Genomic DNA, 57221 nt, shown 5'->3' with positions numbered 1-57221 from the left:
CGCGGTCCTCCGACCGGCTGGCCTGCGTCTGAAGCTTCTCGCGCTCCTTGGCCTCCTTCTCGGCCTTGAGCTGCTTCTCCGCCGCGTCCTTCTTGGCCTGCGCGCTCTCGGCGGCCGCCTTGCGGGCGTCCTCCTGCGCGGACTTCAGGGCGGCGGCGTCCGCCTGGGTGGACTGGTCATCCGCCTGCTGCACGAGGGACGCCGTCTCCACCTGGGCCTGCTGACCCGCGGGGATGTCGGCGATCGTCGCGTCGGCAGCCGTTGCCTCGGTGTTGGCGACCGAGCCCGGCTGAGCGCCCGACGCGACGCCGACAACGGCGCCGACTGTGGTGACCGCGGTGGCGGAGGCCACGGCGAATCCCCGGACCGAAATCCGGCTCACACGTTTTCCTTCCAGCGTCGTCCGCGTCGGTGACCATCGCGGACGCAATCGTGCCCCTGACGCTGGCCTCCGTATTGCTCCGTCCCCGGAGTGCTGATGGGGTCGGCTGGTCACAGGAGGCACTGGCCCGGTACGTCCCCCTCGGGGGTCCGCGTGGTGCTCGGGCGGCATACGGCGAACGCTCTTCAGTTCTGTGGTTCTACACCGCTGGGGGTGCCAATGTGCCGTATGCGGGGCCTGACAGGTCCCAGACTCTGCCCGAAGCGGACGCGCGGAATCAATTCTGAGCCGGGTGTGAAAGCTCACACCTCGTTTACGCCACTGAGTTTCCGGATATCTCCGCGCGCGACGACGCCGCCCGGCTAGGCTCTCTGGCTTCGCCGGACGGCGCAGGTCACACAACGGGTCGGACCCCGCCGACCTCCTCACTCGGGCTCATTCGGGGCGCGACCCCTATACGGGATCAGATGCGGCCGTCCTCCAGCATTTCGGTCACCAGCGCGGCGATCGGCGACCGCTCCGAGCGGTTGAGCGTGACGTGCGCGAAGAGCGGGTGGCCCTTCAGCTTCTCCACGACGGCCACCACACCGTCGTACCGCCCGACCCGGAGGTTGTCCCGCTGCGCGACGTCATGCGTGAGGACGACCCGGGAATTCGCCCCGATCCTGGACAGAACGGTCAGCAGGACGTTCCGCTCCAGGGACTGCGCCTCGTCGACGATCACGAACGCGTCGTGCAGCGACCGCCCGCGGATGTGGGTGAGCGGCAGCACCTCCAACATCCCGCGGCCCACCACCTCCTCGATGACGTCGGCGGAGGTCACCGAGGTGAGGGTGTCGAAGACGGCCTGGGCCCAGGGGCCCATCTTCTCCGCCTCCGTACCCGGCAGGTAGCCCAACTCCTGCCCGCCCACGGCGTACAGGGGCCGGAAGACCATCACCTTTCTGTGCTGCCTGCGCTCCAGCACGGCCTCCAGGCCCGCGCACAGCGCCAGCGCCGACTTGCCCGTACCGGCCCGGCCGCCCATCGAGACGATCCCGACCTCCTGGTCGAGCAACAGGTCCAGCGCGATCCGCTGCTCGGCGCTGCGGCCGTGGATGCCGAACGCCTCCCGGTCGCCGCGCACCAGCCGCACCCGGCCGTCCGCGGTGACCCGGCCCAGCGCCTTGCCGCGCTCCGACTGGAGCACCAGGCCGGTGTGGACCGGCAGCTCGGCGGCCTCGGGGACGTACGCGCTCTCCACGTCGAAGAGGTCGTCGACCTGTTCGGCGGTGATCGTCAACTCCGCCATGCCCGTCCAGCCGGAGTCCGTGATCGCCAGCTCGGCGCGGTACTCCTCCGCCAGCAGGCCGACCGAGGAGGCCTTGATCCGCAGCGGCAGGTCCTTGGAGACGACCGTGACGTCGTACCCCTCGGCCTGGAGGTTGCGGGCCACCGCGAGGATCCGCGAGTCGTTGTCCCCGAGCTGGTAGCCGGCGGGGAGCACCCCGGGGTCGGAGTGGTTCAGCTCGACCCGCAGGGTCCCGCCGACCTCGCCGATCGGGATGGGGGCGTCCAGGCGGCCGTACCGTACGCGGTAGTCGTCCAGCAGGCGCAGCGCCTGCCGGGCGAAGTAGCCGAGTTCGGGATGGTGCCTCTTGGCTTCCAGTTCCGTGACGACCACTACCGGGAGCACGACTTCGTGCTCCTCGAAGCGGGCCATGGCGCCTGGATCCGCCAGCAGGACGCTGGTGTCGAGGACGTAGGTGCGCCGGTCGGCCTCACGGCGCTGCTTGCTGTTCACCACGGGTGGACGAACCCCCTCGGATGAGGTCGGGGTGCGACGGCGTCGCGGGGGATGGAGCCGGGCGCGGGCCGCGATGCGCGGGCCGGGCACCGGCCCTCCGCGTCGGACGTGCGTTCCGCACGATCGTCCGTGATGCGCAACGGGCCTCCCGGGCGGACGGCCCCATGCCGTCCGCTGCGGAGCGGCACCCACTGGACCTGGCTTTTCGGGTGCCGTCCTGGGAGGGATATTCCCGCGAACACCTGCGGGCATGCCCCGGCACAGGTCGTACGACCAGTGAATTCGCGATGACGGATGAACCGCTGGGCCCATGTGACGCATCCGGCCCCGTCCTTGACGGGCCGTCGCTCCCCCGAGGGGGTGTCCTCAGATGCCGTACCGCCGGTGCCGGTAGGCGTAGTCGCGCAGGGCGCGCAGGAAGTCCACCTTGCGGAAGGCGGGCCAGAAGACCTCGCAGAAGTAGTACTCCGAGTGGGCGCTCTGCCACAGCATGAAGCCGGAGAGCCGCTGCTCGCCGCTCGTGCGGATGACCAGGTCGGGGTCCGGCTGGCCGCGGGTGTAGAGGTGCTCGGAGATCTTGTCGATGTCGACGCCGTCGGCGATCTCCTCGACGGAGGCGCCGCGACCGGCCTCCTCCAGCAGCAGCGAGCGGACCGCGTCCGCGATCTCCTGCCGGCCGCCGTAGCCGACCGCCACGTTCACGACGATGCCGCCGATGTGGTCCGTGGCCTCCTCGGCCTCCTTCAGCACCTGCTGGGTGCCGGCGGGGAGCAGGTCACGGTTGCCGACGTGGTGCACCCGCCAGCGACCGTCGGCCGCGAGCCGCCGCACGGTGTTCTCGATGATGCCGAGGAGCGGCTTCAGCTCCTTCTCCGGCCGGTCGAGGTTGTCCGTGGAGAGCATCCACAAGGTGACGACCTTGACGTCGGTCTCCTCGCACCAGCCCAGCATCTCCTCGATCTTCGCCGCGCCCGCCTGGTGTCCCTGCTCGGTGGTCAGGCCGTCGGCGCGGGCCCAGCGGCGGTTGCCGTCCAGGATGACGCCGATGTGCTTGGGCACCTGGGAGTGGTCCAGCCGGCGCTCCACGCGGCGCTCGTACAGCTTGTACACGAACTCCCGCACAACAGGGGGATACGGGATACCCATCCCGGAAGATCGCAGCATGTGTGGTCCAGCCCCTCCGTGCCAATTGGCGGTCGCCCCCGTCGCCTCAAGGCCGCAACTTTACTTCTCAGGGGTGGCAATGACCCAATCAGGTGTGTCACAACTCCGTGATAAGGAGAGCGCATGACTGACACGTACGGCTACCGGGCCGACGATTCCCGGTACGACTCCATGGAGTACCGCCGCACCGGCCGCAGCGGACTGAAACTCCCCGCGATCTCGCTCGGCCTCTGGCACAACTTCGGCGACGACCGGACCCTGGAGTCGCAGCGCGCGATCCTGCGGCGCGCCTTCGACCTGGGCATCACCCACTTCGACCTGGCGAACAACTACGGTCCGCCGCCCGGCTCGGCCGAGCTGAACTTCGGGAAGATCTTCGCGCAGGACTTCCGGCGCTACCGGGACGAAATGATCCTTTCCACGAAGGCCGGATATCTGATGCACCCCGGTCCGTACGGAGAATGGGGTTCCCGGAAATACCTGCTCTCGTCGCTGGACGCGTCACTTCAGCGGATGGGCGTCGATTACGTCGACATCTTCTACTCGCACCGATTCGACCCGGAGACTCCGCTGGAGGAGACGATGGGTGCGCTGGCTTCCGCGGTGCAGCAGGGCAAGGCCCTGTATGTGGGTGTTTCCTCCTACAACTCCGCGCAGACCCGGGAGGCGGCCCGCATTCTGCGGGAAATGGGCGTGCGTCCGCTGATTCACCAGCCCTCGTACAGCATGATCAACCGCTGGACCGAGGACGACGGGCTGCTGGACACCCTGGACGCGGCCGGCATGGGCTGCATCTCCTTCGCGCCGCTGGCCCAGGGCATGCTCACCGACAAGTACCTGAACGGCATCCCCGAAGGTTCGCGCGCCTCCCAGGGCAAGTCGCTGGACCCGAAGCTGCTCTCCGAGGACGTCGTGCGGCGGCTGCGCGGGCTGAACGACATCGCCGCGCGGCGCGGCCAGTCCCTCGCGCAGCTCGCGCTGCAGTGGGTGCTGCGGGACGCGCGGATGACCTCGGCGCTGATCGGAGCGAGCAGCGTGCGGCAGCTGGAGGCGAACGTCGCGGCGCTCGACGGGCCCGCGCTCACCGACGCCGAGCTGGCCGAGATCGACGAATTCGCGACCTCGACGGAGGGCGTGAACATCTGGGCGCGGCGGTAAGCGGCGGCGCTCCGGACCCCGGAAAGAAAAAGCGGGCCGGTCCGTGGGGGGGATACGGACCGGCCCGAGGGGGGGTTCCCACCATAACCCCGTGCGGGGTGTGGTGCGCGCATCAGAGGCGGTCAGCCCGCGCGTCGCAAAGTTGATCAAGGTGTACGACGGGCGCGGAAACGGGGCGGGAATTCCTTTAATGATCTTGAATTCATCCCGCTCCGCCCGCTCCCTGGTGGGCCTGGCAGCCGAAATGATCTTGTCCGGGACGACGCCGCATCCCGCGGCCCCCACCGACCCGCCCACGTGACGCACCTCTCCCCGGCCCGGCAGGGGTAGCCCGCAGGAGCGACAGCGGGACGGTCGCCGACTTGACGGCCGGACCGGAAGCGGCGCGGGCCGGGCCGTCGGCGGCGGAACGGGAAGCGCTCCGGGCGCGGCGCGGCGCACCCGGAGCGCGAGGCATGACCGGACTTCCCGGCTGGTCGCACCGGGCCCCCGGCCCTCGTAACGGACTCCCCCGGTCGTCATACGGTCGTTCCGTCTCGGTCCTCCGCGACCCCCAATCGTCACGTCCTCGCGTCCTGCCCACCGGGCAGCACCACGCCGGCGACCCGCACATCAGCTGGTGGCTCGTCAGCGCGGCTCCGCCACCCTTTCCAGGGGCGGCGGACGGCCCGCGTGATGCGCTTCCAGCTGATCGCGTGCGAGCGGTGCGGAAACGACCATAGGGCACATACCCCCCGTATGTACTATCTTCCCGGCCAACTTCCCTTTTCACGCCGCGCAATTACCCCCGTTGCCACGACAGTGCACGGCAGACACACGGCCGTCCGGCGGTGTCAGGACGCGCCGTACGCCCCGAGCAGCAGGCCCAGCAAGGCCCCCAGAGCCATGAAGGGGCCGAACGGCATCGCGGACTTCCGGCCCGCACGCCGCATGATCATCATTCCGACGCCGTAGACCGAACCCAGCACGAAACCGGCGAAGGCGCCGAGGAAGAGCACGCCCCAGCCGTACCAGCCGAGCGCGGTCCCCAGCGTCAGGGCCAGCTTCACGTCCCCGAAGCCCAGCCCGTCGGGGCGGATCACGAAGAGCACGAAGTACCCGCCGGCGAGCGCGAGCCCGCCCAGCAGCGCGCCGGTCCAGGACCCGCCGTGGCCGGGCAGCAGCCCGGCGACCCCGAGGAGCGCCGCGGTGGCCCCGGCCGCCGGCAGGGTCAGCACGTCCGGCAGCCGGTGCACGGCCGCGTCGACCGTCCCGAGCACCACCGCGACCGGCGCCAACAGCAGCCAGACGGCCAGCTCGGGGCGGGGCCCGGCGGCCGCGGCCAGCAGCGCGCAGACCACCGCGGTGACGAGCGGCGCGGCGGTACGGGCGGGGCCGTACGTGCGGCAAACGGCGGGCGAGGCGGTGGCGAGGGCGGCCGGCGCGGCAGCGGGAACGAGCACGGGGGGCGCCGCGGCCGGGCAGCGGGCGAGGCCCAGCCAGCCGCCCGCCACGCCGGTGATCGGGTGGCCGCCCGGGCAGGTCGTACGCCGGTCCTCCTCGGGCTCGACGGCCAGCCGGTACGCGGCCCGCGGCACGAGCAGCCCGGTCGCGGCCCCGTAGGCGGCGGCGAGAACGATCAGGAGCGGATGCACCCCTCGAACGTACGGCCAGAAACCGTCCCGGTCATGGGCCCTGGGGCCCAACCCTGGGCAACCATGGGCCCCACCGGTCGCACGCGCGGCGCCGTGCCGCGCCGTGACCGTGCCGGTAGCATCCCCGCCCGGCCGGACGGGGGCCGCGGCGTACGGGAGGGAACCATGGGCAGGTGGCACGACGGCCGGGGACGGCTGTGGCTCGATGCGGGGCCCGGAGGCGCGAACCCGGGAGCGCCGCTGCCGCTGGAGATCGCGGCGTCCTACCGTGCGCGCACCCGCGGGCTGCTGGGCCGGGACGGGATCGAGGGGGCCCTGCTCCTGACGCCCGCGAGCAGCGTGCACACCTTCCGCATGCGCTTCGCGATCGACGTCGCGTACCTGGACCGCCGGCTGACCGTCCGCGCCGTCCACACGATGCGGCCGAACCGGCTGGGCCGCCCCCGGCTGCGCTCCCGGCACGTCCTGGAGGCCGAGGCGGGCGCGATGGCCGCCTGGGGCCTGCGGCCGGGCACCCGCCTGAGGATCGAGACGTGACCGGCGGCGGGGCCTACCGGGCGGAGTTCGCGCTGTCCGCTGTCACCACTTGGCGCGGTCCATCGGGTACGGCAGCTCCTCCAGCGCGCCGGCCTTGCGGAGCAGGCCGTTGACCGCGAGCACGTGGTCAGCGTCGGGTCCCGTGCCGTCCGGCCGGCCGAGGTCGAGGACCAGGCCGCCGTTCTCGGTGACCGAGCGGCGCCCCGGTACGTCGTCCGGGACCACCGCCCGGCGGCCGCTGGAGAGGTAGACCGCCCGGCCGCAGCGCGGCGTGGAGTTGTCCAGCTCGTACTCCTTCTCCAGCACGCCGAGGAGGTCGTCGTCGGCGATGTCGCCCCAGTCCGCGTCCCAGGACTCCACGATCGCGGTGAGCACCTCGGGGAGCCGGGCGACCAGCGGGGCCGAATCGTTCAGGTCGGCGGAGCGCACGGTGATGACCGCGGTCTGCGGCGCGAACTGCGGTGTCCCGCCCGCGCCGACGCTGAGGGTGATGATCGGCCGGCCGGGGCAGGCCGCGACCAGGACGGCGGAGTACCCGATCGTCGCGGCGTCGTCCTGCGGGTTGACGCGCTCCAGGTACGAGGTGAACCAGGCCGCGTCGGCGTTCTCCGGCACCTGCTCGGCCTGCCCGACCGCCTCGGCCCGCCAGCCGGCGAAGTCCTCCGGCGCGATCTTCGCCAGCCGCCTCAGGAGACGCAGCCAGCGCTCGGCGAGCTGGTCGGGGCTCTCCTGCCGCGGCCCCCAGACACCGCCGACCGTCAGATCCAGTGCCATGTGAGCTCCACTCCGGTGTTCCGTATGTTGCCGTTCGTTGCGTCCGGCACGTACGGCAGCCATCAGGCCGGCGCTCGCCCGGTCCGGATGCACGCTGTCATCCGCCCCCCGGCCGCGTCGAGTCCGTCCTGCGCTCTTCTCCACCACCTTCAGGGGATATGTGGTGCGTCTTCACATCGAGGCGCCCGTCACGGACGCCGCGGAACGGCCGGGTCGCGGAACGGCCGGGTCGCGGAACGGCCGGGTCGCGGAACGGCCGGGTCGCGGAACACTCAGTCGGCCCGCGGGAAGGACACCTCCACGCGGCGGTTCTTCTTACGTCCGTTTTCCGTGTCGTTGCTCGCGACGGGGGCGTCCTCGCCGTAGCCGCGTATCTCGAAGGTGACGGCGCCGCCGTCCAGCTCCTCGTTCAGCTGCTGCTGCACGGCGTCGGCGCGCTCCTTGGACAGCTTCAGCCCGTGCTCGGACGAGCCGAGGTCGTCGGTGAAGCCGGCGACGGTCACCTGGGTGGCCTGCTGCTTCCTGATCTCGGCGGCGATCTGCCGGATCCGGTCGTTCGCCACGTCGGACAGCTTCGCGCTGTCCTTCCCGAACAGCACCTCGGCCTGGAGCTGGAACTTCACGTCCGAGTTGGAGTCCTCCCGCTGCTCCGTACCGCGCTCGTCCCCGACGACGGTCTTGATGTCCAGCACCTTGGGCGCGGCGAGCGACTTCCCTTCGGGGAGCTTGAGGTCGGGGTCGTTGACGTCGATGTCGCCGTGGAAGACGGAAGGCGCCGCCGGTACGTCGTCGTCGGCCACGGCGGCCGGCCCGCCGGCCAGGGTGAGGCCGGCCGCCAGCGCCGAGGACAACAGGAGTACGGGCCCGCGCTTCCGGTGCAGGGTCCTCATCGTCACGCGTCCGTCAGCGCGAGGGAGACCGACTGGAAGGTCGGGATCTGCAGGTCGACTTCGGTCGTGCCCTTCGGCGGGGCGGGGAACTGCATGAAGACCTTCTGGTCGGAGTTGCCCGCGACGATGCCGAGGCCCGTGGTGGCCAGCGGGCGGTTCTCCGTGTCACGCAGGGTGTAGTAGCGCTTCTTCTCGGTCTTGTCCACGAGGGTGGCGCCGCCGAGGGAGTCACCGGCGGCACGCTTCATGGCGAGCTCGGGTCCGGTCCACTGGGACGTGTCGGTGAAGTCGTCGTCCGAGGAGTTCTTCAAGTTGCCGTTGACGGTGACGAATCCGCTGGAGTCGCGGATCGCCGACGTCACGTCCAAGGTGATGCCCTGTGGTCCCTGGAGTGTGGCGATCACCGTGCTGTCGTCCGGCTGCTCGGGCTGTTCGGGCTGTCGTGCCCGGTTCTCACCGCCCTGGTCGGCCGTGTGGCGGGTGGACGACGGGAGTCGGGTCTCCGTGCCGCCGCCGTCGTCACCGCACGCGGACAGCGTGAAGGCGAGTGCCGCCGTGAGGGAAGCGGCGGCCACCGTCCGTCGCGCCCGGGGGATCTGCCACATACTCATGAACTCGTCCTCTACTCGTCTTCGCGCCGTCAGCCGCGAGCGGGCTCAGTCGGCGAGCCTTACGGCGAACAGGTCCGCGGCGCGCGGGAAGTCAGGGCGCGTGGGGTCCGGTTCGTCGGGATCGATGGACCACTCCTGGCCGTCACACTTCAGGGTCAGGCGCTGGGGGTCGCGGTCCTTGTCCTTGTTCTTGTCGTCCGCGCCGGACGCCGGGTCCTGGTCATCCGTGCCGTCCCCTTCCGGATCGTCCGCCGGCACCGCGCACTTCGGCTCGATGACCGCGGTGGCCCGCGCCTCCGACTGCTCGTTCTCGGTGCCCGGGATGACCGAGGCGCCCATGCCGCCGGTGGTGCGCACCTGGACGATGAAACCCTGTCGTTGATCGGCGAGCCGGCGGCAGCCGGCGCCCGCCACTTCGGCGTCGTTGCGTGCCGCGAAGCTGCCGGCCGCCAGGCAGGCGCGGGCCTCGTCGTACGCCTCGCCGCGGAGGAACACGGCCCGGTCGGCCGGCTCGTGGAGGGAGGCGAGCAGGCCGTCGCGCAGTTGCTCGCGGGCGTCCTGTGCGGCCCCGAGCGCCGCTGCGTCGGCGGCGGACTGAGCACCGTTACGGGAGGCCGCCGCCTGGCCCACGGCGAAGTAGGCGAAGGCAAGAAAAAGCAGGCCCGCCACCACCGTGATGTAGATGGGGAGGGCCTGCCCGGATTCGCGGAAAGTCCGCCGGGGCGCGCGGAAGTTCCGCGACGCAGGCAGGTTCAGCCGGTCTTCACGCTGTTGATCGCGGCCTTGATCTTGTTCTTGATCGTGTCGCCGATGTCCGTGAACCCAGCGATCGCCGCCATGATCGCCACGACCACCACGATCATGCCGATGTACTCCACCGCGGTCTGCCCCTTCGAGCGTTCGCGGCCGTACATCCGCTCGATGCAGGCGTCCCGCCAGGACCCGATGTGCACCTGGGTGGCGGTGGTGGCCTTCAGCATCCGCTGGTTCATGGTGGTGTTCCCCTCCGGGTTCGGCCGGCCGGCAGTCGGCCCGCGCACAAGCTTCCACGCCGGCCGTCGTGACGGCGGCCGCGTCCGCGCGGCCGGTACCGCCGGCGTCCCGGGAAACGTACGCCGGGGCCACCCCGCCCGGCATGGGCCCCCGGGCCCAAACGCGGGCCCAAACCCCCTCCAGGGCCCAAATCGGGGCCCAATCCCGGGCCCAGCCCTGGGCCCGGATCCCGGCGCGGGACGCGTCGCGCACCCGGCGTGCCGGGTGGGCCCTGCCGGCCCTCCCCCCTTCAGCCATGGCTCTGCGTTCCCCCTCGGGCGGTGCCGAGCCAGACGGCGATGGCCTGGCTGCGGCTGGTGGCCGGCAGCTTGGTGAAGATCCGGTTGATGTGGTTCTTCACGGTCTTCTCGCTGATGAAGCACGTGGCGGCGATCTGCGCGTTGGTCATGCCTGCCGCGATCAGTTCCATCACCTCCGCCTCGCGATGGCTCAGCCCGAACCTGTCCGTACCGTTTCCCCGCCGTGCCAGCGGGGCACGGTCCACACCGTCCCGCCGTGCGGGCACCACTGGGGTCGCGCGGTGCGACCCAGTCGCAGACTGTGCCATATCAACTTGCGGTTGCGAAGCGGTTTGTGAAGGTCGCGACGAATTCGAGACCGAGTGCGCCCCGATATACCGGGGATTGGCGCTCCCCGGCGGGTCATTCTGACCGGAATTGCCATTTGCAGGAGCAGCGCGTTCTTCCGGTGCGCCCCGGCGTTGGCCGGAAGGTGAACCCCCGGCTCCTTGGCCGGTTCCGTACGCCGCGCGGCCCGGATCGTCCGTTCCGTACCCCGTACCGCGCAGGTCGCCCGTGCCGTACGCCGCTCCCAGGCCCTCCGGGAGGGGCCCGTACGGGGCGTCGGGCGCGGGCGGGGCCGTGCGGACGTGGTCCAGCAGGGCGTTGCTGGCCGTTGCCGTGAAGCGGGCGCGGCCCGCGGTGACATCCCGTACCGCGGCGGCCAGTTCGTCCGCGGTGAACTCGCCGTGCACGAGGTAGCCACCCGCGCCGAGCCGCAGCGACTCGCGCACGATCTCGCTCTCCTGGCTGTACGTCAGCATCATGACGGGCGCGAGGCGGACGAGGTGGGGCAGGGCCGCGATGCCGTCGACGCCGGGCATCCGGACGTCCAGCAGAACGACGTCGGGGCGGTGCCGCCGGGCCGCTTCGTATGCCGCGCGGCCGTCGGCCGCCTCCGCGACGACCTGGATGTCGGAGCGCCCGGAGAGCAGGACGGTGAGCCCGGCCCGTACGACGGGGTTGTCGTCCGCGACGACCACCCGCAGCGGTGGGCACGGATCGGGCGGGCGGCCCTCGGGCCCGGCGAAGGGATCGGCGGCGACGGGGGCCGCCGGTAAGGGGGAACCGTCGCCCTCTCGGCGCGGGGCGGGCGGGTCCGCACCGAACACCGCGGGATCGTCGAAGACGAACGGGTCCTCGAAGACGAAGGGGTCGCCGACGAGGGCGAACGGGTCGGTGGCGGGCGCTGTGCGCGACTCACGGAAGGTGGGCATGGCGCGGCCTCCTCTCACGGCCTGGCGGGGGGACGGGGCGGGTGCTCGGGCACCGGCGTGCGCGGTGGCTGCTCGGGCGCCGGGGCGAACGGCGGCGCGGACGGCTTCGGCACGACCGCGGCCAGCGGCAGCTCCACCCGGACCTCTGTGCCCTGGGTGGCGCGGCCGCGGCCGATGCGGATGCGGGCGCCGATGCCGGCCGCCCGTTCCACCATGCCGACCAGCCCGAAGTGGCCGGCCTTGCGCAGACCGTCCAGGGTGGTACCGGGCGGCAGGCCGCAGCCGTCGTCGTACACGCTGATCCGCAGGCTGCTCTCGACCACGCCCGCCGCGACGTCCAGGCGGCTGGGGGCCGCGTGGCGGCAGGCGTTGTCCATGGCCTCGGTGGCGATGGTGAGGAGCTGGCGGGCGATGGCGTGCGGGACCTGGGGCGCGGGGCCGGTGCCGAGCGGGCGGTAGCAGGCGGGGATGTCGGCGCGGCGGGCGAAGTCGGCGACCTTCGCGGAGAGTTCCCCCGCGACGTCGACGCCGCCGTCCAGGCCGGTCTCGCGCCGCAGGTCGGAGAGGAGTTCGCGGGACTCGGCCGCGGCCCGGCGGGCGGCCCGGGAGACCAGTTCGGCCTGGCGCTTGACCGTCGCCGGGTCCGTACGGTCGGCGGAGCCGGCCAGGCCGTCGGCGGCCAGTGCCAGGCCGTGCAGGGTCTTGGCGACCGAGTCGTGCATCTCGCGGGCGAGCCGGGCGCGTTCGCACTCGACGGCCTCGTGGACGGCGAGCCGGGAGCGGGTCTCGGTGAGCGCTTGGCTCGCGGCACCGAAGCGCAGCATCAGATTGCGCAGCGTGACGCCGGCCGCGCCCGCCACGACGCAGACGCCGGGCAGGAAGGTGGAGCCGGCCAGGGTGACGTCGAGGTCGGCGTCGCCCACGTACGCCAGCAGGACGATGCAGACGGTGAGGGAGGCAAAGACGCCCGCGCCGCGCCAGCCGTAGGCCAGGCCGGCCAGCAGCGGCGTGCACATCGTGACGTAGCTGAGCGGGCTGGCGGGCGAGGCGGTGAAGAGCAGCAGGGCGCCGAAGGCGGCGTCCAGCGCGAGCAGGACGGGGTGGTGCAGGAGCAGCGGGCCGAACCGTTCCCAGTCGCGGAAGAGCAGGTAGGAGGCCATGAAGGTGAACAGCACGGCGGAGCAGATCAGGACGGTGGGCCAGCCGCGCTTGGTGCCGAGGATGGCGAACGGCGCCGCGAGGGCGATCATCGCGAGCCGGAAGCCGAAGACCTGCCGGCACAGCGCCTGGAGGGCGCTCAGCTGGAGCCGGAGGGTGGGCTCCTCGGGCGGCGGGGCCGTGCCCTCCGGGCCGTGCGGCGGCAGCGGGCCGCCGGCGGTGATGGGCGCGGCGGCCCCCCGCCGGAGCACCCCGCGCCGCCGGTCCCGCCGTACCGCCCCGCGCCTCACCCCAGGAGCCCCGATCCCAGGAACATGCCGGCGCCGATCAGCAGGATGGTGGCGGGGACCATGACCATGGTGATCGTGGTGGTGGCCTTCGGCACCGCCTTGGCCGCCTTGCGGCGGGCGTTCTGGGCGTCCGTGCGGCGCATGTCGTTGGCGATGGCGATGAGCGTGTCGACGATCGGCGCGCCCAGCTCCTCGCCCTGCTGGAGGGCGGTGACGAACATCGCGACCTGCTCGGAGTCGTTGCGCCGGCGCAGCTCCTCGAAGGCCTGCCGGCGGCTGACGCCCATGTCCATCTGGCGCAGGGTGATGCGGAGTTCGTCGGACCAGGGGCCCTGGTACTTCTCGGCGGTGCGGTCCAGCGCCTGGCGGAAGTTGAGGCCGGCGGAGACCACGACGGCGAGGACGTCGAGGAAGTCGGGGAGGGTGCGCTCGATGGCTTCCTTGCGCTGCCGGATGGCGGACCAGAGGGAGACCTCCACCCAGCCGGCGCCGAACGCGATCATGAGGAGGGCGAGGATCGCCTGCCCGTTGGCGGCCATGGCGAGGGCGCCGAGCGCGCCGGTGACGCCGTAGACGAAGCGGCGCGCCGCGTACCGGTCGACGGTGAGGCCGCCGGGGTTGCCCGCCATGTCGATGCGCTTGCGCAGCCGGTCGACGCGCTTGGGACCCATCAGGCGCAGCACGGCCGGCGCGTACCGCATGCCGAGCCGGTCGATGAGCGAATGCGCGGCGCCGGTGCGGGAGGAGCCGACCTCCAGCGCGACGACGAGGTCGCCGGGCAGCTTGGCCTCGGAGCGGTACAGCCGCCAGCCGTACACGGCGCCGAGGACGGAGAGGCCGAGGAGGAGGGCGAAGAGGAGTCCCATGGTGCGGCCTCTCAGACGTCGATCTTGCCGAGTCGGCGGACGAGGAAGAAGCCCAGCGCGTACAGGGCGAGCGCGACGAGGATCGCGCCCTGGCCCAGCACGCTGCCGGTGATCTTCTCCAGCGCGCCGGGCCAGATGTTGTTCATGACCAGCAGCGCGCCCAGGCCCATCAGCGGCACGATGTAGCCGGTGGCGGTGACCTGTGAGAGCTGGGTGCGGACCTCGCGGCGGGTCTCCTTGCGCTCCTCCAGGGTCTCGGTGAGGTTGCGCAGCGAGCTGACGACGGTGCCGCCGGCCCGGTTGGACAGCACCAGCGTGGTGACCAGGACGACCAGTTCGCGGGAGGGCAGCCGCTCGGCGAGCGCGCCGAGCGCGTCCTCCACGGAGTGGCCGATGGCCAGTTGGTCGGCGACCTTGCCCAGCTCCTCGCCGGCCGGGGCCTCCAGCTCCTCCGCGGCCATGGCGAGCGCGGTACGGAGCGCCAGCCCGGCCTGGGTGGCGTTGGCGAGGACGCGGGAGAGCTCGGGGAGCTGGTTGATGAACCGCTCGGTGCGCTTCTGCCGCTGCCAGCCGAGGTACGCGTACGCCCCCCACAGGCCCGCCGCGCCGGCGATCGGCCCGAAGAACGGGGCGAGCAGCACACTGGCGAGCAGCCACAGGCCGAGGACCGCGACGACCATGGCGACGAAGAACGCGCCGGGCGTGATGTCCAGGCCGGTGGCGGTGAGCCGGGCCTCCAGCTGCTTGCCGAACCGGGTCCGGCGCAGCCTGCGGTCCAGGCCGTCGAAGGCCCGGCGGTGGCCCGGCGCGCGCAGCTGCCCCGACCGGTCGAGCCGGTCGACCAGCGCGGCGTGCTGCGCGCGGCCCGAGGCGACGGCGTGTACGCCGAGGACGGCGAGCAGGCAGCACACCAGCGTGGCGCCGATCGTCAGGAGCGCGAGGTTGTCCATGGCGGCGGGGGATCCTCCGGGAAGGGGTCGGGGCGCGCGTGAGGTCAGGCGGGGTACTCGCCCTTGCGGACGACGAGCTGTCCGGCGTCGTCGGCGACGCCGAAGGCGGCCGGGATCGGTTCGTTCTTCATGTAGAGGCGGTCGGCGACGCGGCGGGGCAGCGGGTAGTACTCGAAGGCGCCGTGCACCGTGCCGTCGGGGCCCATCGGCTGCGGCACGAATCTGGCGACCGAGACGATGCGGTAGTCCTCGCGGCCGCGGGAGTCCACGATCGCGATCTCGCTGATCTTCCGGGTGCCGTCGGCGTGCCGGGTGAGCTGGACGAGGACGTCCAGGGCGCTGTTGATCTGGTCCTTGATCGCCACGAACGGGATCTCCACCTCGGACATCGACGCCAGGGTCTGCAGCCGCATCAGCGCGTCCTCGGCGCTGTTGGCGTGCACGGTGGCCAGCGAGCCGTCGTGGCCGGTGGACATCGCCTGGAGCATGTCCAGCGTCTCGCCGCCGCGCACCTCACCGACGATGATGCGGTCCGGGCGCATGCGGAGGGAGTTGCGTACGAGGTCGCGGATGGTGATGCGGCCCTTGCCCTCGACGTTCGCCGGGCGGGCCTCCAGCGTGATGACGTGCGTCTGCTGGAGCTGGAGCTCGGCGGAGTCCTCGATGGTGATGATGCGCTCGCCCTCGGGGATCAGCCCGGAGAGCGCGTTGAGCAGCGTGGTCTTGCCGGAGCCGGTGGCGCCGGAGACGACGATGTTGAACTTCGCCCGGACCAGGCCGGAGAGCAGCATCAGCATGTGCGCGTCGAGCGAGCCGAGGCCGATCATCTCCTGGAGGGTGTAGGAGCGGGGGAAGCGGCGGATGGTGAGGGTGGCGCCGGACAGCGAGAGCGGCGGGATGACGACGTTGACCCGCTCGCCGGAGGGCAGCCGCGCGTCGACCATCGGGTTGGTCTCGTCGACCCGGCGGTTGACGGTGGAGACGATCCGCTCGATGGTCTGCATCAGCTGCTCGTTGGAGGCGAAGCGCAGCGGCAGCAGCTCGACCTTGCCGGCCCGTTCGACGAAGATCTGGTCGGGCCCGTTGACCATGATCTCGGTGACCGAGGCGTCCTCCAGCAGCGGTTCGAGGATGCCCAGGCCCAGCGCCTCGTCGACGACGCGGCGGATGAGCATGGCCCGCTCGTGGGTGGAGAGGACCGGGCCCTCGCGGCTGATGATGTGGCCCAGTACGCGTTCCAGTCGCACCCGCCGCTCGGCGGCGGCCAGCGAGGACATCTCCGCGAGATCGATCTCCTCCAGCAGCTTGCCGCGGTAGACCGCGACGAGGTGGTTCTCCTCCTGCTGGCCGTTCGGGGCCTCGGGAGCGTTGATGCGCGCCCTCAGGCTCATGGTGCGGACTCCTTCGTACGCGGCATGGTCACGGTCTTCTGGGTGGCGCCGAGGCCGTCGACGAACGGGATGACCGAGGGGATCGGCACCCGGGCGGTGACGGACACCTCGTCGGGCCCCGGGCGCCGGGTGAAGGCGGCCCGGTCGGCGAGCCAGCCGCTCATCGCGGCCTTCCCGGCCTGGGCGTAACCGATCTCCGGCTCGTCCAGCCCGGCCGTCCGGGCCGCGGCCCGCGCTCCCGTGCCGGCCTGCTGGATCGCGTACGCGGCGATGCCGAACTGGACCAGGGCGAGGCCCACCAGGATCAGGATCGGCAGCATGCCGAGGAACTCGACCACGGTCTGTCCGCGGTCGTCCCGCCGCTCCGTGCGCAGCGCCATGGCTCAGTCCCCTTCCCGTACGGCGGCGGCCTCGCCGGTGACGTCGAACGGGAAGTCGACGGAGCCCGGGAAGAGGACCGGGACCCGCAGCGTGACCCGGGCCTTGACCAGGCCGGGCGCGTCGCTGCAGCGGACGGCGGCGGACGCCCGCCAGCTCGCGCCCAGGTCCTGCGTCCCGCCGCGCTCGCACGCCCCGGGGCCGCCGGAGCCCGCCGCGCGGGCGGCCTCGTCGGCGGCGTTGCCGGCCAGCGTGTACGTGAAGCCGACCAGCGCGCACTGCCACAGCAGCACCAGGGTGATCACGATGAGCGGCAGCATGCCGAGGAACTCCACCGCGACCTGCCCCCGGTCCTCCCGCGCTCGCCGTACGCGCCGCGCGACCCGTACCCGCCAGGCCGTCATCGGTCAGCCCTCCCCTGCCGGTCTGCCGGCGGCGGGCGCGCCGCCCCGGCGGCGCCGGAGGCCGATGGAGCCGCGGTCGTTGCGGTACCGGCTCCGCTTGCTCCGGCCGTGGCCCGGCGGCCCGTCGTCCGGGTGCCGGCCCAGCCCCAGTTCACCGGCCAGCGCCCACATCGCCTGCTTGACCGTGGAACGGTCGTCCAGGTCCTGCATCCGCCCCGAGTCGACGGCGGGCTGGAGCTCCTTGAAGCCCGCGGGCACGGCCGTACGGGCCACCGGGGTACCGACGATCCGCTGGACCAGCGGCGGCTGGATCTCCGTGCCGCGGGTGTGCCGGTTGACCACCGCGAGGGTCTCCTCGGCCTTGCGGACCTGGAGCCGGTCCCACATCCGTACGGTGCGCTTGGCGGCCCGTACGGTGACCACGTCCGGGGTGACGACCAGCAGGGCGGCGTCGGCCATTTCGATGGCGGCGGCGTTCGCGCCGGTCAGCTGGGACCCGCAGTCGACGATCACCACGTGGTACCGGGTGCGCAGCGCACCGATGATCTGCCGGGTGGTCCGCTCGTCCAGCTCCTCGCCGCGCTCGCCCTCGGCCGGCGCGAGCAGCAGCCCGACACCCGTCTCGTGGTGCATGACCACGTCCTGCAGGACCCGCGGCGAGATGTCCTTGATACCGGCCAGGTCGGCTATCGACCGGCGGAACTGCACGTCCAGGTAGGACGCGACGTCACCGCTCTGCAGGTCCATGTCGACCAGCGCCACGTGCGTGCCCACCGACCGGGCGGCCAGCGCGAGCTGCACGGCGAGCGTGGTGGTCCCGACGCCGCCCTTGGCGCCGCTGACCGTGATGACGGTGCCGCCGGCCCCGGCCGGCAGCGTGGGGTCGGCGGTGAGGTGGCGGCGTACGCCGGTGGCCCAGTTCGCGGCGGCCTGGAGCCGCGCCGACAGCTCGTCGTAGGAGAGCGGCAGCCCGACGACGCCGCGCGCCCCGGCGTCCATGGCGGCGGAGTACACCCCGGGGCCGGCGTCGGCGGTCATCAGGACCACGCCGACCGCGGGGAAGCGCAGGGCCACCTCGCGCACCAGCTCCAGCGCCGGCAGCGGGCCGACGCGCTCGTGCACGAGGACGACCTCCGGCAGGTCGGCGACCGACTCGTCGGCGAGCTGCGCAAGGGTGTCGAGCAGCAGCGTCGAGTCGGCGACGGGCCGGGCCGGGTCGGCGTCCGGCAGCTGGCTCAGCAGCGTCGTCACCGAGCGGGCCGCGTCGGCGTCCCCGACGGCCGGAAGGATTCGTGTGACCATCCGTTACCTCACTTGTCCCCGGCCAGGGTGTAGTCCCGCTGATCGTCCGGGATGGTGGCGTCGCTGCCCGGCGCGACCAGCGCCAGGCGTACGTGGGTGGCGAAGGACTCCGCGTACGCCACGCGCTGCGCATCGAGGGTCTTGAGCGCGAAGGTGATCGGCACCGCCTCGCCGCCCCCGTTCGCCGCCTCACCGGGCCGCGGCTTGAGCGCGGTGAGCCGGCCGACGTCGATGACCTTGGCGTTGCTGACGATGACCTTGGAGCTGTCGGCACCGTCGTCCTTGCCCGCGAAGGTGGCGTAGATGTTGACCGACGCGCCGGGCGTGATCTTGCCGGCCACGCCGGTCGCGGCGTCGATCATGATGGCGATCTCCTGCTGGCCCGGCTGGAGCGCCGGCCGGTCCGCCACCATGTCGCTCTGCAGCAGCGAGCCCTTGCGCAGCGGGTTCACCGCGATCCTGCCCACCACCTCGTCCAGGTCCCGTACCGCGGTTCTGGGCAGCCAGCGCTCGGGCATCCGGACCTTCCGGAACTGCCCCGCCTCCAGGGTCTTGTACGCACCGACGTCGGCCTTGAGCTCGTAAGCGGTGACCTCGGGACCCACCTTGGACTCCACGTCACTGATCACCGACAGGACGCCGGCGAAGGCGCCGAATGCGCACAGGACCGACAGGAGCAGCAGGACGATGCCGCGGCGCTGGCGTGAGTTCATGGTTGCGGACTACCTCGTTCAGGGCGGTTACGGTGAGCGGGGCGGGGCATGACGCAGGGGAGGCGCGGGAGCGGTGGGTCCGTGACCGGGCGGCGGAGTGGAGCCGTCGCCGAGTAATCCGTCCATGTGCCCACTGTGGCCGCCGCACCGGATGGCCGCTACCGCGACCGGCCGGACGGTCCGGCTCCGCGCGCTGCGGCGGTGCCGGAGGGGCTGCGGTGTTCGGCGGGGAGCACGGGAGCGGCGCAGAAAGCGCAGCGGTCGCCGATGAGTTCCAGGCCGCACCACGGGCAGGGGAAGCGCTGTACGGAGGCGACCAGTTGAGCGAGTACGGCGGTGTCCGCGATGCCGGCCGCGAACTCGGTCAGCCGTCCGGTACCCCACCAGCGTGCGGACTCCGCGGGCAGTTCGGCCTGGTGCACGGCCTGGACCGCCCACTGCCCCGCCAGGGTGTGCAGCCAGTCCGCGGCGAGCTGGCCCTGTGCCACCGTCATGTGGGTGGCGAACTCGGGGCCCGAAAGCCGGGCGTCCGCGTCGCCGGGCATGACCAGCTGCGGGGTGGGGTGGGCGAGCACGGCGAACTGCGAGCCGGGCACCCAGGACCGGGCGTGCGCCTTGAGGCTGACGGGCACGGCGTCGAGCCGGGTCACGCTGTTCAGCAGCGCGCCCGCGTGGATGTAGTACGTGAACAGCCGGGCGGCGGCGCCCAGGACGCCGGGGCTGACGTCGCAGACGGACAGCTGGCGTAACTGACGGGCCAGCAGGCCGACGCCGAGTGGCGGCAGGTCGCTGCCGATGAGGGCGATCCGGTCGCTCTCCAGAACCGCGCGGACGGTGTGCAACCGGCGGACGTGCTCCTGCGACACGGCGCGGGAGTGGACCACGAGGACGTGGCCGTGCTGCTCCAGGAGGAAGTGCATCTGGGACAGGGCGTCGTCCAGCGACTGGCGTTCCGGGGGGCCGAGCACATGGGCCGGAGGCGTGATCCGGTCCGGGGGCGCGAGCACCAGATCAGGGCTGGTGACTGCTATCGCGGTCGGCATGTGTGTGTCCCCGTTTCACCACGTCACTCGCTCCACAACTTCCCTCGCTGCGGTGTCCTGTCTTCCGCAGACTTTAGCCGCGTACCGGGCGCCAGAAAACACTTAGCCGGCTCCGGAGGCCGTCGCAGCGGCGTTCTCACGGTAGCCATTCAGGAGATCATTTACCGATCAACCTCGTTCTATTCATGGCCGTTCAAGAAGAACGCGCAAATGCACGTGCATCCGCAGGTGCGCACCGACTATTTCGCGACATCGCCGACAACCGGCGCTATCGGGCGCTCAGTCGCGCAGTAAGGCACTACAACACCCCACCGGCGGGCAACCGTTCCGCCCCGTTCACCACCTTTGCGCCCCATACGCGCCCGCGCGACACCGCCGGAAATTCCCCCTTCTCACCGGAATGGACCGTACCCCGCAGGGACCGCCCGGAATTCTTCGGACGGTTACCGAAAACCTCCGCCGGAAGTGGTCTCGATCAATTTCCCATTCGAACCGAGCACTTGACAGAACCATTGGTCTGGACCACGTTGTACGGCAGCACACAGGGGCCCCTGAGCGCGCACTCCGTAACATCCGACTTCCCCCCACGGAGGCTGTTGTGGTTCGCGCACGACCAAGAATGTTCACGTTCACGAAGAGACTGCTCGGCTGTCTTGCCGGCGCCGCGCTGGCGGCCGCGGGGCTGACCGCGACCGGCGCCGCCGGGCACGCCGAAGCCGCCGCCCCACCTGCGCACGCGCTCACCGGCTACTGGCAGAACTTCGACAACGGCGCCACCGTCCAGAAGCTCGGGGACGTCCCCGACGCGTACGACATCATCGCCGTCGCCTTCGCGGACGCCACCGGCACACCGGGCGAGGTCGGCTTCACCCTGGACCCGGCGCTCGGTTACGGCTCGGTGGACGACTTCAAGGCGGACATCAAGGCCAAGCAGGCGGCCGGCAAGTCCGTCATCGTCTCGGTCGGCGGTGAGAAGGGTGCGGTCTCGGTCGCGGACGACGCCTCCGCGCAGAAATTTGCAGATTCCGTCGGGAAGCTGATGACGGAATACGGCTTCGACGGCGTCGACATCGACCTGGAGAACGGCCTCAATGCGACCTACATGACCAAGGCGCTGAAGTCGCTGCACGCCGCGCACGGCGACCTGGTGGTCACCATGGCACCGCAGACCGTCGACATGCAGTCGCCGCAGAGCGAATACTTCAAGACAGCCCTGGCCATCAAGGACTTCCTCACGGCCGTCAACATGCAGTACTACAACAGCGGCTCGATGAACGGCTGCGACGGCAAGGTCTACAGCCAGGGTTCGGTGGACTTCCTCACCTCGCTGGCCTGTATCCAACTGGAGAACGGCCTGGACCCGTCGCAGGTCGGCATCGGCGTTCCGGCGTCCTCGAAAGCGGCCGGCAGCGGATACGTCCAGCCGTCCGTGGTCAACGCGGCGCTGGACTGTCTCACCAAGGGCACCGGCTGCGGCGCGTTCAAGCCCTCGAAGACCTACCCCGAGCTGCGCGGCGCCATGACCTGGTCGACCAACTGGGACGCGGCGAACGGCAACGCCTTCGCGAACGAGGTGGGCGGGCACGTGCACGGCCTCTGACGCCACGCCTCCCCGGGACCACCCCCCACATCGCGGGTCTCCCCACCGCCCGCGGACGGGCCCGCCGCCGGCTCTCCCCGGCGGCGGGCCCTCTTGCACGTCACGGCGGAGGCGTCACTCCCCGGCCGGCTTGGGCAGCGTGCACCCTTCCCGACCCAGGTCGAGCTTGTTGCCCGTACCGAAGCACTTCGGTATGCCGTAGGTCTCCTGGGCGTAGCCGATGCCCTGATGGACGGTCACCGTGCCGTCGGCGGCCACCTCACAGGGGTTGTTCAGCGTGCAGCGCCCCCCGTCCTCGTTGAGGGTGTTGTTGACGGCCGCGACCTTGCCGGTGGCGGTGTCGATCACCGGCGAGCCGGAGGTGCCGCCGATGATGTCGCAGCCGGAGGTGTAGCGGACCGAGTCCTTCCAGGTCCACTCGCCCTCCTTCAGGGTCGGCGCGAAGCCGTCGACGTTGCAGGAGTAGATCTTCTTCCAGTAACCGGAGACGACCTTGATCGAGGCGCCCTGGGTCGGGTGCTCGGTGGCCAGTTGCAGCGCCTTGATGCCGTACTTCTTCTGGATGTCCGCGTACGTCGAGGTGAGTTCGTACAGCGAGACGTCGGTGTCCGTCATCGTCGCGTACGCGATCTTGCTCGCCCGCACCGTGCCCTTGTTGGAGCCGGTCGAGCTGAGGAGGGTGAAACTGCGGGTGGACGGCTTGTCGACGACGACCTCGCCGGCCCCCGGCATGCCCGACTCCAGGCAGTGGCCATTGGAGAGGACCAGCGCCTTGTCGGTGTCCTGCGAGTTCGGCAGCCGCACCACCGAACCGGAACAGTTGCTGAGTGCCACGGTGCCGGCGAAGTCGACGGCCAGGGGCTTCGCCTTGTGGTGCTGAGCCTGCAGCGGCTGAGCGGGCAGATGAGCATCGGCCACGGCGGGCCCGGCCCCGGCGCCGACGAGGGCGGCCGCACCCAGTACGGCGCCGGCGAGAGCGCTGCTGAGAGGTCTGTGCATGTGGGGTCCTCTCCGATATGCGAACCGGAGGTTTCGCCCCCCGGTCTTGTCATGCACATACTCCGGGCGCCGGGGCGGTAAGGCAATGGTGCGTCAGACGACCAGACTGACCAGTGCCGCGACGACGAAGCCCGCGACGGAGAGGACCGACTCCAGCACCGTCCAGGACTTCAGGGTGTCCCGCTCGGAGATCCCGAAGTACTTCGACACCATCCAGAAGCCGCCGTCGTTCACGTGCGAGGCGAAGATCGAGCCCGCCGAGATGGCCATGATGACCAGGGCCAGGTGCGGCTGGGAGAGGTGCTGGGACTCGACCAGCGGCAGGACGATGCCCGCGGTGGTGACGATGGCGACCGTGGCGGAGCCCTGGGCGACGCGGAGCACGACGGAGAGCAGCCAGGCCAGCACGATGACCGGCAGGCCCACGTCGTGGAAGGTGTCGGAGAGCGCGTCCGCGACGCCGCTGCCCTTGAGGACCGCGCCGAAGATCCCACCGGCGCCGACGACCAGCAGGATGTTGCCGACCGGCTTCAGGGACGCGGTGGAGACCGTCTCCAGGGACTTGCGCGACCAGCCGCGGCGGATGCCGAGCAGGTAGTACGCCAGGACCAGCGCGATGGTCAGCGCCGTGAAGGGGTGACCGAAGAACTCGATGACCGAGCGGCCGGAGGACGGCTGCAGCGCGATGGAGGAGAACGTCGCGAGGAGGATGAGGATCAGCGGGGTGCCGATGATGGCGAGGACGGTGCCCAGCGGCACGGGCTTCTCGTCGGCGCCGACGCCGGCCGCCGCCTTCTCCGCGGCGACCGCGGCCTTGGCCTCCTCGGCGGCCTCGACCATGTCCTGCGGCACGGGCACGAAGATCCGCTTGCCGATCCACGCGGCGTACGCCCAGGCGGCCAGCACTGCGGGGATGCCGCAGATCAGGCCCATCAGGATGATCCACCCGAGGTCGACCTCGAACAGTCCGGCGGCGGCGACCGGGCCCGGGTGCGGCGGCAGGAAGGCGTGCGTCATGGACAGGCCGGCCAGCAGCGGCATGCAGTAGAGGAGGATCGACTTGCCGGACCGTTTGGCGGCGGCGTAGACGATCGGCGCGAGCACGAAGATGCCGACGTCGAAGAAGACCGGGATACCGAAGATCAGACCGGTCAGGCCCATCGCGAGCGGGGCGCGCTGCTCACCGAAGAGGCGCAGCAGCCGGGCGCTCAGCACCTCGGCGCCGCCGGAGACTTCGAGGATCGCGCCGAGCATCGTGCCCAGGCCGATGATGATCGCGACGTGTCCGAGGATGCCGCCCATGCCGCTCTCGATCATCGAGACGACGTCGGACTTCTGGACGGTGCCGAAGAGTTCGGTGACGGAGAGGCCGGCGGCCAGGCCGACCGCGATGGAGACGGACAGCAGCGCGACGAAGGGCTGGAGTCTGACCTTGATGATCAGGAAGAGCAGCAGGACGATGCCGAGCGCGGCGACGGTGAGCAGTCCGGGCGTGCCCGGTATGAGGGCGAGCAGGCCGCCGGTGTGCGGTGGTGATGGGGGTCCCCCCTGCTCTTTAAGAGCTTGGGGGAGGGGTGGGGCCGCGGCGAGGAACATGGCAGGACTCCGTTGTCAGGCAGGGGGTTTCCAGGCAGGGGGGACCGCGGCACGGCGCCCCGTCGGTACGGGGCGCCGCGCCGTGCGGCAGGTCGTGCAGGTGCGGGGGGTGGACTCGCGCTAACGGCAAGGGACCGGAGCCTCTTTCCGTGACAGAAGCGGGAGGGCGCGGCTCAGCTCAGGACGGCGAGCGCGTCGATCTCGATGAGCAGGCCCTTGGGCAGGCCGACGTACACCGTCGTACGCGCGGCCGGCGCCTCCTTCAGGCCCTGCTCCTCGAAGTAGGCGTTGTAGATCTCGTTCATCTCGGCGAAGTGGTCGACGTCCGTGAGGTAGACGCGCATCATCATGACGTCGTCCCAGGTCGCGCCGCCCTCTTCGAGGATCGCCTGGACGTTGGCGAAGGTCTGCAGGGTCTGCTCGCGCAGGGTCGGGCCCGCGGGGGTGGGGGCCTTGCCCTCCTCGGCGGGGAGGAAGCCGACCTGTCCTGCAACCTGGAGGATGTTGCCCTTCTTGACGCCGTGCGAGAACTTGGCGGGCGGGGTGGTGTGGGTGGCCGGGGTGAGGGCGATCTTCTCGGTCATGGTGGTTATCGGGCTTCCTTGTGGTCCTGCGGGGTTCTTACCGGGTCGTTGCCGGAATACTCCCGGCTGATGGCGTCCGCGGTACGGCGTACCAGCGGGAGCAGTGCGAGGAGTTCCTCGGCGGAGACGACGACGTTCGGTGCCGAGACCGACATCGCCGCGACCAGCCGGCCGTCCGCACCGCGGATGGGTGCCCCGATGCAGTTGATGGACTCCTCGTGGCCACCGAGGTCGGTGGCCCAGCCCTGTTCGCGCACCTTGGCCAGCTCGGCCAGGAAGGCCGTGGCGTCGGGTGTCGAACGGGCTGTGTACTGGGGGTAGTCGAGCCGTTCGGCGACCGCGCGGCGCTCGGGCTCGGGGAGGTCGGCGAGCAGCAGCTTGGCGACCGCGGCGACGGTGATCGCGACGGGCTTGCCGATCCGCGAGTACATCCGTACCGGGTAGCGGCTCTCGACCTTGTCGATGTAGAGGACCTCGTTCTCCTCGTACACCGCGAGGTGGACGGTGTGGCCGACCTTCTCGTTCAGCGCGACGAGGTGGGGGTGGGCGATGTCGCGGACGTCGAGGTTCTCCACGGCCTCCTGGGCGAGGGCGAAGAGCCGGGCGCCCAGGCGGTAGCGCTGGTCGGCCTGGCGGTAGACCATGCCGTGCTCGTGGAGGGTGCGCAGCAGCCGCAGCGCGGTGGACTTGTGCACGCCCAACCGGTCCGCGACCTGCTCCAGGTTGGCCGGCCCCTGCGCGAGCAACGGCAGGATGCTCAGCGCGCGGTCGACTGTTTGACTCATGTCTGGGATACCTCCACCCGTACTTCTACGGCCCCGCTCTCCGTCCAGCCGGGGCCGAGTCGCAGTGTGCCCCAGTCCTCGGGGGTGAGTGCGACGAGGTGGTCGGCGAGTTCGCGCGCGGGCGGGGTGGCCAGGTCGCCGGGGACGGTGAGGGATGCGGCGGCCATGAGGTGCCCGTGGCGGATCCGGTCGAAGACGGGCAGGCCGCGCAGGGTCGCCGAGAGGAACCCGGCGGCGAAGGCGTCCCCGGCGCCGACCGGCGCCGCCACGTCGACCGTCAGCGCGGGCGCGAAGGTCACGGTGTCGGTGCCGTCGGGCTGCCGCTCGTACACCGTGGCGCCCTCGCTGCCCTGCTTGACGACCAGGACACCGGGCTCGGGGAGGGCCTCGCGGACGGCGGCGGGGCCGTGCACGTCCCAGGCGGCCGCGGCCTCGTCCTCGCCGACGAAGACCAGGTCGCAGCCGCGGGCGAGGCCGAGGAGGATGCCGGGGGCCCGGTCGGCGCGGTCCTTCCAGAGGCCGACGCGGTAGTTGAGGTCGAAGGAGACCAGCGGGCGGCCCGCGCGGCGCTCGGTGATCGCCGTCAGCAGGTCGAGGCAGCTGTCGGAGAGGGCCGCGGTGATGCCGGTGACGTGGACGACGCGGGCGTCCCACAGGGCGCGCTCGGCCACCAGGTCCGGGCCGAGGGCCGAGGCAGCGGAGCCGGCGCGGTAGTAGACGACCTCGGCGAGCTGCTGCCCGTCCGCCTCCGCCTCCGCTCCGGTGGCCCGCTCCCCCGCCGTACGGAAGTAGATGCCGGTGGGGCGGGCCGGGTCGCGCCGGACGTGGCTCACGTCGACGCCGTGCGCGGCGACGGTCTCCAGGAGGTGGTCGCCGAAGCCGTCCGCGCCGACCCGGGAGATCCACCGCGCGCGGTGCCCGATGGCGGCCAGCGCGCAGGCCACGTTGGACTCGGCGCCGCCGATGGCGCGGTCGAAGGAGGGCACGTCGGCGAGTCTGCCGGGGCGCGCGGGCAGGAAGGTGACCATGGACTCGCCCAGGCAGACGACGTCGGCGGTGACGTGCGGTGGCGTGGTCGCTGTGGTCACGGTGTTTCCCTGCTCCTCGCGGTATGTGCTGCGGGCTCCCGGCGGGGCGGCGGACGCATGTTCAGCGCCCTCACTGCGACAGGTTTCCCACCATTGACCCGACGATGAATCGGATGCTAGACAGCATTCAGCGATATGCGCAATGGGCGTTGCAGATGTTGCAACAAGAAATTTGAGGAGATCCCCATGGCCGCCGATCCCCGGTCCGACAACGCCGTCGGACGGCTCGCCGACGAACGGGTGGACCACCGCTTCAAGGCCCTCCCCCCGGACGCGGACGGGCTCACGGTCGGCGACCTGGCGGCCCAGCGCCGCAACCTCTTCACCGGCGGCTTCACCACTCCCGTCCTCGCCCTCTCCGCCGAGTCGGTCGAGCACAACCTCGCGCTCATGGAGACCTACTCGGCGCGGCACGGCCTGGCCTTCGCGCCGCACGGGAAGACCTCGATGTCCCCGCAGCTCTTCGAGCGCCAGCTGGCGCACGGCGCCTGGGGCATCACCGCCGCCGTACCGCACCAGGCCCGCGTCTACCGCGCCTTCGGCATCCGGCGGATCTTCCTCGCCAACGAGCTGGTGGACGCCGCCGCGCTGCGCTGGCTCGCCGGCGAGCTGGACGCCGACCCCGACTTCCGCTTCATCTGCTACGTCGACTCGCTCCGCGGCATCGAACTGATGAACGCGGCGCTGCGCGGGGCCGGCGCCACCCGTCCGGTGGACGTCGTCATCGAGCTGGGCGCGGGCGACGCGGCCCGTACCGGCGTCCGGGACGAGGCCACCTGCCTGGACCTGGCCAACGCCGTCGCCGCCGCGGACACCCTCCGCCTGGTCGGCGTCGCCGGGTACGAGGGCGAGGTGCCGGACGCGGACTCCGAGCGGGTCGCGGCCTGGCTGCGCCGGCTCGTCGCGCTGCTCGCCGACTTCGACAAGGAGGGCCGCTTCACCGACCTGGACGAGATCGTGCTGAGCGCGGGCGGCAGCGCCTGGTTCGACACGGTCGCCGAGGTCTTCGCCGAGGTGCCCGAGCTGTCCCGCCCGGTGCTGAAGCTGCTGCGTTCCGGCGCGTACGTCTCGCACGACGACGGCCACTACCGCCACCTCACCCCCTTCAACCGGCACCCCGACGAGGGCGCCCTGCAGCCCGCCTTCCGGCTTTGGGCGCAGGTCGTCTCGCGCCCCAACGGCGAGCAGGCGTTCGCCAACGCGGGCAAGCGGGACGCGGCGTACGACCTGGACCTGCCCGAGGCGCAGGTGGTGCGGTCCGGCCGGGACGGCGCCGTGCGCCCCGCCGCGGGCATCGCCGTGACCGGCCTCTCCGACCAGCACGCCTGGGTACGCACCGCGCCCGGCGCCGAGCTGGAGGTCGGCGACTGGATCGGGATGGGCCTGTCCCACCCGTGCACGTCCTTCGACAAGTGGCAGCTGATCCCGCTGGTCGAGGCCGACGGCACGGTCTCGGACTTCATCCGCACGTTCTTCTGAGAGGGCCCGTCATGGATCTCGTCCTTCGCGACGTCCGCGTCATCGACGGCACCGGCGGCGACTCCTACCGGGCCGACGTGGCGCTCGACGGCGGCCGGATCGCCGCCGTCGTGCGGGAGGGCGCGGGCGACCGCCCGTCGGCCCGCCGCACCGTCGAGGCGTCCGGACTCGCCCTCTCCCCCGGGTTCATCGACATGCACGCCCACAGCGACCTGGCGCTCCTGCGCGACCCGTCGCACGAGGCGAAGGCCGCGCAGGGCGTCACCCTGGAGGTCATCGGCCAGGACGGCCTGTCGTACGCGCCCGTCGACGACCGCACCCTCGCCGAGGTCCGCGCCCAGATCGCGGGCTGGAACGGCGGCGCGCCCGGGGACACGAGCATCGACTTCAACTGGCGCTCGGTCGGCGAGTACCTGGACCGGCTGGACCACGGCTTCGACGGCCACGGCATCGCGGTCAACGCCGCGTACCTGATCCCGCAGGGCACGGTACGGATGCTGGCGCTGGGCTGGGACGACAGGCCCGCCACCGACGCCGAACTGACCCGCATGAAGCAGCTGGTGGCCGAGGGCCTGGAGCAGGGGGCCGTGGGCCTCTCCTCCGGGCTGACCTACACCCCCGGCATGTACGCCTCGGACGCCGAACTGACCGAGCTGTGCCGGGTGGTGGCGCGCTACGAGGGCTACTACTGCCCGCACCACCGCTCGTACGGCGCGGGCGCGCTGCAGGCGTACGAGGAGATGGTCGGCCTCGCCCGCGAGGCGGGCTGCGCGCTGCACCTCGCGCACGCCACCATGAACTTCGGCGTGAACAAGGGCCGCGCTCCCGAGCTGCTGACGCTGCTGGACAAGGCGTTGGACGACGGCGCGGACATCAGCCTGGACACCTACCCCTACACCCCCGGCTGCACGACGCTCGTCGCGATGCTGCCGAGCTGGGCGAGCGAGGGCGGGCCCGAGGCGATCCTGGCCCGGCTGCGGGACGACGCCGAGGCGGCCCGCATCCGGCAGGTGATGGAGGTCGAGGGAGCGGACGGCTGCCACGGCGTCCCCATGGAGTGGGACACGATCGAGATCTCCGGCGTCACGCACCCCGAGCTCGGTGCGTACGTCGGGAAGACGATCGCCGCGAGCGCCGCCGAGCGCGGCGAGGAGCCGTGGGTGACGGCCCGCCGGCTGCTGATCGAGGACCGGCTCGGCTCGACGATCCTGCAGCACGTCGGGCACGAGGAGAACGTCCGGCAGATCATGCGGCACCGCGTGCACACGGGCGGCAGCGACGGCATCCTGCAGGGCGCCAAGCCGCACCCGCGGGCGTACGGCACGTTCCCCCAGTACCTGGGCAAGTACGTCCGTGAGCTGGGCAACCTCTCGCTGGAGGAGTGCGTCGCGCACCTCACGGGACGTGCGGCGGCCCGGCTGCGGCTGCCGGACCGGGGCCTCGTACGGGAGGGGTACCGCGCGGACCTGGTGCTCTTCGATCCGGAGACGGTGGCGGCGGGCTCGACCTTCGAGGAGCCGCGCGTCCTGCCCACCGGCATCCCGTACGTCCTGATCGACGGCCGCTTCGTGATCGAGGACGGCAGGCGGACGGACGTCCTCGCGGGGCGGGCGGTGCGGCGGACGCCGGCGGCGCGCTGAGTCGAAGCTCACACCGCGCCCGGGCGGCGCGCCGGGCGGCCTGCGGATTCCGTTGTCCGGCTTCGATGACGAAGCACTCGATGGTCCACACATGCGAAATATCGGCAGTGCCTCACACACAGCTTGGAAAGCACAAGTGAGGGGTGCGGGTAACCGCCCGGTACCCGCACCCCCGCCGTCTCCTGCGTGGCCCATAACACCAGGCGGGGCGGGTCGCGCGCCCGTATGGTGGCGGACATGCAGGTGATCCAGTCAACGAAGCTCGCCAACGTCTGCTACGAGATCCGTGGCCCGGTTCTTGAGGAGGCGATGCGGCTGGAGGCGGCAGGACATCGCATCCTCAAGCTCAACACCGGCAACCCCGCCGCGTTCGGCTTCGAGTGCCCGCCGGAGATCCTGGAGGACATCCTCCGCACCGTCGGCACCTCGCACGGCTACGGCGACGCCAAGGGCCTGCTCTCCGCCCGCCGCGCGGTGATGCAGCACTACCAGACCCGGGGCATCGACCTCTCCGTGGACGACGTCTATCTCGGCAACGGCGTCTCCGAGCTGATCCAGATGTCGATGCAGGCGCTGCTCGACGACGGCGACGAGGTGCTGGTGCCGGCCCCGGACTATCCGCTGTGGACGGCGTCGGTGTCGCTGTCCGGCGGTACGGCCGTGCACTACCGCTGCGACGAGCAGGCGGACTGGATGCCGGACCTGGCCGACATCGAGCGGAAGGTCACCGACCGCACCAAGGCCATCGTCGTCATCAACCCGAACAACCCCACGGGCGCGGTCTACGACGACGAGCTGCTGCGCGGCATCGCGGAGATCGCCCGCCGGCACCACCTCATCGTCTGCGCCGACGAGATCTACGACAAGATCCTCTACGACGGCGTGACGCACACGCCGTTCGCGGCCCTCGCGCCCGACCTGCTGACCCTGACGTTCAACGGCCTGTCCAAGGCGTACCGGGTCGCGGGCTACCGCAGCGGCTGGCTCGCGGTGTGCGGCCCGAAGGCGCACGCCTCCTCGTACATCGAGGGGCTGACGATCCTGGCGAACATGCGGCTGTGCGCCAACATGCCGGCCCAGCACGCGGTGGCCACGGCGCTCGGCGGCCGGCAGTCGATCAACGACCTGGTGCTGCCGGGCGGCCGGCTGCTGGAGCAGCGTGACACCGCCTTCGAGCTTCTCTCGCAGATCCCGGGCGTGAGCTGCGTGAAGCCCAGGGGCGCACTGTACGCCTTCCCGCGGCTGGACCCGAAGGTCTACAAGATCAAGGACGACCGGCAGATGGTGCTGGACCTGCTGCGCGCCGAGAAGATCATGATCGTGCACGGCACGGGCTTCAACTGGCCCGAGCCGGACCACTTCCGCCTGGTCACGCTGCCGAACAAGGACGATCTGACGGACGCGGTCACCCGCATCGGCACCTTCCTGGACGGCTACGGACAGCACTGAGCGCAGCCGATCGCTATACGCGAGACAACTTTAGACTGGTTCTAATGTAGGGTGGTCTCCTGACGTTGCCAGGAGGCCATTCCATGTACGAGCCGATCCGCACCAAGTCGGTCCACTCCATGGCCGAGCAGGATTTCCCGCACCGCTCCCGCGAGGAGGAACTGGACATCCGGCTCGCCGGGCATCTGACCGCTCTGCTGACCACCCTCGACGAGCTGCGCGCGCTGACGCCGTCCGGTGCGCTCGACGACGCCGCCGACCGCCTCGCCGAGCAGGTCGCCCGGCTGCGCGGCGGCGACTTCCCGCTGCGCGCCCAGCCCTCCGGCGGCGACCGGGGCCGGGTGCCCTCGCTCCACCGGCGCGCCCACATGCTCGCCGGGAACGCCCTGGTCGTGGCCAACTCCCGGTCCGACAAGGCGGCCGCCGCACTCGCCGCCGAGCTGCTGCGGCTGCACGACGACGCGGGGAAGCTGGCCACCGCCTGACCCCGCCCCGTACCTCCGGGGGCGGCCGTGGTGCTCATCCCGTCCGCCCCCGGAGCTCCACCCCGGCGGAAGGGCCCCGTCGCCGCACCGGTGACGGGGCCCTTCCCGTGCCTGCCTTACGGCCCGCTGCCGCTAGCCGAGCCGCTGCACCAGCGCGCGGTACTCGTCCCACATCTCCTTCGGCGTGTGGTCACCGAAGGTGTTGAGGTGCTCGGGGACCAGCGAGGCCTCGTCGCGCCAGACGTCCTTGTCGACGCTGAGCAGGAACTCCAGGTCGGCGTCCGGCAGATCCAGCCCCTCGGTGTCCAGGGACTCCTTGGTCGGCAGGATGCCGATGGGGGTCTCGACGCCCTCGGCCTTGCCGTCCAGGCGCTCCACGATCCACTTCAGGACGCGGCTGTTCTCGCCGAAGCCGGGCCAGACGAACTTGCCCGCCTCGTTCTTGCGGAACCAGTTGACGTAGTAGATCTTGGGCAGCTTGGCCGCGGCCCCCTGCTCGGAGGCGGTCCGGCCGATCTTGACCCAGTGACCCATGTAGTCGCCCATGTTGTAGCCGCAGAACGGCAGCATGGCGAACGGGTCGCGGCGCAGCTCGCCGACCTTGCCCTCGGCCGCGGCGGTCTTCTCGGAGGCGACGTTGGCGCCGAGGAAGACGCCGTGCTGCCAGTCGAAGGACTCCGTGACCAGAGGCACCGCGCTGGCGCGGCGGCCGCCGAAGAGGATCGCCGAGATCGGCACGCCCTTGGGGTCCTCCCACTCGGGCGCGATGATCGGGCACTGGCCGGCCGGGGTGGTGAAGCGGGCGTTGGGGTGGGCCGCCGGCGTCTCCGACTCCGGGGTCCAGTCGTTGCCCTTCCAGTCGATGAGGTGGGCCGGGGTCTCCTCCGTCATGCCCTCCCACCACACGTCGCCGTCGTCGGTGAGCGCGACGTTGGTGAAGACGGAGTTGCCCCACAGGGTCTTCATGGCGTTGGCGTTGGTGTGCTCGCCGGTGCCGGGCGCGACGCCGAAGAAGCCGGCCTCCGGGTTGATCGCGTACAGCCGGCCGTCCTCGCCGAAGCGCATCCACGCGATGTCGTCACCGATGGTCTCGACCGTCCAGCCGGAGATCGTGGGCTCCAGCATCGCGAGGTTGGTCTTGCCGCAGGCCGACGGGAACGCGGCCGCGACGTACTTCGACTCGCCCTGCGGCGGGGTGAGCTTGAGGATCAGCATGTGCTCGGCGAGCCAGCCCTCGTCGCGCGCCATGACGGAGGCGATGCGCAGCGCGTAGCACTTCTTGCCGAGCAGCGCGTTGCCGCCGTAGCCCGAGCCGTAGGACCAGATCTCGCGGTCCTCGGGGAAGTGCGAGATGTACTTGGTGGAGTTGCAGGGCCAGGGCACGTCCTGCTCGCCCTCGGCCAGCGGGGCGCCCAGGGTGTGCACGGCCTTGACGAAGAACCCGTCCGATCCCAGCTCGTCCAGGACGGGCTGGCCCATCCGGGTCATGGTGCGCATCGAGACGGCGACGTATGCCGAGTCGGTGATCTCCACGCCCAGCGCGGACAGCGGCGAGCCCAGCGGGCCCATGCAGAACGGGACGACGTACATCGTCCGGCCGCGCATCGCGCCCCGGAAGATGCCCTGCTCGCCCGAGAAGATCTCCCTCATCTCGGCCGGGGCTTTCCAGTGGTTCGTCGGGCCCGCGTCCTCCTCCTTCTCGGAGCAGATGAAGGTGCGGTCCTCGACGCGGGCGACGTCGCGCGGGTCGGACGCCGCGTAGTAGGAGTTCGGTCGCTTGATCGGGTCGAGCTTCTTGAACGTTCCCTTGGCGACCAGCTCTTCACACAGGCGCTCGTACTCCGCCTCCGAGCCGTCGCACCAGACGATGCGGTCCGGCTGGGTGATCGACGCGATCTCATCGACCCAGGCGATGAGCTCCTGGTGGGTGGTCGGGTGCTTGAGGGAGGGAGCCGCGTTGTCGCGCGCCACGATCGCTCCTAGATGAGGGGTTTATGCGAACATCAGCACAATGTCCGCTTTTGAAGATGTTGGCCCCTTGGGGGCTGCGACCCGGATGCTTCGTGACCGCTCATCCGGTGCCGACCGCACTCATATGATCATCCGTCGTCGACCGAAATCTGTCCAGAGGGCCCCCTCGTGACCGTCACCACTCCCGGACTGATCCGTAACTTACGGTGGCGTATATAGGCTGGCGGCCATGTCTTCCGCGCCAGAAGCCACCGCCGGCCACACGACCGAAAGCACTGCTCAGGCCGTGACCTCCGCGGTCTCCGCGCTCACCGCTCCGCTGAAGCCGAAGCTGCGGGGATGGCTGCACGCCGGGATGTTCCCGGCCGTGCTCTTCTCGGGGGTCATACTCACCGCGCTGGCCGACAGCCCCCGTGGACGGGTGGCCTGCGGCGTCTACACGCTCAGCGCCTGCCTGCTCTTCGGCGTCAGCGCCCTCTACCACCGCGGCAACTGGGGCCCACGGGTCGCCGGCATGCTGCGCCGGCTGGATCACGCCAATATTTTCCTGATCATCGCGGGGACCTACACCCCGCTGACCATCCTGCTGCTCCCCGAGGGCCGCCGGGACCTGCTCCTGTGGGGCATCTGGGCGGCCGCCGCCCTCGGCATCGCCTTCCGCGTCTTCTGGGTCGGCGCACCCCGCTGGCTCTACACGCCGTGCTACATCGCGATGGGCTGGGCGGCGGTCTTCTTCCTCCCGGACTTCCTGCAGAAGGGCGGCATCGCCGTCCTCGTGCTCGTCGTCGTCGGCGGGCTGCTCTACAGCGCGGGCGGCGTGATCTACGGGATCAAGCGGCCCAACCCGTCACCTCGGTGGTTCGGCTTCCATGAGGTCTTCCACTCCTTCACCCTGGCGGCGTTCGTCGTGCACTACGTGGGCATCTCGCTGGTCGCCTATTCGCACGTCTGACACCACCTCCGGGGCGAGCCGGGCACTCCCGGCACCGCCCGCTCCCCTGTCCCCCCGTGGCCGCGGCCTCGACGCCGCGGCCACTTGCCATGTCAGGGCGGCCACCCCCGCCAGCACCAGCGCGAGGACCACCGCCGTGCCACCCAGCAGGAAGCCGCCCACACACGCCGCAGCGGCCAGAACGACCGCTCCGTGCAGGACAGTACGCATCCGCAACACCCCCTCCAGCTCTCACTGAATGTGACTGTGTGCGCTTAGAGCGTTACACATCCCACTGACAACGGGGAGACCGCCTGGTCCGGGGAGGTGACCGGTTCTTTCCGGTCGGGGGCCGGTTCCTCTACAGGCCCACTACAGGTCGACCAGTACCGCGCCGAGGTGTCGGCCCTCGGCCAGCTCCCGCAGCGCGGGGCCTGCTCGATGCCCCGGAACCGCGCGTGCGGAAAGGTCAGCGTGCCGTCCCGCAGGCCCTGGCCGAACTCCCGGTGCCACTCCGCCACGAGATCCAGGTGATCGTGGAGCGCCAGGCCGCGCAGGGTGATGCCGCGCGCCAGGAGCGACAGCGTGTCAGGCGCCGCGCCCGAGAGGGATCCATAACGGCGAACTCGCGCCAGCCGAGATGGTGTTCCACGAGGTCACCGGGGTGCAGGTCGTCGGTGCCGGGCGCGGCCACCACCTCGCCCACGGCGGCCCCGTGCAGCGGTGGGTGGCGGGGACTTCACTGCGGTGGGTCATGGCCCCGACGCTGGTCCGCGGCACCCACACGTGGCCGACGAACCGCCCGGTCACCCGACAGGCGGCTCACTCGGCACGCAACCGCTCCGCGAGCGCGCCCGGGTCGGTCGTGGGCTGCTCGCAGGCGAAGTTGCGGCAGACGTAGGCCGCGGGGCGGCCGCTCACCAGCGGCCGGTCCTTCAGGAGCGGCACCTCCTCGCTCCCCGGGGCGCCGACCGCGACCACGGCGCCCGGCGCGGTGCTCAGCAGCGCGGTGCGGTGCAGCTCACGGGTGGCCTCGTCGTCGTACGAGCCGACCACCGCGACCTCGCGCGGGCCGTCGAGCAGTGCCTCGGCGACCGCGAGCCCCCAGCCGATGAAGCGCGGCGCGCGCCCGCTGAGCGCCTTGACGATGCCGAGCGCCCGTTCCGCGGCCTCGCGGTGCGGCGCGCTGCCCGTGAGCGCCGCGTACGAGAGGAGGGCGCCGGCCGCCGCGGTCCACCCCGAGGGCGTGGCGTTGTCGGTCGGGTCCTGCGGGCGGCGGATCAGCGTCTCGGCGTCGTCCGCGGTGTCGTACAGCGAGCCGTCCGGACCGCGGAAGTGGATCAGCACGGTGTCCAGGAGGAGCCCGGCGAAGTCCGCCCACACGCCCTCGCCGGTGACCTGGGCCAGCGCGAGGAAGCCCTCGGAGACGTCCGCGTAGTCCTCCAGCACGCCGGAGTTGGCGCCGGCGACACCGTCACGGGACGTGCGGTGCAGCCGTGCCTGGCCGTCCATGTGGACGCGGACGAGCAGGTCGGCGGCGTCGGTCGCGGCCTGCACGAGGTCGGGGCGGTCGAAGTACGCGCCGGTCTCCGCGAGCGCCGCGACGGCCAGGCCGTTCCAGGCGGCCACGACCTTGTCGTCCCGGCCGGGACGGGGGCGTTCCTCCCGTGCGGCGAGCAGCCGTTCCTTGATGGCGGCGATCCGCTCGGCGTCCTGCAGCCCCTCGGTGTCGGGCAGCTGGAGCACCGAGGCGCCCTCCTCGAAGGTGCCCTCCTCGGTGACGCCGAAGTGGTCGGCGGCGATCCGGGCGTCCGCCTCCCCCAGCACCTCGGTGAGCTGCTCGGGCGTCCACACGTAGTACGCGCCCTCTACGTGCTTCCCCGTCCCGTCATCGCTGTCGGCGTCCAGCGCCGAGGCGAAGCCCAGCTGCTCGGTGCGGAGTTCGCGGACCATGAAGTCGGCGGTCTCCAGGGCGATGCGGCGGGCGAGGCCGGAGCCGGTGGCGCGCCAGAGATGGGCGTAGACGCGGCACAGCAGCGCGTTGTCGTAGAGCATCTTCTCGAAGTGCGGCACCACCCATTCCGCGTCCACGGAATAGCGCGCGAAACCGCCGCCGAGCTGGTCGTAGATGCCGCCGCGCGCCATCGCCTCGCAGGTCGCCCCCACCATGTCCAGCGCACCCTGGGACTCGGTCCTGGCGTGGTGCCGCAGCAGGAATTCCAGCACCATCGACGGCGGGAACTTCGGCGCGCCGCCGAATCCGCCGCGGGACGCGTCGAATTCCCGGGTCAGCCGCATGAGGGCGGCCATCAGGTCCTCGCGCCCGGGCGGCTGCGCCCCGGCGACGGCCAGCGAGCGGTCGGCCAGGTCGCGCACGATCTTCCCGGCGACCTCGCCGACCTCGTCCCTGCGGTCCGTCCAGGCCGCCCGCACCCCCTCCAGCACCTGGGAGAACGAGGGCATGCCGTGCCGCGGCCGGGGCGGGAAGTAGGTACCGAAGTAGAACGGCTCGGCGTCGGGCGTGAGGAAGACCGTCATCGGCCAGCCGCCCTGCCCCGTGGCGGCCTGCACGGCCTCCATGTACACGGCGTCGACGTCCGGGCGCTCCTCCCGGTCCACCTTCACCGACACGAAGTGCTCGTTCAGCAGCCGCGCGGTGGCCTCGTCCTCGAACGACTCGTGCGCCATGACGTGGCACCAGTGGCACGACGAGTAACCAACTGACAGCAGCACGGGCACACCGCGCCGCCTCGCCTCGTCGAATGCCGCTTCCCCCCATGGCCACCAATCCACCGGATTGGACGCGTGCTGGAGCAGATAGGGCGACTGCGAGCTGGCCAGGCGGTTCATATCCGCATCGTCGCACGAGCCGGGCCGTCCAACCCAGCTTGCGGGGGTGAATCCGCGGAGTGGTCGAAGATCGGGGGCGGGCTGCCCGGTGCTTGATCACCCGCGTGCCGGATGTGCAGAAGCGCCGGCGACGCGGTCGACGCCCCGCTGAAGCGTGAGGTGCTCGGTGGCCTGGAGGATGCGCACAGCGTTGACGGGGTCACCGGCGAAGTGCTGCCCGTCCGCCCAGTCCGGCTCGCGAGGCCGGGAACGGCGTGTGCGCCACCGGCGCCGCCGCGGCACGGGCCCCGACGGCGCCGTCCGCCCTTCTACGATGCCCGCGACGCTTCTTCCGGAGCCGGCGCCGTCACCTGCACGGCGTCGAGCAGCCCGGGGAAGCGCGCTTCGAGGTCGTCCCTCCGTAGCGAAATCACCCGCGTCGTCCCGCGCACCTCGGTCGTCATCAGCCCTGACTCCCGCAGTACCTTCAGGTGATGGGAGAGCGTCGACTTCGCGATCGGGTAGCTCAGCTGGCCGCAGACGCGGGGGCCGTCCCTGTGCATGGTCCGGGCCACGTCTCGGCGGATCGGGTCGCTCAGCGCGTGGAGCACCTTGTCGAGCGAGATGTCCCCCCGGTCCGGGTGGAAGAGTTCACCGCGCATGGATCTCACCTCCTTGTGAGATGGGAAATTAATTCAAAATTCTATGATGATCAAACATCATAGAGGAGGCGGCCGTGTCCTGAGGGCGGCGCGCGAGCCCTGCCACCACGCACGAAACCGGGCAGGCGGCCCACGGCCACCTGCCCGGCATCAGCGGTCACGAATGCAGTGCGCGCCGTAGTACGTCGATGCGCTCCGCCACTCGCCGCTTCGACACCTGGGCCCCGGCGACCAAGTACGCGAGATGGTAGGCGCCCGGGAAGACGTGCAGTTCGACAGGGATGCCGGCGGCGAAGAGGCTCTCCGCGTAGGCCACCGCCTCGCTCCGCATCGGGTCGTACTCCAGCGCCGCGATGTAGGCCGGCGGCAGCCCGGACAGGTCCGTCGCACGGGACGGTGCGGCGTACACCGGCACGTCGTCGCCGCCGGCCGCGTCCCCGAGGTAGTGGCGCCAGCTGCGCAGCGCGTTGGGCGCATTCCAGCCGGGCGTATCGGTGAACCGGCGCATGCTCTCGTTGTCCAGCCGGTCGTCCAGCTCGGGCAGGTCCAGGTACTGGAAAGCGATCTGCGGGCCACCGCGGTCGCGGGTCAGCAGAGTCAGCGCCGCGGCGAGGCCGCCGCCCGCGCTGGTGCCGTGCACGGCGATCCGCGTGGTGTCACCGCCCAGCTCGGGTGCTTCCTTGGCGAGCCATTCCAGGACCGCGTAGCAGTCCTCCAGGGCCGCCGGGTAGGGGTGTTCGGGGGCGAGCCGGTACCCGACCGAGACCACGAGCGCGCCGACCCGCCGGGCGATGTCCAGGCACGCGGCGTCGTCGACCTCGATGCGGCCGATGACGAAGCCACCACCGTGGACGTTGAGCACCACCGGGAGGTCACCCGTGGCGTCGGAGGGCCGGTAGATGCGGATCGGGACCTGCGGGTTGTCCGCGGGGCCCGGTACCTCGCGGTCGGTGACGTCGACGCCGGTGGTGTCGGGGGCCGGCTTGCCGGCGCTGGCGGCGATGAGCTTGGCGCGGGTGGCCGGCGGGTCGGTCAGGTCGAAGACGCCGAAGTTCGGTACTGCTTCGATGAGGTCGGCGTCGTAGCGGTAGGTCATGAGTGAACCGTTCCGTGGGGGACAGGGACAGCAGGAGGGAGGCGTTGCGGGTCAGTCGCCGGGCAGCAGCACGAGCTTGCCGCCGACGCCGCCCTTCTGACTGAGGGCCAGCGCCTCGGCGGCCTCGGTGAGCGGGTAACGCCCCGTGACGGGCAGCTCGAAGGGGTGGTCGCCGATCAGCCGGAGCGTGGCGGGCAGCTCCTTCGGCACGTGCTCGACCAGCGGTACCTCGGCGTCGGACGACTCCGGCACGATCGTCACCCGACGGGCGGGGTCGCCGACCAGGCGCACCGCGGTGGCGTACGGCTGGGGGCCGCCCGCGCAGTCCACCGAGGCGTCCGGCGTCCCGAAGGCGGCCAGTCGGTCGTCAAGTCCTTCGCCGTACTCGACCGGTTGTGCGCCCAAGGACCGGAGCAGGTCGTGGTGGCGTGCCGATGCGGTGCCGATGACCTCGGCGGCGCCGAGGAGGAAGGCCAGCTGAACCGTCGCCAGCCCGACTCCGCCGGACGCACCGTGCACCAGCAGTCGCTCCCCGGCGGCCAGTCCGACCTGCCGTAGCGCGGAGTAGGCGGTGCCCGCCGCGACCGGCAGGACCGCGGCCTGCTCGAAGGAGAACCGGTCCGGCATCGGGGTGAGTTCGTCCGCCTCCGGCAGCGTGGAGACCGCTTCGTGCACGCGGTACGTGCCGGGGCGGCCGTGTCGGATCACCGCATCGCCCTCGCGGTGGCCCCGCACGTCGGGACCGACCGCCACGACGGTGCCGGCGGCTTCCACGCCGGGCCCGGCCGGAAACGGCAGCGGGAGCCGGTCGGCCAGATCGCCGCGGAGGATCTTCCAGTCGACGGGGTTCACGCCGATCGCCTCGTAGCGGACGACGACCTCGCCGGGGCCCGGAGAGGGAACGGGCAGGTCGGCGGCGTACAGCTCGTCCACCGTTCCGTACCGGTGGAACAGTACGGCCGTGCTCACGCCGCCTCCTTCTGCTTGCGGAAGGCGCCGGCCCAGGCGTAGATCGCGAGGGCGGCCAGGTAACCGACGACCGTGAAGGCGGCCACGCCGAAGAAGCCGGTGACCTTGGTGAGCATGATGCCGCCGACGACACCGCCGATGGTCGTGCCGACGTACATGGCGGCGTTGGCCAGCGAGGAGACGGTGCCTCGCGCCGTCTCGGTCTGGGCCTGCAGGGTGCTCATGAAGATCGGGAAGACGAAGCCGGCGACCATCATGACCAGGCCGAGCAGAACCAGTGCCACTGCCAGATTCGGCGAGAAGGGCACCAGGCAGTACAGGACCATCAGCGTCAGCAGCGCCAGCAGCAGCGACCGGTACTGTCCCAGCCGGCGGATGAGGTGGCTGCCGAAGAGTGAACCGATCGCGTTGCCGACGCCGAGCGCCATCATCGCCAGCCCGACCGAGCCGACGTCCAGCCCGAAGTCCTTGCTGAACCACGAGCCGAAGAAGGAGATGGCCTCGAAGTTGCCGGTCTGGAACACCAGGTAGGCCAGCAGGAACAGCTTCAGGGTGCGATTGCGGAGCAGGGTGCCGTAGCTGCTGAACATGCCGCCCGGGGCGCCCGACGGCCGGCCGGGTACCGAGGGGAACGCCTTGGCCAGGATCAGCCACAGCACGACCGACGCGCCGCCGATCGCCCAGAAGGGGACGTGCCAGGAGAGGGCGGCCAGCCAGCTGCCCACCGGGATGCCGGCGACCTGTGCGATGGCCAGGCCGGCGGTGGCCGACCCCATCGTGCGGACGATCTGCTCCGGCTTGACCAGGGCCGGGATGGAGGCCCAGATCTGTGGCGAGACGAATGCCGCGCTCACACCGGCGAGGAAGCGGAACAGGATCATCATCCAGAAGTTCTGCGCGAAGCCGCACAGCGTGGTCATGACGATGAACCCGACCAGGCCGGACAGCAGTACGCCGCGGCGGTCCCGGCCGTCCGACAGTGGTCCCGCCACCAGGGCGAACAATGCGTAGCCCAAGGCGTAGGCGCTGACCATCCAGCCGGAGATGTCCGCGGAGATGCGGAAGGTGTCCGTGAGGGTCGGCAGCAGCGGAGCGACGACGAACGTGTCGGTGCCGATGACGAACATCGTCGCGAACGAGAGCAGCGAGACGGTCCTGACGCTGGGGCCCGCGGGTTCCGCGAGGTCGGCCTGTGGCGTCGCGCCCGTGGCGCTGGGGGAGGTAGTGCTGGTCATGTCATGATCACCGCCCAGTAGGGGTTGAGCTTCTGTTCGAGCATGTGCAAGGCCTGAATGGCGATGAATCCCTCGTCCGTCGTCTCCGACGGGCCGCCGGGGAGACGGGAGAAACCGCCGTCGGAGCTCTGCCGCGCGGCGATCCACGCCAGGCACGCGGGTACGTCCGCCGGCTGCGCGCCCATCACGTACAGCGCGGCGATGGCGTGGTAGGAACCGACGAAGCTCTCGGGCGCGCCCGCGCGGTAACGGAAGCCTCCGGACTCCGTCTGCAGCCCGCGCAGCCACTCGATCGTCTGTTCCATGCGAGGCGGCCGCAGGCCGAGCGCGATGAGGGTGTCCACCACCCGGAAGGTGGCGAAGGTGTCCGAGGGCGAGCCGGGCTGGTTGCCGTAACCGCCGTCATCGTTACGACAGCTGACGAAGTACGCCACCAGGTCGTTCTCGCGGGCCGGCCGCTCGCCGAGCGCGTGCAGGGCGAGCACCGCGAGGTTGGAGTGCCAGCTGTCGCACGGATAGCCGGGCGCGTTGCCGAAGCCGCCTTCGGGGTGCTGGCACGCCTGGAGGAACTCCACGCAGCGCTCGCGGTCGTACCCCTCGCCGCCCAGGACCTTCGCGGTCAGTACCGCGCAGTACGTCGTGAACGCCTCCGACAGCAGGCCCGGTTGCTCTCCGAAGCCGCCATCGGGGTTCTGGGTGGCGAAGACCCCGGCGAGCAACCCCTCCGGGTCGGGTACCGGCTCGTCGAGCGCCATCAGGTCCGAGACCACGTGCAGCACGGAGAACGTCTGCGCCGTACGGTCCGACCGCAGCCCCAGGGGCGACCGGTAGGGCGTCAGGCCGTAGCCCAGCCCGGAGGCGGTGGAGCGCAGCCAGCGCAGGTAACCGGGCAGGTCGATCAGACCCTCCGACAGGCGGGCGGTGGACACCCGGCTGAGGTCGGTCTCGATCGGGTGCGGTGCCGGCGGCTCGGCGAGTGCCGGCGCCGACGGTACGGCCGGGGTCCGGTCACCCACCGCCCAGAGGGCCAGGAGTTGGGTCTCCGCGTGCTTCTCGTGGAAGGGCACGTAGGAGGTGTTGCCGACGGCGAAGGCGCCTGCGGTGCGCGGAGGCACCATCACGTGCCGGGCCAGTGGCACCGTCGGGTCGACCGGGGTGGAGAACCAGCTGCCCTGTCCCTGGAACACGCCGCCGGCCTGCGGGTCGGTGTAGCGGTCCAGCTCGGCACCGGCCGCCTCCGACAGTTCCTTCAGCGCCACGTCGTCCGTGAGATCGGCGAGCTTCCCGGCAGCCACGGCCAGCAGTGCGTGATCGGCCACCAGCTTGGCGGGGAAGGGCGATCCGGGACGGCCGTGGCAGGCGGACAGCGGGTCGACCCGCACCTGCGACCCGGCGTCGGCCCGGTCCCAGAAACCGCGGGCCCCGGCATGCGGGTGAACGGTCCGGATGTGGTGCAGGACCTTGGTGGCGTACGCGGAGGCCGACTCGACACCACGCTCGTCCAGCGCTGCCCAGGCCAGGGCGGCCAGGGCGCCGGCGCGGAGCCGGTAGCCGTGCAGGGTGTCCGGCTCGCCCCTGGGCGTCAGGTACGCCCAGGCGCCGTCCTCGGACAGGAAGCGCTCCAAGTGCTCGGCGGCGGCGTCGAGGAAGGCGGACCGGTCCGCTGAGCCGTCGTCGGTGGCCTGCGCGGCGAGGACGAGCACAGCGGTCTGGGCGAGCGAACTCGCCCCGTCCAGAACGGTCGTGGACATCCGGTCCAGCCGCGCGGGCCAGCCCTTGGCCGGTACCAGCGCCGTCAGCCGGCGCAGCTGAGCCTGGGCATCGGCGACCACGTCGGCGCGGCCGAGCGCGGTGCCGGCGTGGTGGCAGGCCCAGGCCGCGAGCGCCTGGTCGGCGGGGGTGCGGACCTGACCGGGTACGTGCGGCACGCCGGTGACGTCCAGCAGTTCGTGCCAGCCGTCGGCATCACTGTCCCGGAACTCCTGGAGGGCGTCCAGGAGTCGGGCGGTCAGCGGCCGGTCGTGCGGTCCGCCGAGGGTCAGGGCGGCGAGCGCCGCGTCGCGCAGGGTGCGGTCGGCGGTGACCACGTCCGATGCGTCCCGGCCGAGTACGGCGGGGATGCGGCCGTGGCCGTCGAGGACGTGATCGAGGATGAAGGCGCGGAGAGAGGGAGGGCTCAAGAGGTGCTCCAAGTCCGTGGCGCGGGGCGGCGCTTCGGAGGCGGGCCGGGCTCGGCAACGAGCTATTTCGTTGTTCGTGAAATCTCGAACTTAGGCGACTATAGCACCGCGGTTCCCGGCGCCCCCGGGCTTCGCAAGCCCGGCATGGCGAGATCTTTTCGATGTGCGGGGAGTGACTGGGAAGTGATGGAGCGGGCCGTCCAGGGATCAGCCGGCCCGCCGCAGCGGGTTCAGGTCGCCCGCACCGGCGGGGTCGAACCCCGGGGAGCCGTCCGGCAGATGGACGTACTCGGGGCTGAAATGCTCCCGTACGTACAGGCGTGCGGAGTCGTCACAGGTGATGACGTATTCCTTGTAGGCGCAACGCCGTTCACCGTGGTCCGGCCACACGGCGGCCCCGGAGGACAGGATCTCCCGGTGCTGCCGGGTCCCGTGCTGGCGCAACCGCTTGCCGAGCGGCGCGGCGTCGCTGGCCGAGCCCGACCAGCCCCCGGGCGGCGCGGTGAAGACCACCGTGTTCCTGCTCACCACTGCGCCCTCGGGGGTCAACAGGGCGGAAGCGCGTCGCACGGCGGCAGCTCCTGGACGCAGGCCGAGCGCGGTCACCGCGGTCGGTGGCAACTGTCCCACCGGCACCGTCGATTGGTCTTCGACGTGCACGGTCAACCGAGTGTCCAGCAGCGCTTCCAACAGCAGGGTGGTGGAGCCGTCGCTCGACAGCAGCATGCGGGTGGCACGGGCGATCAGCGGTACGGCTCCTTCGGTGCCGCTCTGCACGCCGCTCACCGCCCGCCGCCGTCGGTGGCCGGTACGGGCGATGTGCGGGCGCCGGCCCGGCGGGCGGCCTCGACGAGCAGCGCGGCGGCCTCGGCGGTCCCGGGCCCGTGCGGAGCGATGGCCAGCTGACCGGGCGTCGGCTCGGCGGCCGGTGCTTCCAGCAGCGGCCGCACCGCCTCGCACATCTCCCCAGCGCCCGGCGCGACCAGGGAGGGGAAGCCCAGCAGGTCCAGCCGGCGGGACGCCTCGACCTCGTGGTACTCACCGAGGCTGCTGAGGACGAAGACGGTGGGCACGCGCAGGGCCGCCACCTCGGTCACGGTGATCCACCCCGGGGCCGAGAGCAGCACGTCGGCCTCCTGCAGAAGCGGCATCCAATCGGGCAGGTAGGTCAGCACCACGACGTCCTCGGGGGCCTCCACCCACTCGCGGCCGAGCAGTACGAGCTGCAGATCGGGACGCTCGCGCTTGAGCAGCCGGTGGGCGTCGATGTAGCTCTCGATGACCCGCTGCTTGTTCTCCCAGAACATGCTGGTGCCGCCGACCGAGCCGACCATGAGCGGGCCGGGACCGAGACCGAGCGAGGCGCGGACCGCGGCGCCGTCGGTGCGCTCCGGCACCTCGCGGATCATCGGTCCGGTGAAGACCGCCCGCCCGTCCGCCAGGGCACGGGCCACCGCGGTGCCTTCGTCCAGCTCCGGCACGAAGGGCTTGTCCGTGAGCACGACCTCGGCGCTCTGCACGATCCGCTCGAACACCGTGTGCAGCGCGTTGCGACCGCGCCGCAGGTCGTCGCGGTCCACACGGAAGCCGCCTGCTTCCAGTGTGGCGTCGTCGACCTGGCACAACGTGAAGTCGTACCGCTCGGTGACCAGCGCGTGCGGAGTGCCGCCGAGGACGGCCGCGAGGCTGGCGGAGATGTTGTAGTCGCTGACGACCAGGTCCGGCGCGAGGTCCCGGTAGTGCGCCAGATAGCTGAGCAGTCGCTCGCCGTTGACGAAGGCGGGTGCGAGGTAGCGGCCGATGTACCCGGCCCAGTCGAGGTCCTGGCCGAGATTGCTCCTGGTGGCGTGGTTCACCTGCTCGCCGGCGATGTCCACCACGCGCACGCCGGCCTCGGCGAAGAGCGGCGCGAAGGTCGACTGCAAGGATGCGAGCAGCACGGTCAGCTCGGCGTCGGGATGCCGGCGGCGCACCTCGCGGGCGAGGGCGAGGGCGCGCATGTTGTGCCCCGAGCCGGTGGAGTTCGGGGTCAGGACGATCCTCATGACGAGTTCCTCTCGAAGACACCGGACGTGGTATGGCCTGCGGGAACGTCCCCGATGACGACAGCTCCCGGAGCGACGACCGCGCCGTCGCCGAGACTGGCGGGGCCGACGACCGTGGCGCCGTCGCCCACCCGGACCCCGGCGCCGATCCGCACCGGGCCGCTCCGCCACGGCAGCGAGCGCCGGCTCAGGTCGTGGCCGCTGGAGACCACGAGGGCGCGGGCCCCGATCGTGGCGTCGGCGCCGATGTCGATGCCGCTCGACGCCTCCAGTACGGCCCGGTCGCCGATGCGCACACCCGAGGCGGCCCGGATACCGCCCGCGGGCGAAGGGCCGTCCGCCCGGCCCATGGCGATGACCGCCGTACCGAGGACGACGTCGACGCCGCCCGACAGGTCGGCGTCGAGGACGCACGGCCCGTCCGCCCGCCAGCCCTTGGGCAGCGGGCGGGAGTTGCTGTCGTGCCTGGCCCGTACGGCCGCGATGATGCGGCCGAAGTCGGGGAGCCCGTCCTCGGTCACTTCCCGCCGGCGCAGCACCCGGGCCGGCCGTCCGATCACCAGCGCGTCGTCCGGAACGTCCGCCGTGACATGGGCTCCGGCCCCGACCACGGCACCGGCTCCGATGTGCACACCGGGCTCGACGACGGCACGGGCCCCGATCCAGGCTGCCCGGCCGATGCGCACCGCGGCGCCGCCGGGGCGTCCGATCCGGGTCAGCGAGGCGATCTGGCAGCCGGTGGCGACGGTCGCGCCGTGAATGCGGGCACGGAAGCCGACGAACACCCCCTGCTCGATGGTCGAGTCGCCGATCGCACTGCCGTGCCGGACCCAACTGCCGGGCCCGACCGCCGCATTGGCCGCGATCTCGACGGCGGTCTCGATGAGCGGCTCGGCAGCGGCGGGTGGCGGCGCTCCGGGCAGGCATCGATCACGTACTGCTGACATGTTCCCCCTAGTCGTTCGCCGGAAGCAGCGTCATCACTTTCTGCTATTTCGAGGTTCGACGACATTGGCGAACGTAACGATCGACAAGGGGGTCGCGCAAGAGCGTTTCACCGATGCTCGCACGGACTTGACGTGACGGGCAGTCAACGAATGGCGACCCACATACCGGAAGTAACCATTCCTCTTCGAGGTGTTACCTGCATCTTTTTGCCGAGCCTTGAGTAAGCCGTGGGATCTTCAAAGGATTTTGGTGATGCGATGTTCACACCGCGTAGTTGCTCGACTTGCGTTCGACGTTCTACGATCTTCGTCATCCAGTGCGGAGTCAGCGAGGAGTTAAGCGCCGACGGACAACCGTCGCGTCACTCGCTGTACAGGGGGGCCGCCTGGATTCCCAGGCCATTTCCGCCTGTTCCCCCCTTAGCGCTCATCGCATCGCTCAACAAAGGGGACCACCTTCCATGCACGTACTCGTCACGGGCGGGGCCGGATTCATCGGCTCCCACTACGTACGGCGGCTCCTCGGTGGACAGTCGGGCGCCGCACCGTCCCGCGTCACCGTGCTCGACAAGCTCACGTATGCCGGGAACCGTGAGAACCTCGCGCCCGTCGCCGATCACCCTGCCCTCCATTTCGTCCAGGGCGACATCGCCGATACCGACCTCCTGACGCGGTTGTTGCCCGGCGTGGACGCCGTGGTCAATTTCGCGGCCGAAACGCACGTCGATCGCTCCATCGGGAATTCCGCGGAATTCATCAGGACCAACGTCTTCGGCACCCACAACCTCCTCCAGGCCGCGCTCCACCGCGACGTGCCGCGTTTCGTCCATGTCTCCACGGACGAGGTGTACGGGTCGATCGACACCGGCTCCTGGACGGAGGAATGGCCGCTGAGCCCCAACTCTCCTTACGCCGCGGCGAAGGCCGGAGCCGACCTCCTCGTGCAGAGCTACGCGCGTACCCACGGCATGAACGTGAGCATCACCCGCTGCAGCAACAACTACGGTCCGTACCAGTACCCCGAGAAGGTCATCCCGCTCTTTGTCACCACGCTGCTCCAGGGCGGCTCGGTACCGCTGTACGGCGACGGCCTGAACGTCCGCGACTGGCTGCACGTCGACGACCACTGCCGCGGTATCCAGCTCGTCCTGGAGAAGGGAGCACCCGGTGAGGTCTACAACATCGGCGGCGGCCGGGAACTGAGCAACCGCGAACTGACCGCGCTGCTCCTGGAGAAGTGCGGCGCGGACTGGTCGTCCGTACGTCAGGTGCCCGACCGCAAGGGGCACGACCGGCGGTACTCCCTCGACGACAGCAAGCTTCGGGCGCTCGGCTACCGGCCGCGGATCGCCTTCGAAGAAGGGCTGGAGGAGACCGTCGCCTGGTACCGCGACAACCCGGCCTGGTGGCAATCGCTGCTCGGCGCAGCCGCCTGATCGGCGTCACTCTCCAGCGGAAAGGGAAGAATCCATGCGCGGCATCATTCTCGCCGGCGGCTCCGGAACCCGTCTGCGGCCTCTGACCAGCGTCCATTCCAAGCAACTGCTGCCGGTCTACGACAAGCCGATGATCTATTACCCGCTGTCCGTCCTCATGCAGGCGGGCATCCGGGAGATCCTCATCATCTCCACCCCCGAACACCTCGATGTCTACCGGTCCTTGCTGGGGGACGGCGGCAGACTGGGCGTCAGCATCGCCTACGCCGTCCAGGAGGCGCCCAAGGGGCTGCCGGAAGCCCTCGTCATAGGACGCGAGTTCATCGGCGACCAGAAGGTGTGCCTCATCCTCGGCGACAACATCTTCTACGGGCACCGGCTGCCCGACATGCTCCGGGAGGAAGCCGGCCGGCTGTCGGGCTGCACGCTCTTCGGCTACCAGGTCAGCGACCCGGAACGATATGGCGTGGCGACGGTGGACGACGGGGGTCGCATCGTGTCTCTGGAGGAGAAGCCGGCCGAGCCACGGTCGAACCTCGCGGTCACCGGTCTGTACATGTACGACAACGAGGCACTGGACCGAGCTGCGCGGCTCGAGCCTTCGGCCCGCGGTGAACTGGAGATCACCGACCTGAACCTCACCTTCGTCCGCGAAGGCCGGGCACGCCTGGTCAACCTCGGCCGCGGCTCGGCGTGGTTCGACACCGGCACCCACGACAGCCTGCTGGAAGCCAGCATGTTCGTGCAGGTGCTGGAGAAGCGGCAGGGCATCCGCATCTCCTGCCTGGAGGAGATCGCCTACCGCATGGGCTTCGTCGGCAAGGAACAACTGGCGCTCCTCGGCAAGGAACTCTCCGAGTCCTCCAGCTACGGCCGGTACGTCCTGGACCTGGCCGGTGCGTGAGCGGCGCTGCCCTGCCGACCGCGGAGCCGGCGCTCCCTGTCCCGTTCCGCATGCCCCTTTTCCACGAGGAAAGCAAGAGGACGAGGAATGAACACACTGCTGCCCTACGAGCCACGCCCGACGTCCCTGGACTCCTGGCGTGACCGCCCGGCAGCCCAGCAACCGGACTGGCCGGACCCGGTTGCGCTGCACGACGTCACCGACCGGCTGGCGGCGGCACCGCCCCTGGTCTTCGCCGATGAGTGCGACCGTCTCAAGACACGGCTCGCGGCCGTGGCACGAGGCGAGGCCTTCCTGCTCCAGGGCGGTGACTGCGCCGAGTCCCTCGACGGCATGTCCGCCGAGTCCGTGCACGGCAAGCTCACCACCCTGCTCCAGATGTCCGCCGTGCTCACCTACGCGGCCGCCCTGCCGGTCGTACCGGTGGGCCGGATCGCCGGCCAATACGCCAAGCCCCGTTCGCGCCCGACCGAGACCCGTGACGGCGTCACGCTGCCCGTCTACCGTGGTGACGCTGTCAACGGCCTCGCCTTCACGCCCGAGGCACGAGTGCCGGACCCCGCCCGCCTGCTGCGGACGTACCACGCATCGGCGAGCACCCTGAACCTGATCCGTGCGTTCACGGCCGCGGGTCACGCGAGCCTGGGCAGGGCCCACGAGTGGAACCGCGACTTCATTGCCGACTCCCCGCACCGGCACACCTACGAGCGCATCGCCGACGGGATCGACCACGCCCTGCGCTTCATGCGGGCCACCGGCGGCCGGCCCGAGGACTTCGACAGCGCGCGGTTCTTCGTCTCGCACGAAGCCCTGCTGCTGGACTACGAAGCCGCCCTGACCCGCCGGGACGCCCGCAGCGGTCGTCCGTACGCCACTTCCGGGCATTTGCTGTGGATCGGCGAGCGCACTCGGGATCCGGAGGGGGCCCACGTCGAGTGGGCTTCCCAACTCGCCAACCCAGTGGCGGTGAAGCTCGGTCCCGGCACCACCGCGGACACCGCATTGCGGCTCGTGGACCGGCTGGACCCCCGACGGGAGCCGGGCCGCCTCACCTTCATCGTCCGCATGGGCGTGGACAAAGTACGGGATGTGCTGCCACCGCTCGTGGAGAAAGTGACCGCCTCCGGCGCTCAGGTCGCCTGGGTATGCGACCCGATGCACGGCAACACCACTCAGGCCCCCTCGGGGTACAAGACCCGGCACTTCGACGACGTGCTCGGCGAGGTCACTGCCTTCTTCGAAGTCCACCGTGCCCTGGGCACCCACCCCGGCGGCATTCACGTCGAACTGACCGGCGACGACGTGACCGAATGTGTCGGCGGCGGTCATGGCCTCGAGGTCCACGACCTGCCGGTCCGCTACGAGTCGGCCTGCGACCCCCGCCTGAACCGCAGCCAGTCCCTCGACCTGGCCTTTCGGGTGGCCGACTTCATGAAGGGCGATCGTGCGCCGGTGCGGAGTGGGGAAAAGCAGGTGAACGCAGCCGGCTGAGAAGGCACCGGCACACGCGTTGAGCTCGCGATGCCCGGGACGGGAGTACGCCGTGCTGCCGTCCCGGGCTCAGCGGTGCGGTGACCCCGCGGCGCACTCTCGATCGCCAAGGCCGCGGCGGGGGTCGGTCGCTGTCGAGCCACCGCGATCGGGGAGTACCCAGGACTCTGGCTACCTGGTCAGAGCCATCTGGTGGTACCCGTCCACCGGCACCAGTGGCCGCTGTTGTGCCCGACCGGCGTGCTGGAGCAGATACGGGGAAGTCTCTCGAGCCAGGCGGTTCGGCATGGGGCCATCCTCTCTCACGGGTGCGCCCGGAGCGTGCGCGACGGAACCGCCGGAGTCCGAATGCCCGGCACGACAGATCTGTCACTCCACCGTGTGGCACGTCACGGCGAAGTTATCCACAGGGCTGCCGGATTCGGCGCCCGGACGGAAGACTGGGCGTACAAAGCGATCATCGCTGAGGGGGACGGAATGACGGGGTCAACGGCTGACCTGCGGGAAGCCCACCGCGCGGACGCGGACGCGCTGTTGACGCGCGCGGTCGAGGAAGAGGTGCGCCGTTCGGGCGGGCGTGTCGACGGAGACGCGCTGCTCACCAGGGCGCGGGCCGCGCTGGACCGACTGACGGCCGAAGCGGCGGAGGAGTACGCCGCGTATGCGGCGGCGCTGGACGAGGCGGCAGCGGCGCGCCGGCCGCTGACCGAGCGGCTGACCCGTGCGGAGACCGGCACCCCCGCGGTGGCCACGCTGGTCGCCGCCGTGGTCGCCGTCGCCGCCGACCTCGCGTACGGCACGGGCCCCGGCCCGGCGCTGGGCACCGGCGCCGCGGTCGCCGTCGCGGGAGCCGCGGCCACGGTCGTGAAGCTCACCGCGGGACACTGGCCGGCCGCGCACCGCCAGGCGGGGATGCGCGGCCAGCCGGGCGGCCCCGAGCAGCTGCGGCTGCAGTGGCTGACGGCCCTGGAGGTGCGCGGTGTCCGGCCGTTCCTGGACCAGCAGCGGATGCTGGCGACGGCGCACCGCAGTGGCGCGACCGGCGGCGGCCAGGGCACCAAGACCGGCGGACGCGGACCACAATTGCGCGGCGGGGACCGCAGCGCGGCGGCCCGCCGCCGGTCGGTGCTGGCCGACTCCTTCCAGCAACTCCCGGATCCCGGTGGCCCGTTCGTCGGCCGGCGGGCTCAGCTGACGCAGCTCACCCAGTGGGTGCACGCCGCCCGGGCCAGTACGGAGACCCGGCCCACGGTGGTCGTACTGCACGGCGAGCCGGGCTCGGGGCGTACGGCGCTCGCGGTGCGGGCCGCGCGGCAGCTGCGCGACCAGTTCCGCGGCGCGTGCGTGGTGGACCTGCGCGGCGAGACGCCGGGCGAGCCCCCGCTGCCCACCCGGGACGCGCTGCTGCACCTGCTGAACCGCCTCGGGGCGCCCCGCGAGCAGCTGCTGTTCCGCGAGCGCCCCTCGCCGGAGCAGCACGTGAAGCGGCTGACGGAGCTGTATCAGCAGCATCTGACCAACCTCCCGGTCGTCGTCCTGCTGGACGACGCCACCGACCCCGCCCAGGTCCGCACCCTGGTGCCGGATCATTCGGAGTCCCTGGTGCTGGTCACGGCGCGGGAGCCGATGGAGCTGCCCGATGAGCTGTCGGCGTGGGTGCACCAGCTGCCGGTGGGCCCGCTGGACGCCGCCGGCGTCGAGGAGCTGCTGCGCGCCACCGGCACCGAGACGGAGGGCACGGCCGGGCCGTACGACCCGCAGGCCCTGGAGCGGGTCGGCGAGCTGTGCGGCGGGCTGCCGCTGCCCCTGCGGGTGGCGGGTTCCTCGCTGGGCCGGCGCGACCCCGGCACGCTGGCGGACGACCTGGCGGCCTACGGCCCGGTGACGCCCGTGGAGCGCGCCCTGTGGCTGCGGTACACGGACCAGCCGGACGTCGAGCGGCGGCTGCTGCGCCGGCTGGCGCTGGTCGGGCGGGCCAGCCTGGGTGCGGCCGCGGCGGCGGCGCTGCTGGGCGTCGAGGAGGAGGAAGCGGAGCGGCGGCTGGGCCGGCTGGCCGAGGCCGGGCTGGTCGAGCACGTACGCGGCAGCCGGTACCGCCTGCACTCCCTCGTGCACCGCTTCGCGCACGCCAGGCTGCTGGACGAGGAGGACCCGGCGGAGCGGGCCACCGCCCAGGAGCGGCTGATGCGCAGCTACGCCGAGCTGGCGGACTCCGTCATCCGCCTGGTGGACGGCAACACCTCCACGCGCGCCGACCGCTTCGGCCCGCACGGCTTCACCTCGCTCGACGCGGCGCTGCAGTGGCTGGACGACGAGACCAGCTTCATCACCGCGGCGCTGCGCCACGCCGACCAGGACGTGGACCAGGCCACGCTCTCCCACCTCCTCGGCGCCCTCGCCGACTACTGCCTGCTCCGCGGCGACCTGTACCGCCTCGGCGAGCTGACCGAGCTGACCAAGGCCGCCGACAAGAGCCTGCTGGCCCGCTCGGTCCAGTGGCGCACCGGCGTCGCGGCCCGCCAGCTCGGCGAGCTGGACAGGGCCCGTACGACGCTGTCCTCGGTGGTCGACCTGTACTTCGAGGCGCAGCATCCGGTGGGCGCGGCGCGCGCCCTGCGCGACCTGGGCATCACCCTCCAGCAGCAGGGCAATCTCGCCGAGGCCGCGGCGAAGCTGCGGGAGGCCCTGGAGATGCAGGGCGGGGACGACATGCGCGGCGACCGCGCCTGGACACTGCACGCGCTGGCGGCGGTGGAACGGGACCGGGCGCAGCTGGCCGAGGCGTTCGCGCTGCTCGACGAGGCGCTGGAGCTGCACCGCGAGAGCGAGAGCGTGCACGGCCAGGCGTGGGCGCACTTCCAGCTCGGCCAGGCCTGCCTGCGCCACGGTGACGTGCCGCGCGCCGAGCGCGAGCTCCAGGAGGCGCTGGAGCTGTACGGCCGCACGCAGGACGGGCGCGGCGAGGCCTGGGCGATGACGCAGCTGGCCCGGGCCCGGCTGGTGGACGGCGACCCGGCGTCCGCGGTGGACCAGCTGCGCCAGGCCCTCGCGCTGCACAGCCGGCACGAGGACGCGCGCGGCGAGGCCTGGACGCTGTACTACCTCGGCCAGGCGCTGGAGGAGAACGGCGACAAGGACGCGGGCGTGCGGCAGCTGGACCGGGCGCGCACGATGTTCAGCCGGATGCACGACACGTACGGGCTGGCGTGTGCCCGGCACCACTCCGGGCGGATCACCCGTGACGTACGGGCGGCGCAGACCGGCTCGCTGCGCAACAGCGGCTTCGCGCGCCAGCTGCTGCAGGACGCGCGCCGGGACTTCCAGCGGATCGGGGTGCCCCACAGCGAGGGCTGGTCGTGCCTGGAGCTGGTCGTCATCGACGCGGGGAACGGCCGGACGGCGCAGGCCCTGGAGCTGGCCGACGAGGCGGCGGAGATCTTCGCGGGGTACGGCGACCGGCGCGGCGAGGACTGGGCCCGCTTCCTGCGCTGCACGCTGCTCCCGCTGGCGTCGCCGGGCGGCTCGGAGGTGGGCACGGCCGTCGCCCAGGAGGAGCTGGCGGAGCTGCGCCGCGCCCCGCACCCACTGCGGGACCCCAAGCTGGAGGACTGCGTCGAGGCGTACGCCGTCCTGCTGGACCGCGGCATCGAGCTGGAGGCCGGCTGGCAGGCCTGGCGCCTGGGCATGGTCCCCACCCGCCACGCCCGCGAGATCATGGGGGTGGCTCTGGAAACGGCGCCGTGACGTCCCTTGTCGCACAGCCCGCTGCTGCCCCTCGGCCCGCCGCTGATCCCGCGGGCCGGGCCGGCATGCGGGCAGGCCCGTGCCGCCGTGGGCCTCGCGTCCACGGCGGTTCTGCGTCTCCGCCCCGGAAGTCGGTCACCGACCCGAAAACCGGGTCAGCGGGTCGGCCGGTCGCCGACCCGAAAACCGGGGCAGCGGGTCGGCCGGCCACCGACCCGAAAACCGGGGCACCGGCCCGCCGGCCGGGTCAGGTCGTCTTCGGGGCGCCCTTGGCCGTGGCGGCCGGGGCGCTCTCGGCCGGAGCCGCCGGGGCGCTCTCGGCCGGAGCCGCCGGGCCGGTCTCGCCGGGCTTCTCCTCGAAGTCGACCTTCCGCATGTGCTTGTTCATCGACTTCATCAGCAGCCAGACGGCGCCGCCGATGACCGCGAAGACGATGAAGCCGAGGACTCCGGGGGTCACCTTGTTCTCGTCCAGGTCCTTCGCGAGGGGGACGAGATGAGTCATGGCGAGGGTGCTGGTCGCGCTCATCATGAGGTCAATTGTTGCGGATGCCCGCGAAGAGGTCGTCCTCGGGGAGGGAGGTGTCCACCAGAGACTTGGCGAGCTCGTACTCCTCGGTGGGCCAGACCTCCTTCTGGATCTCCATCGGGACGCGGAACCAGCCGCCGTCGGGGTCGATCTGCGTGGCGTGCGCGATCAGCGCCTTGTCCCGGATCTCGAAGTAGTCCGCGCAGGGAATGTAGGTGGTCAGCGTGCGCTCGGCGCGCTCGAAGGACTTCCAGCGCTCCAGCCACTCGCCGTACGGCGACTCCATGCCGCGCGCCAGCAGCGCCTCGTGCAGCGCGACGGTGCGCGGACGGTTGAAGCCCTGGTTGTAGTAGAGCTTCGACGGCTGGAAGGGCTCGCCGGCGTCGGGGTACTTCGAGGGGTCGCCGGCCGCGTCGAAGGCCACCATCGTGATCTTGTGAGTCATGATGTGGTCGGGGTGCGGGTAGCCGCCGTTCTCGTCGTACGTCGTGATGACCTGCGGCTTGAACGAACGGATCAGCTTCACCAGCGGCTCGGCCGCGGCCTCGACGTCCTGGAGCGCGAAGCAGCCCTCGGGCAGCGGCGGCAGCGGGTCGCCCTCGGGCAGCCCGGAGTCCACGAAGCCCAGCCACTCCTGCTTGACGCCCAGGATCTCGCGGGCCTCGTCCATCTCCTTCTTGCGCACCTCGTGGATGTGCGCCTCGATGTACGGGTCACCCTGGAGCTTGGGATTGAGGATGTCGCCGCGCTCTCCCCCGGTGCAGGTGGCGACCAGCACGTCCACCCCCTCGGACACGTACTTGGCCATGGTGGCCGCGCCCTTGCTCGACTCGTCGTCGGGGTGGGCGTGCACCGCCATCATTCGCAGCTGCTCAGTCAAGACTCGATCCTCAGTCAAGGGTCATGGGACGCCGTGGAACGACGCCTTCTATAGTGACCGAAGCGAGGGGGCGAATATTTCCAGGTACCCCTTACCAGGAGGAAGATCATGGCCGCGGTGCGCGACGGACTGCCCGACGGACGGTACGGCCGTACCGCCGACGAGCGGGCCGACCGCAAGCTCAAGGTCATCGGCGCGGTGCTGGGTGCCGCGCTGATCGCCGTGGTCGCCTGGTTCGGCATCTCCTACATCACCGGGCAGGACCTCAGCGGCCGCCTGGTCTCGTACAAGGTCGTCTCCGACTCCGCGGTGCAGGCGCACCTGGAGGTCGTGAAGGACGCCGGCGCGAAGGGCGTGTGCACGCTCCGCTCGCAGTCCGCCGAGGGCGCCGAGGTCGGCCGCAAGGACGTCCGGATCGATCAGGCGAAGGGCCAGGTCGACACGGTGATCACGATTCGGACGACGGCCCGGGCCACCAACGCCGAGCTGGTCGGCTGCACGGACTCGGGCGCTTCGGGCGGGAACTGAACCGTCGCCCGCCGGCGCGGACCTGACCCCGCGCGCGGGGCAACGCCGCCCGACCACGGCTGACCAGCGGCGACGCGATTTTTGCGGTTTACCGCTCCCCCTTTTGTGCCGGAATTGTTAGGCTCGTGGTTTCGCCCACCCGAGAAGGCGCAAGCCTTCCTGGTAGGGCGTTTGATTTATCCCCAGTACCGACGAGGAGCACCTGTGACCCAGACCAGCGACAACGTCACCTGGCTGACCCAGGAGGCGTACGACCAGCTCAAGGCCGAGCTGGAGTACCTGTCTGGTCCCGCACGCGCCGAGATCACCGAAAAGATCGCGGCGGCCCGCGAGGAAGGTGACCTGAAGGAGAACGCCGGGTACCACGCGGCCAAGGAAGAGCAGGGCAAGCAGGACCTTCGTATGCGCCAGCTCAAGCAGCTGCTGGAGACGGCGAAGGTCGGCGAGGCGCCCGCCGCCGATGGTGTCGTGGCCCCCGGCATGGTCGTCACCATCGCGTTCGACGGGGACCCGGACGACACGCTGACGTTCCTGCTCGCCTCGCGGGAGTACGCGAGCTCGGACATCGAGACCTACTCCCCGCAGTCGCCGCTGGGCACCGGAGTCAACGGCAAGAAGGTCGGCGAGACCGCGGAGTACGAGCTCCCGAACGGCAAGAAGGCGGCCGTGAAGATCCTGGAGGCCAAGCCCTACAACGGCTGAGCCCCGCGGACCACGGCCGCGCCCGCGACACGCGGCGCCGCACCGTCACCGAGGGCCCGGGTCGACAGACCCGGGCCCTCCGCCGTGTCCGCACGCGGCCCGAGCCCCTCGGCGTCTCCGTACGCGGCGTGCGGGTGTACGCGCCCGCGTACGGCGCCTCCGAGGTACGCGCCCGCGCGGCGTCTCCGCTCAGGCCGTCGCCGACCGGTACTTGCGTACCGCCAGCGTGCGGAAGACCGCAATGATCACGACCGACCAGAGCGCCGAGGCGAGGACCGGGTGCTGCATGGGCCAGGCGTCCGGCACCGGGTAGCCGGGCGGCAGGTTGCCGAAGAGGTCGCGCGCGGCCTGCACGGTGGCGCTGAAGGGGTTCCACTCGGCGATGTGCCGCAGGAACGCCGGCATGGAGTCCGACGGCACGAACGCGTTGGAGATGAACGTCAGCGGAAAGAGCCAGA

Annotated in this window: 51 protein-coding genes and 1 pseudogene (2 of these 52 only partly in view); 14 read left to right on the top strand and 38 right to left on the bottom strand. The window is 71.3% G+C overall.

Translation table 11 applies throughout. From position 1 onward, the window contains the following. From IF20_RS06130 to IF20_RS06120, 3 genes are all read right to left on the bottom strand, one after another. On the bottom strand, positions 1-382 hold the 5' portion of the coding sequence (locus IF20_RS06130; protein ID WP_052863917.1) for an aggregation-promoting factor C-terminal-like domain-containing protein. Its footprint begins 323 nt before the window's first position; the window shows 382 of its 705 coding nt (coding positions 1-382); its start codon is at positions 380-382; the stop codon falls past the left edge of the window. A gap of 463 nt (positions 383-845) precedes the next feature. Then, positions 846-2168 carry a PhoH family protein gene (locus IF20_RS06125; RefSeq protein ID WP_052863916.1) on the bottom strand — a complete coding sequence of 441 codons (1323 nt, stop codon included), beginning with the start codon at positions 2166-2168 and terminating at the stop codon, positions 846-848. 366 nt (positions 2169-2534) lie between these two features. Next, positions 2535-3314, bottom strand: coding sequence for an isoprenyl transferase (locus IF20_RS06120; RefSeq protein WP_052863915.1), 780 nt, complete (start codon positions 3312-3314; stop codon positions 2535-2537). Between the two features lie 141 nt (positions 3315-3455). Here IF20_RS06120 and mgrA point away from each other — a divergent pair, with 141 nt between their 5' ends. Further along, a complete protein-coding gene (mgrA, locus tag IF20_RS06115) occupies positions 3456-4490 on the top strand; it encodes an L-glyceraldehyde 3-phosphate reductase (protein WP_052863914.1) in 1035 nt (344 codons plus the stop codon). An 833-nt stretch (positions 4491-5323) separates the two neighbouring features. Here mgrA and IF20_RS06110 read toward each other — a convergent pair. Continuing rightward, complete coding sequence (locus tag IF20_RS06110; protein WP_052863913.1) at positions 5324-6124, bottom strand: prepilin peptidase; 801 nt, start codon at positions 6122-6124, stop codon at positions 5324-5326. 165 nt (positions 6125-6289) lie between these two features. On the opposite strand from IF20_RS06110, the gene IF20_RS06105 reads away from it, so the two are divergent. Further along, positions 6290-6661 carry a DUF192 domain-containing protein gene (locus tag IF20_RS06105; protein ID WP_052863912.1) on the top strand — a complete coding sequence of 124 codons (372 nt, stop codon included), beginning with the start codon at positions 6290-6292 and terminating at the stop codon, positions 6659-6661. 42 nt (positions 6662-6703) lie between these two features. Here IF20_RS06105 and IF20_RS06100 read toward each other — a convergent pair whose 3' ends face one another. From IF20_RS06100 to IF20_RS06030, 15 genes are all read right to left on the bottom strand, one after another. After that, entirely contained in the window at positions 6704-7435 is a 732-nt protein-coding gene (locus IF20_RS06100) for an Imm52 family immunity protein (RefSeq protein ID WP_052863911.1), read from the bottom strand. 272 nt (positions 7436-7707) lie between these two features. After that, positions 7708-8325, bottom strand: coding sequence for an OmpA family protein (locus IF20_RS06095; RefSeq protein WP_052863910.1), 618 nt, complete (start codon positions 8323-8325; stop codon positions 7708-7710). 2 nt (positions 8326-8327) lie between these two features. Next, positions 8328-8936, bottom strand: a complete 609-nt coding sequence (locus IF20_RS06090) for a hypothetical protein (protein WP_199896503.1) — start codon at positions 8934-8936, stop codon at positions 8328-8330. A 45-nt stretch (positions 8937-8981) separates the two neighbouring features. Then, positions 8982-9686, bottom strand: coding sequence for a pilus assembly protein TadG-related protein (locus IF20_RS06085; protein ID WP_110943889.1), 705 nt, complete (start codon positions 9684-9686; stop codon positions 8982-8984). 2 nt (positions 9687-9688) lie between these two features. Then, entirely contained in the window at positions 9689-9928 is a 240-nt protein-coding gene (locus tag IF20_RS06080) for a Flp family type IVb pilin (protein WP_052864064.1), read from the bottom strand. A 290-nt stretch (positions 9929-10218) separates the two neighbouring features. Further along, positions 10219-11484, bottom strand: a complete 1266-nt coding sequence (locus IF20_RS06075; protein WP_234426516.1) for a response regulator — start codon at positions 11482-11484, stop codon at positions 10219-10221. A 14-nt stretch (positions 11485-11498) separates the two neighbouring features. Beyond that, positions 11499-12866, bottom strand: coding sequence for a sensor histidine kinase (locus tag IF20_RS06070; RefSeq protein WP_407702458.1), 1368 nt, complete (start codon positions 12864-12866; stop codon positions 11499-11501). Between the two features lie 62 nt (positions 12867-12928). After that, entirely contained in the window at positions 12929-13798 is an 870-nt protein-coding gene (locus IF20_RS06065; RefSeq protein WP_052863908.1) for a DUF5936 domain-containing protein, read from the bottom strand. 11 nt (positions 13799-13809) lie between these two features. Next, positions 13810-14748 carry a type II secretion system F family protein gene (locus IF20_RS06060; RefSeq protein ID WP_052863907.1) on the bottom strand — a complete coding sequence of 313 codons (939 nt, stop codon included), beginning with the start codon at positions 14746-14748 and terminating at the stop codon, positions 13810-13812. Positions 14749-14792: 44 nt separating this feature from the next. Next, positions 14793-16139, bottom strand: a complete 1347-nt coding sequence (locus IF20_RS06055) for a CpaF family protein (protein ID WP_052863906.1) — start codon at positions 16137-16139, stop codon at positions 14793-14795. Beyond that, a complete protein-coding gene (locus tag IF20_RS06050; RefSeq protein ID WP_052863905.1) occupies positions 16136-16519 on the bottom strand; it encodes a TadE/TadG family type IV pilus assembly protein in 384 nt (127 codons plus the stop codon). The genes IF20_RS06055 and IF20_RS06050 overlap by 4 nt, the downstream gene beginning before the upstream one ends. 3 nt (positions 16520-16522) lie before the next feature. Beyond that, positions 16523-16921: a TadE/TadG family type IV pilus assembly protein gene (locus IF20_RS06045; protein WP_052863904.1), complete on the bottom strand. Its 399-nt coding sequence runs from the start codon at positions 16919-16921 to the stop codon at positions 16523-16525. Between the two features lie 3 nt (positions 16922-16924). Continuing rightward, the gene (locus IF20_RS06040; protein ID WP_052863903.1) at positions 16925-18223 is read right to left on the bottom strand and encodes an AAA family ATPase; all 1299 of its coding nucleotides are present in this window, start codon (positions 18221-18223) and stop codon (positions 16925-16927) included. A gap of 8 nt (positions 18224-18231) precedes the next feature. Beyond that, on the bottom strand, positions 18232-18936 hold the full coding sequence (gene cpaB, locus IF20_RS06035) for a Flp pilus assembly protein CpaB (protein ID WP_052863902.1): 705 nt from the start codon (positions 18934-18936) through the stop codon (positions 18232-18234). A 158-nt stretch (positions 18937-19094) separates the two neighbouring features. Continuing rightward, positions 19095-19979 carry a hypothetical protein gene (locus IF20_RS06030; protein WP_052863901.1) on the bottom strand — a complete coding sequence of 295 codons (885 nt, stop codon included), beginning with the start codon at positions 19977-19979 and terminating at the stop codon, positions 19095-19097. 619 nt (positions 19980-20598) lie between these two features. On the opposite strand from IF20_RS06030, the gene IF20_RS06025 reads away from it, so the two are divergent. Beyond that, positions 20599-21579: a chitinase gene (locus IF20_RS06025; protein ID WP_052863900.1), complete on the top strand. Its 981-nt coding sequence runs from the start codon at positions 20599-20601 to the stop codon at positions 21577-21579. 114 nt (positions 21580-21693) lie between these two features. Here the strand turns inward: IF20_RS06025 and IF20_RS06020 are convergent, their stop codons facing one another. From IF20_RS06020 to IF20_RS06000, 5 genes are all read right to left on the bottom strand, one after another. Further along, on the bottom strand, positions 21694-22578 hold the full coding sequence (locus IF20_RS06020; RefSeq protein ID WP_052863899.1) for a S1 family peptidase: 885 nt from the start codon (positions 22576-22578) through the stop codon (positions 21694-21696). A gap of 93 nt (positions 22579-22671) precedes the next feature. Next, positions 22672-24174, bottom strand: coding sequence for a GntP family permease (locus IF20_RS06015; RefSeq protein WP_052863898.1), 1503 nt, complete (start codon positions 24172-24174; stop codon positions 22672-22674). Between the two features lie 173 nt (positions 24175-24347). After that, positions 24348-24758 carry a RidA family protein gene (locus IF20_RS06010; protein ID WP_052863897.1) on the bottom strand — a complete coding sequence of 137 codons (411 nt, stop codon included), beginning with the start codon at positions 24756-24758 and terminating at the stop codon, positions 24348-24350. A 5-nt stretch (positions 24759-24763) separates the two neighbouring features. After that, complete coding sequence (locus IF20_RS06005; protein WP_052863896.1) at positions 24764-25543, bottom strand: IclR family transcriptional regulator; 780 nt, start codon at positions 25541-25543, stop codon at positions 24764-24766. Beyond that, complete coding sequence (locus IF20_RS06000; protein WP_110943886.1) at positions 25540-26571, bottom strand: sugar kinase; 1032 nt, start codon at positions 26569-26571, stop codon at positions 25540-25542. The genes IF20_RS06005 and IF20_RS06000 overlap by 4 nt, the downstream gene beginning before the upstream one ends. A gap of 246 nt (positions 26572-26817) precedes the next feature. On the opposite strand from IF20_RS06000, the gene IF20_RS05995 reads away from it, so the two are divergent. The 4 genes from IF20_RS05995 (at position 26818) to IF20_RS05980 (ending at position 31684) form a co-directional block, all read left to right on the top strand. After that, positions 26818-28110 (top strand): amino acid deaminase, encoded by a 1293-nt coding sequence (locus IF20_RS05995; RefSeq protein WP_052863894.1) that lies wholly within the window; start codon positions 26818-26820, stop codon positions 28108-28110. 11 nt (positions 28111-28121) lie between these two features. Continuing rightward, positions 28122-29750 carry an N-acyl-D-amino-acid deacylase family protein gene (locus tag IF20_RS05990; protein ID WP_052863893.1) on the top strand — a complete coding sequence of 543 codons (1629 nt, stop codon included), beginning with the start codon at positions 28122-28124 and terminating at the stop codon, positions 29748-29750. A 237-nt stretch (positions 29751-29987) separates the two neighbouring features. After that, complete coding sequence (locus IF20_RS05985) at positions 29988-31199, top strand: pyridoxal phosphate-dependent aminotransferase (protein WP_052864062.1); 1212 nt, start codon at positions 29988-29990, stop codon at positions 31197-31199. An 83-nt stretch (positions 31200-31282) separates the two neighbouring features. Next, the gene (locus IF20_RS05980; RefSeq protein WP_052863892.1) at positions 31283-31684 is read left to right on the top strand and encodes an SCO4983 family protein; all 402 of its coding nucleotides are present in this window, start codon (positions 31283-31285) and stop codon (positions 31682-31684) included. 132 nt (positions 31685-31816) lie between these two features. Here IF20_RS05980 and IF20_RS05975 read toward each other — a convergent pair whose 3' ends face one another. Further along, on the bottom strand, positions 31817-33655 hold the full coding sequence (locus IF20_RS05975; RefSeq protein WP_052863891.1) for a phosphoenolpyruvate carboxykinase (GTP): 1839 nt from the start codon (positions 33653-33655) through the stop codon (positions 31817-31819). 229 nt (positions 33656-33884) lie between these two features. Here IF20_RS05975 and trhA point away from each other — a divergent pair, with 229 nt between their 5' ends. Then, positions 33885-34607, top strand: coding sequence for a PAQR family membrane homeostasis protein TrhA (gene trhA, locus IF20_RS05970; RefSeq protein ID WP_052863890.1), 723 nt, complete (start codon positions 33885-33887; stop codon positions 34605-34607). A 351-nt stretch (positions 34608-34958) separates the two neighbouring features. On the opposite strand, the pseudogene IF20_RS39835 reads toward trhA, so the two are convergent. From IF20_RS39835 to IF20_RS40680, 10 genes and pseudogenes are all read right to left on the bottom strand, one after another. Further along, positions 34959-35176 (bottom strand): annotated as a pseudogene (locus IF20_RS39835) (NADP-dependent oxidoreductase); the annotation flags it as partial. 232 nt (positions 35177-35408) lie between these two features. Further along, on the bottom strand, positions 35409-37436 hold the full coding sequence (locus tag IF20_RS05965) for a thioredoxin domain-containing protein (RefSeq protein ID WP_052863889.1): 2028 nt from the start codon (positions 37434-37436) through the stop codon (positions 35409-35411). A gap of 308 nt (positions 37437-37744) precedes the next feature. Then, positions 37745-38077, bottom strand: a complete 333-nt coding sequence (locus IF20_RS05960) for an ArsR/SmtB family transcription factor (RefSeq protein WP_052863888.1) — start codon at positions 38075-38077, stop codon at positions 37745-37747. Positions 38078-38234: 157 nt separating this feature from the next. After that, entirely contained in the window at positions 38235-39173 is a 939-nt protein-coding gene (locus IF20_RS05955) for an alpha/beta hydrolase (protein WP_052863887.1), read from the bottom strand. A gap of 51 nt (positions 39174-39224) precedes the next feature. Beyond that, a complete protein-coding gene (locus IF20_RS38980) occupies positions 39225-40142 on the bottom strand; it encodes an NADP-dependent oxidoreductase (RefSeq protein WP_052863886.1) in 918 nt (305 codons plus the stop codon). After that, on the bottom strand, positions 40139-41377 hold the full coding sequence (locus tag IF20_RS05945; RefSeq protein WP_052863885.1) for an MFS transporter: 1239 nt from the start codon (positions 41375-41377) through the stop codon (positions 40139-40141). The genes IF20_RS38980 and IF20_RS05945 overlap by 4 nt, the downstream gene beginning before the upstream one ends. Continuing rightward, on the bottom strand, positions 41374-43557 hold the full coding sequence (locus IF20_RS05940) for a prenyltransferase/squalene oxidase repeat-containing protein (RefSeq protein ID WP_052863884.1): 2184 nt from the start codon (positions 43555-43557) through the stop codon (positions 41374-41376). The genes IF20_RS05945 and IF20_RS05940 overlap by 4 nt, the downstream gene beginning before the upstream one ends. A gap of 207 nt (positions 43558-43764) precedes the next feature. After that, positions 43765-44343, bottom strand: a complete 579-nt coding sequence (locus IF20_RS05935) for a hypothetical protein (RefSeq protein ID WP_052863883.1) — start codon at positions 44341-44343, stop codon at positions 43765-43767. Next, positions 44340-45602 carry a glycosyltransferase family protein gene (locus tag IF20_RS05930; protein ID WP_052863882.1) on the bottom strand — a complete coding sequence of 421 codons (1263 nt, stop codon included), beginning with the start codon at positions 45600-45602 and terminating at the stop codon, positions 44340-44342. Before IF20_RS05930 ends, IF20_RS05935 begins: the two co-directional genes overlap by 4 nt. Further along, a complete protein-coding gene (locus IF20_RS40680) occupies positions 45599-46549 on the bottom strand; it encodes an acyltransferase (RefSeq protein WP_052863881.1) in 951 nt (316 codons plus the stop codon). Before IF20_RS40680 ends, IF20_RS05930 begins: the two co-directional genes overlap by 4 nt. A gap of 461 nt (positions 46550-47010) precedes the next feature. On the opposite strand from IF20_RS40680, the gene rfbB reads away from it, so the two are divergent. The 4 genes from rfbB to IF20_RS05905 all read left to right on the top strand — a co-directional run bounded on the left by rfbB (position 47011) and on the right by IF20_RS05905 (position 54124). Beyond that, positions 47011-47985, top strand: a complete 975-nt coding sequence (rfbB, locus tag IF20_RS05920; RefSeq protein WP_052863880.1) for a dTDP-glucose 4,6-dehydratase — start codon at positions 47011-47013, stop codon at positions 47983-47985. Between the two features lie 34 nt (positions 47986-48019). Then, a complete protein-coding gene (gene rfbA / locus IF20_RS05915; RefSeq protein WP_052863879.1) occupies positions 48020-48889 on the top strand; it encodes a glucose-1-phosphate thymidylyltransferase RfbA in 870 nt (289 codons plus the stop codon). An 87-nt stretch (positions 48890-48976) separates the two neighbouring features. Then, on the top strand, positions 48977-50380 hold the full coding sequence (locus IF20_RS05910) for a class II 3-deoxy-7-phosphoheptulonate synthase (protein WP_052863878.1): 1404 nt from the start codon (positions 48977-48979) through the stop codon (positions 50378-50380). A gap of 477 nt (positions 50381-50857) precedes the next feature. Continuing rightward, positions 50858-54124, top strand: coding sequence for a tetratricopeptide repeat protein (locus IF20_RS05905; RefSeq protein WP_052863877.1), 3267 nt, complete (start codon positions 50858-50860; stop codon positions 54122-54124). A gap of 247 nt (positions 54125-54371) precedes the next feature. Here IF20_RS05905 and IF20_RS05900 read toward each other — a convergent pair whose 3' ends face one another. Together IF20_RS05900 and mca are read right to left on the bottom strand one after the other, a co-directional pair. Further along, complete coding sequence (locus IF20_RS05900) at positions 54372-54653, bottom strand: RAMP4 family protein (RefSeq protein WP_052864061.1); 282 nt, start codon at positions 54651-54653, stop codon at positions 54372-54374. Positions 54654-54660: 7 nt separating this feature from the next. Next, the gene (gene mca / locus IF20_RS05895; RefSeq protein ID WP_052863876.1) at positions 54661-55533 is read right to left on the bottom strand and encodes a mycothiol conjugate amidase Mca; all 873 of its coding nucleotides are present in this window, start codon (positions 55531-55533) and stop codon (positions 54661-54663) included. A gap of 108 nt (positions 55534-55641) precedes the next feature. On the opposite strand from mca, the gene IF20_RS05890 reads away from it, so the two are divergent. Beyond that, positions 55642-56061, top strand: a complete 420-nt coding sequence (locus IF20_RS05890; protein ID WP_052863875.1) for a DUF4307 domain-containing protein — start codon at positions 55642-55644, stop codon at positions 56059-56061. 204 nt (positions 56062-56265) lie between these two features. Next, positions 56266-56763 (top strand): transcription elongation factor GreA, encoded by a 498-nt coding sequence (gene greA / locus IF20_RS05885; protein WP_052863874.1) that lies wholly within the window; start codon positions 56266-56268, stop codon positions 56761-56763. Positions 56764-56952: 189 nt separating this feature from the next. Here the strand turns inward: greA and IF20_RS05880 are convergent, their stop codons facing one another. Beyond that, positions 56953-57221: the 3' portion of an ABC transporter permease gene (locus tag IF20_RS05880; RefSeq protein ID WP_052863873.1), read on the bottom strand. 601 nt of this gene lie beyond the right edge of the window; only the last 269 of its 870 coding nucleotides appear in the window; the start codon falls outside the window, past its right edge — the gene reads right to left on this strand; it ends in the stop codon at positions 56953-56955.

Origin of the sequence: Streptomyces niger (assembly GCF_000718305.1) — a bacterium.
In the GTDB taxonomy this organism is placed as follows: Bacteria; Actinomycetota; Actinomycetes; order Streptomycetales; family Streptomycetaceae; genus Streptomyces; species Streptomyces niger.
The sequence above is the reverse complement of the archived record's forward strand: the minus strand, read 5'-3'. Positions and strand labels throughout refer to the sequence as shown.

Bases quoted from the DNA above. Each gene is read 5' to 3' on its own strand.
- IF20_RS06095 (WP_052863910.1), bottom strand. From the start codon at position 8,325: ATGAGGACCCTGCACCGGAAGCGCGGGCCCGTACTCCTGTTGTCCTCG.
- IF20_RS05910 (WP_052863878.1), top strand. From the start codon at position 48,977: ATGAACACACTGCTGCCCTACGAGCCACGCCCGACGTCCCTGGACTCC.
- IF20_RS06100 (WP_052863911.1), bottom strand. From the start codon at position 7,435: ATGGCACTGGATCTGACGGTCGGCGGTGTCTGGGGGCCGCGGCAGGAG.
- IF20_RS06000 (WP_110943886.1), bottom strand. From the start codon at position 26,571: ATGGTCACCTTCCTGCCCGCGCGCCCCGGCAGACTCGCCGACGTGCCC.
- IF20_RS06060 (WP_052863907.1), bottom strand. From the start codon at position 14,748: ATGGACAACCTCGCGCTCCTGACGATCGGCGCCACGCTGGTGTGCTGC.
- rfbB (WP_052863880.1), top strand. From the start codon at position 47,011: ATGCACGTACTCGTCACGGGCGGGGCCGGATTCATCGGCTCCCACTAC.
- IF20_RS05965 (WP_052863889.1), bottom strand. From the start codon at position 37,436: ATGAACCGCCTGGCCAGCTCGCAGTCGCCCTATCTGCTCCAGCACGCG.
- IF20_RS06020 (WP_052863899.1), bottom strand. From the start codon at position 22,578: ATGCACAGACCTCTCAGCAGCGCTCTCGCCGGCGCCGTACTGGGTGCG.
- IF20_RS05905 (WP_052863877.1), top strand. From the start codon at position 50,858: ATGACGGGGTCAACGGCTGACCTGCGGGAAGCCCACCGCGCGGACGCG.
- IF20_RS06080 (WP_052864064.1), bottom strand. From the start codon at position 9,928: ATGAACCAGCGGATGCTGAAGGCCACCACCGCCACCCAGGTGCACATC.
- IF20_RS06090 (WP_199896503.1), bottom strand. From the start codon at position 8,936: ATGAGTATGTGGCAGATCCCCCGGGCGCGACGGACGGTGGCCGCCGCT.
- trhA (WP_052863890.1), top strand. From the start codon at position 33,885: ATGTCTTCCGCGCCAGAAGCCACCGCCGGCCACACGACCGAAAGCACT.
- IF20_RS06025 (WP_052863900.1), top strand. From the start codon at position 20,599: ATGTTCACGTTCACGAAGAGACTGCTCGGCTGTCTTGCCGGCGCCGCG.
- IF20_RS06065 (WP_052863908.1), bottom strand. From the start codon at position 13,798: ATGGGACTCCTCTTCGCCCTCCTCCTCGGCCTCTCCGTCCTCGGCGCC.
- IF20_RS05955 (WP_052863887.1), bottom strand. From the start codon at position 39,173: ATGACCTACCGCTACGACGCCGACCTCATCGAAGCAGTACCGAACTTC.
- IF20_RS05995 (WP_052863894.1), top strand. From the start codon at position 26,818: ATGGCCGCCGATCCCCGGTCCGACAACGCCGTCGGACGGCTCGCCGAC.
- IF20_RS06015 (WP_052863898.1), bottom strand. From the start codon at position 24,174: ATGTTCCTCGCCGCGGCCCCACCCCTCCCCCAAGCTCTTAAAGAGCAG.
- IF20_RS06040 (WP_052863903.1), bottom strand. From the start codon at position 18,223: ATGGTCACACGAATCCTTCCGGCCGTCGGGGACGCCGACGCGGCCCGC.
- IF20_RS05945 (WP_052863885.1), bottom strand. From the start codon at position 41,377: ATGACCAGCACTACCTCCCCCAGCGCCACGGGCGCGACGCCACAGGCC.
- IF20_RS05980 (WP_052863892.1), top strand. From the start codon at position 31,283: ATGTACGAGCCGATCCGCACCAAGTCGGTCCACTCCATGGCCGAGCAG.
- IF20_RS05985 (WP_052864062.1), top strand. From the start codon at position 29,988: ATGCAGGTGATCCAGTCAACGAAGCTCGCCAACGTCTGCTACGAGATC.
- IF20_RS05990 (WP_052863893.1), top strand. From the start codon at position 28,122: ATGGATCTCGTCCTTCGCGACGTCCGCGTCATCGACGGCACCGGCGGC.
- IF20_RS06120 (WP_052863915.1), bottom strand. From the start codon at position 3,314: ATGGGTATCCCGTATCCCCCTGTTGTGCGGGAGTTCGTGTACAAGCTG.
- IF20_RS06075 (WP_234426516.1), bottom strand. From the start codon at position 11,484: ATGCCCACCTTCCGTGAGTCGCGCACAGCGCCCGCCACCGACCCGTTC.
- IF20_RS06045 (WP_052863904.1), bottom strand. From the start codon at position 16,921: ATGACGGCCTGGCGGGTACGGGTCGCGCGGCGCGTACGGCGAGCGCGG.
- IF20_RS06005 (WP_052863896.1), bottom strand. From the start codon at position 25,543: ATGAGTCAAACAGTCGACCGCGCGCTGAGCATCCTGCCGTTGCTCGCG.
- IF20_RS05930 (WP_052863882.1), bottom strand. From the start codon at position 45,602: ATGAGGATCGTCCTGACCCCGAACTCCACCGGCTCGGGGCACAACATG.
- IF20_RS40680 (WP_052863881.1), bottom strand. From the start codon at position 46,549: ATGTCAGCAGTACGTGATCGATGCCTGCCCGGAGCGCCGCCACCCGCC.
- cpaB (WP_052863902.1), bottom strand. From the start codon at position 18,936: ATGAACTCACGCCAGCGCCGCGGCATCGTCCTGCTGCTCCTGTCGGTC.
- mgrA (WP_052863914.1), top strand. From the start codon at position 3,456: ATGACTGACACGTACGGCTACCGGGCCGACGATTCCCGGTACGACTCC.
- IF20_RS05900 (WP_052864061.1), bottom strand. From the start codon at position 54,653: ATGAGCGCGACCAGCACCCTCGCCATGACTCATCTCGTCCCCCTCGCG.
- IF20_RS06105 (WP_052863912.1), top strand. From the start codon at position 6,290: ATGGGCAGGTGGCACGACGGCCGGGGACGGCTGTGGCTCGATGCGGGG.
- IF20_RS06030 (WP_052863901.1), bottom strand. From the start codon at position 19,979: ATGCCGACCGCGATAGCAGTCACCAGCCCTGATCTGGTGCTCGCGCCC.
- IF20_RS05960 (WP_052863888.1), bottom strand. From the start codon at position 38,077: ATGCGCGGTGAACTCTTCCACCCGGACCGGGGGGACATCTCGCTCGAC.
- IF20_RS06055 (WP_052863906.1), bottom strand. From the start codon at position 16,139: ATGAGCCTGAGGGCGCGCATCAACGCTCCCGAGGCCCCGAACGGCCAG.
- IF20_RS06050 (WP_052863905.1), bottom strand. From the start codon at position 16,519: ATGGCGCTGCGCACGGAGCGGCGGGACGACCGCGGACAGACCGTGGTC.
- rfbA (WP_052863879.1), top strand. From the start codon at position 48,020: ATGCGCGGCATCATTCTCGCCGGCGGCTCCGGAACCCGTCTGCGGCCT.
- IF20_RS06010 (WP_052863897.1), bottom strand. From the start codon at position 24,758: ATGACCGAGAAGATCGCCCTCACCCCGGCCACCCACACCACCCCGCCC.
- IF20_RS05890 (WP_052863875.1), top strand. From the start codon at position 55,642: ATGGCCGCGGTGCGCGACGGACTGCCCGACGGACGGTACGGCCGTACC.